The organism is Bradyrhizobium sp. CCH5-F6, from assembly GCF_001556045.1.
GTDB lineage: Bacteria > Pseudomonadota > Alphaproteobacteria > Rhizobiales > Xanthobacteraceae > Bradyrhizobium.
Genome location: NZ_LSIC01000028.1, coordinates 1 through 54,522, shown reverse-complemented (window position 1 = coordinate 54,522; position 54,522 = coordinate 1). Strand labels below are relative to the sequence as shown.

The following is a 54,522-nucleotide window of genomic DNA, read 5'->3' as shown; positions in this document are numbered from 1 at the left end:
GCCCTCACCTCCCCCGCCGCGCCCGGCCGCGCCGTCCCACGGCGCCACCCGGTTCTCGTCCGTGTTCGGGACAAGGAGACGTTGACATGACCCGGCATCGCGGACGCGGCATGGCGTCGATCAACTATCCCATCGGCATGAATCTCGGCGGCGATCCGAGCCAGGCGCTGGTTCACTCCAACCCCAGCGGCAAGTTCACGGTGGCGCTGTCATCGATCGATCTCGGCCAGGGCATGAAATCGGTGACGCGGCAGATCTGCGCCGAGACGCTCGGCGTGCCCGTCGAGGACGTCTATGTCGACACGGCGGATTCCGACACCGGCCCGCATTGCATGGGCTCGTTCGCCTCGCGCGGCACACACCGCGTCGGCAACGCGGTGATGGCCGCTGCCCGCGAGGCGCGCGGCGTGATGATGGAGGCCGCGGCCGAGGAGCTGGAAGTCAACGCCGCCGATCTCGAAACCGACGGGCGCGGCAACATTCACGTCAAGGGCGCGCCGCATCGCTCGATCTCGACCAAGGACGTCGCGATCGCCGCACAGTTCAAGCAGGGCAAGACCATCTCCGGCCGCGGCATCTTCCTGGTCCCGCTCTCCAACGTCGATCCGGAAACCGGCGAGATGTCGCCGGCAACCTGTTATGCGCATGCCTGCCTCGTCGCCGAGGTCGAGGTGGATGACGAAACCGGCGAGGTCGCGATGGTGCGGATGGACTCCGCCTATGAGCTCGGCCGCGCGCTCAACCCGCGGCTCGTCGAGCAGCAGCTCGTCGGCGGCGCCTGGATGGGTGTCAGTCACGCGCTCTACGAAACCCCGGAACCGTATTACCCGGACCCGGCTCACGGCCCCCGCGACTTCGTCGAATATCTCATGCCCGGCCCGGGTGACATCTGCCCGCACGACATCGCGGTTCTGGAACGCCCTGCTCCCGACGGGCCGTTCGGGGCCAAGGGGCCCGGCGAGATGTGCGCCAACCCGGTTCTGCCGGCCGTTGCGAATGCGATCTTCAATGCGGTCGGCGTGCGCATCGACGATCTGCCGATCACACCCGAGAAGGTGCTGCGCGCGATCAAGGCGCAAGGCGGCGCACGGCCGCAGGCGCGGCGCTAGAGGATCGGCCGTGGCGGTTCGCAGCAACATCGTCGGTATCGACAGCCCGGAGGCGCTGGAGAAGGCGCTGCGCGCGGCCTATTACCTCGCCGACGAAGGACTCGCGACCGCGGCCTATCTCGGCCTTGCCCTCGGCAAGCCGCTGCTGCTAGAAGGCGCGCCCGGTGTCGGCAAGACAGAGGCCGCCAAGGCGATCGCCGCCGTGCTCGGCCGCCGCCTCATCCGCCTGCAATGCTACGAGGGCATCGACGCCTCTGCGGCGCTCTACGAGTGGAACTACCCGCGCCAGATGCTCGCCATCCGCCAGGCCGGCGACGAGAGCATCGACATCTATGGCGAGGCATTCCTGATCGAACGGCCGATGCTGGCGGTGCTACGCGCGCCCGATTCCACCGTGCTCCTGATCGACGAAATCGACCGCGCGGACCAGGAGTTCGAAGCCTTCCTGCTCGAATTCCTGTCCGATTTCCAGATCTCCATTCCCGAGCGCGGCACGGTGCGCGCCGCCGAACGGCCCGTGGTGGTGTTGACATCGAACCGGACGCGTGACCTGCACGAAGCCTTGCGCCGCCGCTGCGTCTATCACTGGATCGACTATCCGACCGCGGAGCGCGAGGCACGGATCATCATGATGCGTGCTTCCAGCGTTGCGGAGGCCACGGCCCGCGCAGTCGTCGCAGCCGTCGAGAAATTGCGACGTGAGCCGTTGAGCAAGGCGCCCGGCATCGCCGAGGCCGTCGACTGGGCCGAGGCCGCGACGCTGCTGCACAAGGGCGGCGCCCGCTGGCCGGATGCATTCAAGCGCTCCATCGGCGTTGCGCTGAAGGACGAGGAGGACCTGCATTTCATCTCACCGCGGCTCGACGCCATGCTCGCGGAGGCGACGGCATGAACGTCGAGCAACAGCTTCCGCGCGCCGCCCGCGTGTTCGTCGCCTTCGTCGCGCTTTTGCGCACGAACGGCTTTGCCGTCGCGCCGGAACAGACCACGGCGTTCCTCGCCGCGATCGAGCTGCTTGGCCCTCGCAGTCTCGACGATATTCGTCAGGCGGCCCTGGCGATGCTCGCCCCGCCGCCGGATCGGCGCACGACGTTCGACCGATTGTTCGATCTTCATTTCCGCGGCAGCGAGGCGATCGCGCACGGCGACGAAGGTGAGGACGACGAGACCGTCCGTCTCCAGGAAGAAGGCCGCGGCGACGACGAGCCGCTGTCCTCCGACGAGGCCAGCGAGTCGGGCCTCACCGCGACGCGAACCGAGGCCCTGGTCGAACGCCGGTTTGCAGTCGCCTCCGCAAGCGACGTACTGCGCCGGCTGGGGCGTGAGGCGTCAAGACGCCTGCCGAAACGGCGCGGCCACCGCCGCATGCGGGCGCGCCGAGGCCCCTTCGCGGATCTGCGCCGCACCTTACGCGACAGCATCCGCAGCGATGGCGAGATTCTACGGCTCGGTCACCTGAAGCGGCGGCAGCGGCCACGCAAGATATTGCTGTTGATCGACGTGTCCGGCTCGATGAAGACCCGGACCGAGGAAAACATGAAGCTCGCGCATGCGCTGGTGCAGGCCGCGCCCAATGTCGAGGCTTTCACCTTCGGCACGCGGCTGACCCGCGTCACCCGGCCGCTGCGGCTTAAGCGTCGCGAGCAGGCGTTGAACGCGGCAGCACATCTGGTCAGCGACTGGGACGGCGGCACCCGCATCGGCGATGCGCTGCAGGCTTTCCTCGCCGTACCGCGCTTCGGCGGCTACGCGCGCGGTGCCGCCGTGATCATCGTCTCCGACGGGCTCGAACGCGGCGAACCCGACGCACTCCGCGACGCCGTCGCAAAATTGTCGCGGCGGGCCTGGCGGGTGAGCTGGTTGACGCCGCTGGCCACAAGCCCGGCCTTCCGCCCGCAGACGGAAGCCCTGATTGCCATCGAACGTTTCGTCGATGACCTCGTGGATGGCGGCTCGAGCGCGTCGATCGTCGCGCATATTCTGGCATTGGGACGAAGGAGAGCGGCGTGAGCGAAATCGTCGATGGCCATCATCACATCTGGCGGCAGGCCGACCTGCCCTGGCTGACCGGCCCGATGCAGCCGCGCATCTTCGGCCCTTACGAACCGATCCGGCGCGACTATTCGATCCAGGAATATCTCGACGACCTCAAGGGCAGCGGCGTCACCCGCTCCGTGTACGTCCAGACCAACTGGGCCAATGACCGTTTCGAGGACGAGGCCGCCTGGGTGCAGCAGACTGCGGACGAGCACGGCTGGCCGCACGCCATCGTCGCCTACGCCAACTTCGCCGTGGACGATGTGCGCCAGCAGCTCGACCGCCTCACACGCTATCCGCTCGTGCGCGGCGTGCGCATGCAGCTGCACTGGCACGAGAACCCGCTGTACCGCTTTGCGGCCCGTCCCGATCTCTGCGCCGATCCCGTCATTCGCCGCAACGTCGCGCGTCTCGCCGATTACGGCTGGAGCTTCGATCTGCAGGTGTTCACGCCACAGATGCCGGAGGCCGCGGAGCTGGCCGACGCCTGTCCCAAGGTGACCTTCATCCTCCAGCATGCCGGCATGCTGGAGGACCTCTCACCGTCTGGCCGCGGCGCCTGGCGCGCCGGCATGGCCCGGCTTGCGGCCTGTCCGAACGTGGTCTCGAAGCTCTCAGGTCTCGGCACCTTCATCCATCGCAACGATCCCGCGCACATCGCCGCCGTGCTCGCCGACACCGTTGCGATCTTCGGCGCCGAGCGCTGCCTGTTCGGCTCCAACTTCCCGATCGAGAAGCTTTGGACCAGCTATCGCGAGCTGGTCGACGCGTTTCGCGCGGCCGCCGCGCCGCTCAGTGCCGCGCAACAGGAGGCGATCTTCAGTGCCACCGCGGCGCGCGTTTATCGGCTGTGACAGACAAGAAACAGGACAGGGAGGGCAACGAATGGCGCTGGAGATCAAGATCCTGGACTACGGCGATATCGAGCTGGAATCGAGTTTCCTGGTGCTCGGACGCGACTGCGGTCGCACCCGCCGAGTCCTCACCCTCGGTTTCCTGATCCTCGGCGGCCCCTATCCAGTCGTGGTCGACACTGGCTACCGCTCCAACCAGATCATGGAAACGCTCGGCATGCGGGGGCTGCAGTACCATGAGAACATGATCGAGAACCAGCTGGCGCGCCATGGCGTGCGCATGGGCGACGTCCGCTTCGTCTGCCACACCCATCTGCACATCGACCACGCCGGCAAGGACGATCTGTTCCCGATGAACACGACCGTCGTGCTCAATCGCAAGGAGCTCGAGTATTCAGTCTCCGGCCTCATGCACCCGCAATATCCGGCGCCCGACATCAAGCACCTGATCGACCGCCTGCACACCAAGAGCGCGTTGCGCTTCCTCGACCTCGAGATCACCGGTCCGATCGAGCTGATGCCCGGCGTCTATTGCGACGCCGCCAACGCTCACACCGAAGGCTCGATGAACATCATCGTCCACACCGCCGACGGCATCGCCACCATCTGCGGCGACGTGATCTACGATTTCAACGACCAGATCGTCACCCCTTTCCACGAAATCCACGACTGGGAGCCGCGCACCACGGGCAATCACGGCACCAGCAAGCGCGCGGAGAAGGCAGCCATCAAGAAGCTGCTCAGCAATTCGCGCTACCTGCTCCCCGTCCACGACCGGCCCGCCAAGATCGAGGGCGGCCATGTCGTGGGGCGGCTGCATGACCAGGTCCCCGGACCGATCGTGCAGTCCCTGCCCGCGCGCAACTGGTTTCCGGCCTGAGGTAAACTGAGGTTCTGCCGATGACGCACGTGACCTTGCGCTCCGAATTCGAGACTTTGATCGATCCTTACGCGCCCGTCGCGCAAGTCGGTACCGGCTTCGACTTCACGGAAGGGCCGATCTGGCATCCGGTCGATCACTATCTCCTGTTCTCGGACATGCCGGGCGACGTGCGTCGGCGCTGGGATGCGCGTCGCGGAATCGTCGAGGTCAAGCGTCCCTCGAACAAGTGCAACGGCATGACCTATGATGCCGAGCTCAATCTGATCGTCTGCGAGCACGCGACGTCGTCGCTGGTCCGCGAACGCCCGGACGGACGACGCGAGGTTTTGGCCTCGCACTTCCAGGGCCAGGAGCTCAACAGCCCGAACGACGTCTGCGTCCATTCGTCCGGCGCGATCTATTTCTCCGACCCCTGGTATGGCCGGATGCCCGTCTATGGCGTCGAGCGGCCGCGCCAGCTCGGCTTCCAGGGCGTCTATCGCCTCGTGCCCGGGGGCGAGCCGAAGCTCGTGGTCGAGCGAAGCCTGTTCGATCAGCCCAACGGACTGTGTTTCTCGCCGGACGAGAAGCTGCTGTATGTCAATGACACCGTGCAAGCCCTGATCCGCGTATTCGACGTCGACAGCGACGGTTCGCTGTCGAATGCGCGAGTGTTTGCGAGTGGCATCAAGTCCGAGCTCGAACCCGGTCTGCCCGATGGTATGAAGTGCGACCAGCACGGCAACGTCTGGGTCACAGCGCCTGGCGGGGTCTGGGCCTATTCGCCGCGCGGCGACCTGCTCGGCAAGGTCCGCCTGCCCGAGCTCGTCGCCAACCTCGCTTGGGGCGGTCCGGACTTCCGCACGCTTTATTTGACCTCCACTCATTCGGTGTACGCGATCCCGACCAAGGTCGGCCCGCGGCATGAGCCCTATATGAGCGGCCGGCGCAGCGGCGGCGGCCCGACTCCGAGCTCCTCACCGGCGACCCCCATTCTCGCGGAGGGCGAGATGCGGCTCGATCCGCAGCGTTGCGCGATGATCATCCAGGACCTCCAGAACGATGTCATCATGGACGGCGGCGCGTTCGCCGAGTCAGGCGCGCCGGGTCATGCAAAGCAACAGCATGTCGTGGAGAATGTGCGCCGCTTGGCTGAGGCAGCACGCGCCCGCGGCGTCGCCATCATCCATGTCTGGTTCGTGGTCGAGCCAGGCGCACCCGGCGTCACGCTGAATGCGCCGTTGTTCGAGGGATTGGTCGACAGCAAGGCGATGGTTCGCGGAAGCTGGGGCGCGGCGCCGGTATCCGGGCTCGAGCCGCGTCCAGGCGATTTCGTCGTCGAGAAGATGCGCATGAGTGCCTGGGAAGGCACGCGGCTGGAGACGATCCTGAAAGCGACGGGTCGCGACATGATCATCAACACGGGTGCCTGGACCAACATGTCGGTCGAGCACACCGCGCGGACCGGCGCCGACAAGGGTTATTTCATGATCGTGCCCGAGGATTGCTGCTCGACCATGAATGCGGACTGGCACAATGCCTCGATCAACTTTGCCATGCAGAACGTCGCGGTCGTGACCAGGGCCGACACCGTCATCAGAGCGCTGGGATGAACTGTGGCGAAGCTCCTGCATCTGTCCTGCTCGCCTCGCGCCGAGTCCGAATCGAATGCCGGCGCGCGCGTCTTTATCGACGGATTCCGCCAGGCTCGGCCGGATTGGGACGTCGACGTCGTGGACATCTGGCGCGAGCGCATGCCGGAATTCACAGGCCCCATCGTCGAGGCCAAATATGCACGCATGAAGGCTCAGGCTTTCAACGACATCCAACGCGACAGCTTTGCCGAGGCCGAGCGAATGGCGCTGCGCTTTTCGCTCGCCGATCGAGTCCTGATCTCGACCCCGATGTGGAACTTCAGTATTCCATACAAGCTCAAGCAATGGTTCGACATCATCGTGCAGCCGGGGCTCACCTTTCGGTTCGATCCATCACAGGGCTATCTCCCGCTGCTGGAGGATCGGCCGACACTGGTGATCCTCGCCAGCGGCAGCGATTTTGCCACCGGAATGAACCGCGGTCGCACCGACATGGCAACGCCTTACCTACGGGAAATCCTGCGTTTCATCGGAGTCACCAATGTCCGCTTCGTGCTGATCGGTCCAACCACCGGACCGCAACAGCCGATCGATGCTGCCCGTGAAAGGGCCCATCAACGCCTCGCTGCCATGGCCGCGACTTTCTAGAGGCCCGCTTTGGCCGCGCATCGAGCTGGATCAGATCAGGCTCGACTTGCCCCGGCTCAGCACATTGCCTGCCCCCTTGGCGCCGACGATCCGACCCTGGTTATAGACCACTTGGCCGCGGGCGATGGTCGTCACCGGCCATCCCGTGACCTCGAAGCCTTCCCATGGCGTGTAGTCTGACCCGTGATGCAGATCGGCCTGCCGGATGGGCTTCTTCAATTTGGGATCCCAAAGAACGATGTCGGCATCAAAGCCGACGCCGATCGAGCCCTTGCGCGGATAGAGACCATAGATCCGCGCGTGGTTGGTCGCGGTCAGCTCGACGAACTTTTGCAGGGTGATGCGTCCCTTCGAGACGCCTTCGGAGAACAGGATCGGGAGCCGCGTCTCGACGCCGGGGATGCCATTCGGCACCCAGCGGAACGAGGTTCGGGAATTCGGCGTCAGCTTGCCCTTCGGATCGTCGTAGCGGAACGGGCAATGATCGGACGAGAAGGTCTGGAACACGCCTGATGTGATGCCCTCCCAGATCGCCTGCTGGCTCTCGACATCGCGCGGCGGCGGCGAGCAGACATATTTCGCGCCTGATATGTCCATGTTCAGGCCCTTCATGTCGTCGGCCGTCAGCGTGATGTATTGCGGGCAGGTCTCGGCATGCACAGGCAAGCCGCGCTGCTGGGCCCAGCGCACCTGCTCCATCGCCTCGCGTCCGGAGACGTGCACGATCATGATGGGAACGCCGATCACCTCGGCATGGCTGATGGCTCGGTGCGTCGCCTCGCGCTCCACGGCCTGGGGCCGCGAGGTGCCGTGATAATAGGGCGCGATATGGCCTTCACGTTCGAGCTTGCTGGTAAGGAAGCGGATGGCATCGTAGCCCTCACAATGGACCATCACCAGCGCCTCCTCACGGCGCGCAACGTCGAAGACCTCGAGCAGCTGCTTGTCGCTGAGCACGAGGTCGTCATAGGTCATGAACACCTTGAAGGAGGTGTAGCCGTCCTTGACGAGAGCCGGCAGCTCCTGTCCGAGCACGACCGCCGTCGGATCGGAAATGATGAGATGGAACGCCGTGTCGATGTAGCATTCGCCCTCGGCAAGCTTGCGGTAGTTCTCGACGCAGGTGCGCAGGGAGGTGCCCTTCTCCTGAAGCGCGAAGGGCAGCACCATGGTGTTGCCGCCGGCAGCAGCCGCGCGCGTCGCCGAGGCGAAGTCGTCGGCCATCACCACGTCGGGGCCCGAGGGCTGCGAGATGTGAACGTGGCTGTCGATCCCGCCCGGCAGCGCGAGCAATCCCGTCGCATCGATCTCGCGTGCCGCGCCCTCGATGCTGTCAGCAATGCTGACGATACGGCCGTCGCGGATGCCGATATCGGCGCGAAACTCGTCGCTGGCCGTCACGATGGTGCCGCCGCGAATGGCGAGATCGAGCTGCGTCACTGAGGCCTCCGTCACTTGATGGCTGGCATTGTCTGGAAGATCCGCCCCCATTGCGCAAGGGTCCTGATGTCGCCGCCGGCGAGCCCGAGGGACCGCCAAAGCGTCACCGCGACCGAGTCGAGCACGGCGATGTCCAGCTCCTGCTCCAGCGCGGCCGTCAGCGCCGCGCCGTCGAGGTTGGTGCAGAGGATGACGATGGCCTCGGCACCCTCCGCCGCCACGGCCCGGATCATCTCGGCGATCGTCGCAGGTGCGACCTCGCCAAAGGAAAAATTGTCGCGCAGCCCGAGATGCCGCTCGGCATGCGGCGCGACTCCCTCCCCGGCCCAGACGTCCGCGATGCGCCGTTGAACGTCGTCCGTATAGGGCGAGACCAGTCCGACGCGTTGGGCGCCGATCGCACGGGCGGCATCGATGCAAGCCAGCGTCGACGTCGTCGCCGGCGCGCCTGTGCGCGCCGTGATCGCCTCACAAAGGCTTCGGTCGCGGCCGATGCCCAGCCAGCTCGCCGAGGTGCCGTTCCAGGCGATCGAGTCGACCTTGGCGTCGGCCAGCAGATCCGCTGCGGGCAGCATTGCCGAGGCATCGAACTGACTCAACGCAGCCGCGTCGAGTGCAATCTCCGTAACGCGGAAGCGCGAGAAATGCGCCGTGACGCCGGGAGCGTCGGCCAGCATGGCGCTGGTGACGGGCTCGAGCACCGAATTGGAGGACGGCGTGATCATGCCGAGACGCTTGCGCATGCCGAGACCTTACGACGCCTGCGCAAGGCGCGTCGACTCCTCGCGGATCAGGGACAAGATGTGGCGCTTTGCGTCGTTGAACTCGGGGCTGGTGATATCGCGCGGGCGCGGCAGGTCGAAATTGACGGCCTCCCGGATCCGGCCCGGCCGCCTGGTCATCACCACGATCTTGTTACCGAGCACCAGCGCCTCGTCGACACTGTGGGTGACGAACACGATGGTGCAGCGGCGCTTCTGCCAGATCGCGACCAGCTCCTCCTGCATTTCGAGCTTGGTCTGGGCGTCCAGCGCCGCGAACGGCTCGTCCATCAGGATGACGCTCGGGTTCATCAACAGTGCGCGGGCGATGCCGACGCGCTGATTCATGCCGCCCGACATTTCGGAGGGATGATGATGCTCGAAGCCGCGCAAGCCGACGAGGTCGATGAACTCCATGGCGCGGTGGTGCCGCTCGGCCTTGGCGACGCCCTTGAGCTTGAGATGGAAGGCAATGTTGTCGATCGCCGTCAGCCACGGCATCAGCGTCGGCTGCTGGAACACCACGCCACGGTCAGAACCGGGCCGCTCCACCTGCTTGCCGTCAACTAGCGTACGCCCGGACGTCGCCTGCTCGAAGCCGGCGATGATGTTGAGGAGGGTCGACTTGCCGCAGCCCGACGGGCCGAGCAGGCAGACGAAATCATTGGCCTCGATGTCCAGATTGATGTTGTCCAGCGTCAGCAGGTCGCGGCCGCGCCGCTTGTCGGAGAACACCTTGACGATGTTGCGAAGCTCGATTGCCGCCATCAGCCCGCCCTGCCCTGCACGGTGGTTGTCTGCTGCCAGCGCAGCGTGCGCGCCATGATCGCCTTGAGGCCGAGGTCGGAGAGATAGCCGAGCAGCCCGATCGATATCATCGCAGCTAACACGATGTCGTAACGCAGGAAGTAATAGGAATCCCAGAGCGCATAGCCGAGGCCGCTCTTCACCGCGACCATCTCGGCCGTGACCGTCAGCATCCAGGCCGAGCCGACCGCGATGCGCAGGCCTGCGAAGATCGAGGGCAACGCCGCCGGCAGCACGATGTCGGTCAGCATCTGCCGTCCGTTCGCGCCCATCATCGCGCCTGCCCGCACGAGATTGTGGTCCACGGTCTTGACGCCATGAATGCTGTTCATGAGCACCGGAAAGAATGCGCCGAGGAAGACCAGGAAGATCGCCGGCTTGTCGGCGATCCCAAACCAGATGATCGCGAGCGGAATCCAGGACACGGGCGGGATCGGACGCAACATCTGCAGCGTCGGCTCCAGCGTCTTCTCGAACAGCCGGGACCAGCCGATCGCGACCCCGGCAAGGATGCCGAGCAGGCTTGCCAATGCAAAGCCGCCAAAGACGCGGAGGGCGCTGGCGAGCGCATCACGCAACCAATGGCCAGAGTAGGTCTGCGTGGTCTCGTCGAAGCCGAACACCCAGTCGCCGAGCGCATGCAGCACCGCGCTCGGCGCTGGCAGCAGCGCGGGCGGCAGCATGCCGCTGCGCGCAAAGGCCTCCCAGCCCGCGATCAGCAGCGCAGGCACGACGAGGCGTTCGAGCCCGTGGAACGCCCGCGTCAGCCGAAACGCCGGCCTGGCGGGCGAGACATCAGTAACCGAGGTCATTCTTGGCCTTTCCCGTGGCCTTCTCCAGGAACGAATAGTCCATGTTCTTCTCCGCTTCCGCGGAGACGTCCTTGGAGATGTACTTGAGGTCGCGCATCATCGCCGCGATCGCCAGGGTCTGCGACCGATGGATCGCAGGATCGGGCGAAGCATTCTTGAGCGCCTCGGTCGCCACCGTCTTGTCGAGCCCGGTGAGCTTGTTGATGACCTCGATCCACGGTCCCTTGTCGGCGATCAGCTTGTTGTCGAGTTCGACCACGGCGGCGACGACGCCCTGTACGCCGGCGCGCTGGCTCGCGATCACGTCGGAACGGGTGACGATCAGGTTGGTCAGATTGCCTGCGGCCTGTTCATACGGCAGCACGAAGTGCTTGCCGGCACCGGCGAGCCGGATCTGCGAGGCGAACGGCTCGACCGAACAGATCATGTCGACCTCGCCGCGCTGGAGCGCCGCGAGATGGTCGGACGGATTGGGGATGTTGATGAACTGGATGTCCTTGTTGGGATCGACGCCCTGCTTGAGGAACGCGCCGCGCATATGGATGTCCTGCGCGTTGCCGCGGGAGGCCGCGACCTTCAGCGGCTGCCCGTCGCTTTTCGCCTTCGCAACGGTCGCCTTGAACGCGGCCCAGTCCTCAGGCGGCAAGTTCAGCTTCGCGGAGGACAGACATTCCGAGCCACCGTTGATCTGGCCCGATACGGCGACGACGTCAAAACCTTTGTCCAGCGCGGTGATGTAGTGGAGGTAGGTGACCTGCGCGACGTCGATACTCTTCGAGATCAGCGCGGTGAGCACGTCGTTGCCCGAGTTGAAGCCGGTGGCCTCGACCTCGACGCCCTTCGCCATGCCCGGGATTAGCGACATCGGCAGGCAGTGTGCGCATTTGGCGTAGCCGAGCTTGATCTTCGCGGTCTGCGCGGAGGCGATCCCGCTTCCGCCAAGCACCGCCGCCATCATCACGAGGCCCAGTCGCAAACCCGTCCGCATCGCTTACTCCGTTTCGAAGGCGCGGGATCCCGCGCGTCGGCAGCAATCATCCGCCGCTCTTCGCCGCAGCGCAATCCGGTTTTTGCATGCTGCATACAATTTGCGCTGTATGCCATTGTTTTCAGCGAGATAGGTCGATATTTTGGGCAGCAATAGCAGCCGGGAAGCGGCTAGGATGAGCGGAAGCAGTGAGGCACGCGTGCAGCAGAAATCGGATGCGCCGAAGGGACGAAAGTCGCCCAAACTCAAGCGGATGGGCCTGCATGAACGCGCCGCCGCGCGGATGCGGACGATGATCATTCGCGGCGAGCTGCCGCCGGGCTCACAGACCCAGGAGACCCGGCTGTCGAAGGAGCTCGGCGTGTCGCGCACCCCCTTGCGCGAGGCCATGAAGGTGCTGGCAGCCGAAGGATTGATCGAGCTTCGCCCCAACCGCAGCCCGCGCATCGCCGACATCGCGGTCGACGGCATCTCGGAATTGTTCGAGGCCCTCGCCGGCATCGAGCGGCTTGCCGCCGAGCTCGCCGCGGAGCGTGCCACCGAGCGCGATCTGGCGCGCCTGCGCACGCTTCAGACCCGGATGGAAGGTCATCACCGCACCGGCAAGCTCGACGATTACTTCGCCATCAACGGCGAGATCCACAACACCATCGTCCGCATGGCCCGCAATACGCCGCTGCGCGAGGCGCACGAGACGTTGATATCCCGCGCCGAGCGCGCGCGTTTTCTCGCGCTCGGCGCCGATCGCCGCTGGAGCAATTCGGTCGACGAGCACGCCGATATCCTGGCCGCCCTCGAAGCGCGCGACGGCGAAGCAGCCGGCCGCCTGCTCGGCGCGCATGTCGCACGCACCGGCACGGCGCTGCTCGAAGTCCTCGCCGCCTCTCAGGCCAAGCGGACAGCGGCATAAACATGAAGCTCCTGCTGCTCAACCCGAATACCAGCAAAGAAGTCACGCACCTGATGATGGGTGTCGGGCAGCGCGCGGCTTCCCCCGGGACGGAGCTGATCCCCTGCACCGCGACCCGCGGCGTGCCCTATATCGCGACGCGCACCGAGGCGCAGATCGGCGGGGCCATTGCGCTGGAGATGCTCGCCGAGCAGCACACGGCGGTCGACGCCGCGATCATCGCCGCCTTCGGCGATCCCGGGCTGTTCGCCGCGCGCGAGACCTTCGACATTCCCGTGGTCGGCATGGCGGAAGCGGCGATGCTGACGGCCTGCATGGCCGGTCGCCGCTTTGCCATCGTCACCTTCGCCCAGGCGCTCGGGCCCTGGTACGAGGAGTGCGTTCGCGCCCATGGATTGTGGGAGCGTTGCGCCGGCATCCGCATGCTCGATACGCCGTTTCAGGCGATCTCCGAGGTCGGCACCGAGAAGGAGGACGTGCTGGTCGAGCTCGCCCAGCGCGCCATCGCCGAGGACGAGGCTGATGTGCTGATCTTTGCCGGGGCGCCGCTCTCCGGCCTCGCCGAGCGCGTCGCGGACCGGATCCCCGTTCCCGTAGTCGATCAGGTCGTCGCGTCGGTGAAGCAAGCCGAAGCGCTCCATGCACTGCGGTTGCGCAAGGCAAGGGCGGGCACGTTCCGGCGGCCCGCCGCCAAGCCGACCACGGGTCTTGCCGATGCGCTCGCTGCCCGGCTCGAGCATCGCGACAGCTGATCAGAAAGGCGGCCGCCGATGCGAAAAACCCAATTCGTTCTCGAGTACACGGCCGAAGGCAAACAACCGGGATTCGCCTCCGGGCGCCGCGATGACCTGAATGCCGAAGGGCAATTCGTTCGGTTCTCGTCGTACCGGCACGGTCAGGACGGGAAAGCCGACCAGCGACACGATGAAGGTGACCGCGAGATAGTCGATCGGTGTCTCCAGGGCGACCCCGTCGATTGCGGTGACATCGCTGATCTCGTTCGGCCAGGGAAACACCGACGCCGCAGGCACGACCAGGAAATCGGCGCGGGTGAAAAGCTCACGAAAGCTGCGGTAGATGACGGTGCGACGCCGTTCGGCGTTCAGGTAGCCCTCCGCGGACAGATTCGCGCCGGCCTCGATATTCCAGATCACCGTCGGAGTGAGCTCCGCGCGCCGGGCCCTCAGCAACTCGCCATAACTGTTGGCGATATGCGCAGCTCGCAGCGTGCGGAATGTTTCGATCGCGCCGCTACAATCGGGCGAGGACCGCACGATTTCGGCAACGCGGGCCAGCGCCTCGCACGCTGTGCTGAAACGCACGCGAACGTCGCGTGCGACCGGTGCAACACCGAAGTCGGGTGTGACGGCGATCCGGGGACGTCCCGCGATCGACCGGTCGTCGCTGCCGAGGCCGATCGATACGGGATCACGCAAATCGCTTCCCTCGCACACCGACAGCGCAAGCGCGAGGTCATCGACACCGCGGGCCAGCAAACCGTGAGTGGCGAGCATGTCCCAGCCGAGTGGACGGCGCGGCGACGGAATGCGGCCGGGCGTCGGCCGGATCGATGCGACGTCGCAGAAGCTTGCGGGCGTGCGTACGGAGCCGCCGAAATCGGTGCCGTGCGCCAGCGGCACCATGCCGGCCGCGACCGCGACGGCGGAGCCGCCGGACGATCCGCCGGAGGTCAGCGCGGTATCGAAGGGATTGCGCGTCGGCCCGCGCAATCGGTTGCTGCAGACCGCCCCGAAGCCGAATTCCGGCGTGTTGGTCTTTCCCAGAATGATCGCGCCGGCGCGGCGCAGCCGCGTTACCACGAGATCGTCCTCGGCCGGAACGTGATCGCGAAACAGCACCGATCCATAAGTCGTCTTGAGCCCGCCGGTGTCGGTGAGGTCTTTGATCCCGATAGGCACGCCGTGCAGCGGACCGAGCGGCGCCGATGCCGCATCGCAAATCTGCGCGGCGCGGCGAGCACCGTCCGCATCGACCGTCACGAACGCCGCCAATTGACCCTCGAGACTCGCAATCCGCGCAAGATGCGCTTCAACCGCCTCACGCGAGGACAGCTCGCGCCTCGCAATCGCGCGCGCAAGCTCCTTGGCAGTGAGGTCGCAAACCGATCGATCCGATGTCATCGGGCCACCATGCCTGAGCGCGCGCCGAAAAGCGACAGGCGCGGGCACGAGACTTGCTTTCTCCTTTGGGGCAACGGGAGGCAACACCATGGCTGAAACGCAAGGCGGCCGATCGCTCGTCGTCGACGCGGTCACCCACCGGTATCCGAATGGCGCGCTTGCGGTCGAGAACATCAATCTCGACATCAAGGGCGGCGAGATCATCGCCCTGCTCGGCCCGTCCGGCTGCGGCAAGACGACCCTGCTGCGCATCATCGCCGGCTTCATCGCGCAGACGCAGGGACGCATCATCATCGGCGACGACATCGTCGATGCGCTGCCCCCGAACCGCCGCGCCGTCGGCATCGTGTTCCAGAACTACGCACTGTTTCCGCATCTTTCGATCAGCGAGAATGTCGCCTACGGCCTCGCGGCCCGCGGCATCGACAAGGGGACGCGCCAGCGCGAGGCGCAGCGCCTCCTGGAGCTGGTGCAGCTGCCGACCATGTCCGAGCGGCTGCCGCGGCAGCTCTCAGGCGGCCAGCAGCAGCGCGTGGCGCTGGCCCGCGCGCTCGCGATCAAGCCGTCGATCCTGCTGCTCGACGAGCCCTTCGCCGCGCTCGACAAGAATCTGCGGCTCGACATGCAGATCGAGATCAAACGGCTGCAGCGGGTCTCCGGCATCACCACGCTGATCGTGACCCACGATCAGGAAGAGGCGCTGTCGATGGCCGACCGCGTCGCCGTGCTGAGCCACGGCAAGCTCGAACAGTTCGGTACGCCGTCCGACGTCTACGACCGGCCGCAGACATTGTTCGTGAACACCTTTGTCGGCTCCACCAACCGCATGCCGGGAATCGTGGTGTCAGCGGACCGCACGGCGGCAAAGGTGCGCCTCGACGCCGGCGCAGAGATCATCGCAAGGCCGGCGGGCGGCACTCTCGCCGAGGGCGGCCGCGTCACGGTCTGCATCCGCCCCGAGCATCTGCAATTCGTCGGCGACGAGTCCGGCTTTGCCGGCGTGGTCGGCATGTCGCTGCCGCTCGGGGCCACCGTCGTGCACGAAGTCACAACTGCCGATGGCTCCGGCGTCAAGGTCTCGCAGGCGCGCATCGGCGAGACGCACGCGCTGGAGAGCGGCGCTGCGGTGCGTCTTGCGCCGCTCGCCCCGTCACTCGCCAACGCCTTTCCCGCAACGCTTTAGATCCAGTCCTTGTCCAGAGGGGAGTTCGACATGATCATGAACCGCAGAAGCCTGATGACCACGGCGCTCACACTCGGGGCCATGAAAACGTTTCCAGGCCTGAGCTTCGCCCAGGCCCGCCCGCTGGTCTTTGCGACCTTCACCGGAAGCTGGGAGGAAGCCCACAAGGCGGTGCTGGTTCCGGCCTTTCGCAAGGCGAACGCAGACGCTGCCATCGTGCTCGACCCGATGCTCTCGGTCGACCAGATCGCGAAGGTCAATGCCGCCAAGGCCAATCCGCCGATCGACGTCATGCTGCACGATCCCGGTCCGGCGCTTGTCGCCATCGGGCAGGATCTGGTCGAGCCCTATCCGGTCGAGAAGAGTGCCTACTACAAGGACCTGATCGCCGAGGCGCAGGAGCCGATGGGCCCTGCCCCGTTCTTCCAGGTCGTCGGGCTCACCTACAATCCGGAAGCCGTCAAGACGCCGCCGACGTCGTGGGCCGATCTCTGGAAGCCCGAGTTCAAGGGCCGCGTCGGCATCACCAACCTCAACTCGACGCTCGGCACCGGATGGCTGGTCGAGATCGCCAAGATGCGGGGCGGCTCGGAAGCCAATGTCGATCCAGGCTTCAAGGCGCTGGAGGAACTCAAGCCCAATCTCGCTGCAGTCGCCGCCAATCCCGGCGCGCTCGCGACCCTGTTCCAGCAGGGCCAGATCGACATCTCGCCCGGCAATTTCAATGCCATCCAGATCCTGAAGGCGCGCGGCGTCCCGGTCGAGTTCGTCGCACCGAAGGAAGGCGCCATCGCCTTCAAGACCACGATCCACATCGTCAAGAATTCGCCCAACCGCGAGCTTGCCTTCAAGCTGATCGAGGCGGCGTTGACGCCCGAGGTGCAGACCACGCTGATGAACCCGCCTTATCTGATCGTGCCAACCAGCTCCAAGGTGACGATGGGCGGCGAGATCGCGCGCGTTCTGGCCAAGGACACGGCGGAGCTGAAGAAGAAATTCGTGTTCCAGGACTGGAAGAAGATCAACGAGCAGCGCTCGGCCTGGATCGAGCGATTCAACCGCGAGATCAAGATCTAGAGCATGATGAGATTAGATTCGACTGCCGTAACGAGGGAGGTGTGCTCCCTCCCCCGCTTGCGGGGGAGGGCTGGGGAGAGGGTATCTCCGCAATCGAGAACCCCCAAGAGGAGAGAACCCTCACCCGGCGCGTTGCGCCGACCTCTCCCGCAAGCGGGAGAGGTGCACCGAGTCCGCGGCCGATTGATTCAACTTAAGACCATTTCATCCTAGAACATTCGAGGAATGGCGATGGGCACAGCACCGGCATCACGCGATGTGACATCCTACGGGATGGGATTGGCAGCGCCGCTGGCGCTGTTCTTCCTCCTCTTCTTCGTCGCGCCGCTGCTGCAATTGTTCTGGCTCTCGCTGCACAACGACACGGCCGCGCTCCATTGGGGGCTCGGCCAGTACCTGCACTTCCTCACCGATCCCTTCAGCCTGAGCGTGCTCGGCTCGACGCTGCTGCTGGGGGCCGAGGTGACGGCCGTGTGCCTCGTGCTCGGCTTTCCCATCGCCTGGCTCTATCAGCGGGTCGGACCAAAGCTCCAGACCATCATCATCCTGATCGTGCTGCTGCCGCTTTTGACCAGCGTGGTCGTCCGCACCTTCGCCTGGATCGTCATCCTGGGCCGGCAGGGCATCATCAACGCCACGCTGCAATCGCTCGGCGTCATCGATACTCCCCTTAAGCTGCTCTATACACAGTTCGGCGTTGTGATCGCGCTGGCGCAGGTGCAGATGCCGCTGATGACGCTGCCGCTGATCACCGCGCTCGGCCGCATCGACCCCAATCTCGACGATGCCTCCTGCTCGCTCGGCGCCGGAAGCTGGCGCACCTTCTTCCGCATCGTGCTGCCGCTGTCGCTGCCCGGCGTGATCGCCGGCTGCACGCTGACCTACGCCGCCGCGATCACCGCCTTCATCACCCAGTCGCTGGTCGGCGGCGGTCAGATGCTGTTCATGCCGATGTATCTCTATCAGCAGGCCTCCACGCTCCAGAACTGGCCGTTTGCGGCAGCGATCTCGATCATCTTCCTGCTCGCCGTGCTCGCGGTCGTCTCGGTCTTCAGCACGCTCGGCCGCCTCTCGCGCGGCTATGGAGGAGCGTGATGAGCGGCCGCAGGCGCACCCTGGAAGCCCTGAGCTTCGAGCTCGTCATGACCGTGATCGCGGTGATCGCGCTGATCATCATCATCGCGCCGTCGCTGGTCGTTCTGATCGTCTCCTTTACCAGCGGCTTCTCGCTGCGCTTCCCGCCTCCGGGTTATTCGCTGCGCTGGTACGCCGAATTGTGGAATGCATGGCAGCTGCATTTCGCGGCGAAGAACAGCCTGATCGTGGCGTTCTGGGCGACCGGCCTCTCCGTCGTGCTCGGCGTCGCGGCCGCGCTCGCGATCTCGCGGTCGCGGACGTTGTCCGCACGGCTGCTCGATTCCCTCTTCATGTCGCCGCTGGTCCTGCCGGCGCTCGCCTTCGGCCTTGCCGCCCTGATGCTGTTCTCGCTGGTCGGCCTGCCGGTGTCGCCGCTGACGCTGGTGATCGGACACACCGTGGTCTGCGTCCCCTATGTCGTGCGCAACACGGTCGCCGCCCTCGCCCAGCTCGAGCCGACCCTGCTCGAAAGCTCGGCTGTGCTGGGGGCAAGCCGTCTCTACACGTTCCGCCGCATCGTGCTGCCGCTGATCCGGCCCGGCATCATCGCGGGCGCCTTCATCGCCTTCATGTCGTCCTTCGACAACGTGCCGGTGTCGTTGTTCCTGCGCGATGCCGCGACCGACATGCTGCCGATCCGGATGTGGCAAGATCTCGAAGGCAAGCTCGACGTTACCATTGCGGCGCTGTCGGGCGTTCTGATCATCGCCACCGTCGCGCTGGTCGCGGTCATGGAGCGCGTCACCGGCCTGTCGCGGCGGCTGACGAACTGATCAGGCGCCTCGGAACAGCGAGTAGCCCCAGCGCGTGAATTTCAGCGGCAGGTGAAAATGCTCGTCAACGTTCTTGATGCGGAAGCGGAACGGCGTCACGGTCAGGAAGCCGCCGCTTTCGGAAAAGAACTCGCCGAGATGAAACAGCACCTCGTACTCGCCGGCCGTCACGCCTGCGCCTTGCGCGACGGGATGATCGAGCGCGCCGTTGGCACCGAGCCGCCCGTCGGCGATGCGCGAGGAATCCGGATCGATCCGCCATATCTCGACGCGCAGCCCCTGCGCCGGGCGGCCGCTCGCCACATCGACCGCGTGAATGGAAATGCCACCTGCCACGATGTTCCTCCCTTGAGCACGCGACCATGGTAGACGGAAACACGGTCGGTCGGCCAGCACCCGCATTGCTGCCGGCGCTTGGCGCGATGACCTCGCTGCAGGCTCTCGTTGCGCTGGCCTTGTTCGCGCCGGGCGTGGTCGCGCCCCGCGCTCATATCGAGGTCTGGCAGCTCTCGATGTTCTCCTGCGCGGTGTTCGCAGTCGGCATCCCCGCCTCGTTCTGGGGCGGCGGCTTCATCGCGCGGGTGGGCTCGCTGCGGATCGCGAGCCTCTGCGCGGCGGCCATCGTCGTCGGCATGGCACTGGCTTCGCTTGGATCAAGCGCCGCCCTGCTGGCCGCAGGCCTGTGCATCGGCCTTGCCATGGGGCCCGAGACGCCCGCGAGCGCGGCGCTGCTGGCGCGGCTCGTGACTGCCGAGCGGCGCGCCTTCGTGTTCTCGGTGCGCCAGACCGGCAACCAGATTGGCGCCGTCTGCGGCTCACTGGCCCTGCCCGCGATCGCCATCGCGTTCGGGCCGGCCTGGTGCTATGCGGTGGTTGGCCTCTGCGCGCTGCTCGCGATCGTTCTGTTTGAAGGCTTGCGGCCGGCCTACGCCGTCAAGCTCGTCCCGCCCCCGTCGCTCGATCTCCGCGCGCGGCTGGCGCTGATGACGGCGGACCGGCGCATCGCGATGCTGGCGCTGGCCTCGATGCCGTTCAGCGCGATGCAGGTGTCGCTCAACACGGTCTTCGTCACGCTCGGCACGCGTGAACTCGGCCTCAGCCATATCGAGGCCGGCATGGCGCTCGCCTGCGCGCAAGCCGGCGGCCTCGTCGGCCGGCTCGGCTGGGGATTTGTGGCGATGCGCCTCGATGCGTCGCGGATGGTGCTCATCGTCATCGGTATCGGCATGGCCTTTTGCGCCGCGCTGCTCGGCCTCGACGGCGGATCACTCAGTCGCAGCTGGCAGTTCGCGATTGCGACGCTGTTCGGCTTGACTGCCTCGGGCTGGAATGGGGTCTTCATCGCCGAGATCGCCCGCCTCGCCCCGCAGGACCGGATCGGTGAAACCACCGGCGCGGTGCTGACCGCGTCCTATGCCGGCCTGCTGGCGGCGCCGGCGCTCGTTTCAATCCTTGATGGTGTGGCCGGCCTCGGCGCGGCCTTCTTCGCCTTGGCGTGCCTCGCCCTGTGCGGCACGGTGGCCCTGTTCTGGGGAGGCCATGACAATGCCAACGCATAGTGCCCGCGAGATCGCGGCCGATGTCGCGGCCGGGCGGACGAGCGCCGTCGAAACCGCAAAGGCGGCGCTCTCGCGAATTGACGCCACCAGGGCGTTGAACGCGGTCGTCACGATCGATCCCGCACGCACGCTGGCCGACGCTGCGGCGGTGGATGATCGCCTGCGAGCCGGCGAAGCGATGCCGCTCGCCGGCGTCCCCGTTATCGTCAAGGACAACATCTGGGTCGGCGGCTGGCGCGTGACGCAGGGCTCGCGCCTGTTTCGCGATTTCGTCGCACCGCGCGATGCCATCGCGATCGAGCGCCTGCGCAAGGCCGGAGCGGTCGTGGTCGGCATCGGTGCAACATCCGAGTTCGCCTGCAAGGGCGTCACCACCTCGCCGCTGTATGGACCAACGCGGCATCCGCTCGATCCCAAGCTGACCCCAGGCGGATCGTCGGGGGGCCCGGCGGCGGCAGTTGCGGCCGGCCTCGTGCCGCTCGCGATCGGCACCGATGCAGGCGGCTCGAGCCGCAGGCCGCCGGCCCATGTCGGTGTCGCAGGCTTCAAGCCGTCCTATGGCGCGATTCCCTACGGGCCAGGTTTCGCCGAACCCTTCTTCGGCCTCTCCGTCATCGCACCGATCGCATCCGATGCGGCCGATGTCGCACTGGCGTTCGAAGCCATGGTCGGCGCCGATCCGCGCGATCCGGATTCTGCCGTGGTTGCACCGCAGGCCGAAGACATCGTCGGTCAGCGCATCGCGTTCTCGCCGCGCCTCGGTCTCGACGTCGCGATCGATGACGTCGTCGCGGACGGGCTCGCCTCCGCCGTCGATCGGCTTTCCAGGAAGGGCTTGCGCATCGCAAGACGCGACCCGGTCTGGCCTGCAGGCGCGACGGAAGACGCCATCATGCCGCTCCAGCATGCGGGGCTCGCTGCGCTCTATGGCGAAACCTTCCGCAAGGATCCGGCTGTCTTCGATCCCGATATCGCCAAGCAGATCGAACGAGGTCTCTCATGGTCGGGTGCGGACGTTGCCGGAGCGCTGCTCGCGAGCGCCGCGATCGCCAATGCCTTCGCAGCCTTCTTCACCGAATTTGACCTGCTGCTGACGCCCACCGTTCCATGCGTCGCCTGGCCGCTGACGCAACTCGGCCCGGACATGATCGGCGGAAAAGCCGTAAGTCCGCGCGCCCACGCGGCGTTCACGCCCTTCGTCAATCATGCCCGCCTGCCGGCGATTTCGATTCCGTGCGGGACCGATCGGTGCGGACTTCCATTCGGTCTTCAGATCATCGCTGCGCGCGGACAGGACCGCTCGCTGCTTGGCGCGGCGCAAGCGATCGAAGCCATCCTGCGAACCTGACGCCAACGGATGACGCCTCGGCGTCTCTCTGAAGGATTCTGGCGGCATCAAAAGTGCGAAAACAACCCCATGCACAGTAGAGATGTCGTTGTCTTCAAAGGAGAATTCTGAAGCCAAATCGACGCGCCGACCGCTTTGACTCGTCGGGCAAAACAGGGGCATGATGCCATCATCGCAGAGGCTGTCGCTTCCGAGCTCGGTTCGGATTTGCGTGCCGATCAGCCCTTTTGGCCAAGTCTCACGATGATGTCGCCGGGCACGAGTGCTTCGGCCTCACTTCCGCGCAATCGCCACAGGCTTTCGCCTTCCACCAGCGGCGGCATGGGTAATTCGTGATCGGCGAAGTTGGCGACGATTTGCAGGACCTCGCCCTGCTCCGTCCGCCAGCGCACGTCTACGCCGCCCATGCGGGGATCTGCGCCGATCAGGTCCCGCTGTGCCGAAACGAATCCCCGTTTGACCAGCGGCACGATCTTCTCACGCCGTATCGTCAGCAATTGGGTCGTCAGCGCTCGAAACCTCGCGCCGGCAGGCGACTGATCGATGCTCGTCCAATCCAGCTTGGAGGCCTGGAAGGTTCTCTCGTCGCAGGGGTCCGGGATCTCGGCACGCGTTTCGGGCGTCGCGAAAGCCTTGAAGTGGGAGAACTCCTTGCGGCGGCCTTCCCGCGTCAGTTCGGCAGCTTCACCCGTCCAGTCCGCGAAGAACAGGAATGGCGTTTCGGCTGCGGTTTCCTCACCCATGAACAGCATCGGAATGTGCGGGCTCAGCAGAACCAGCGCCATGGCCTGCTCCAGCTTCTCCGGTCTGACCAACCTGGAAAGCCGCTCCCCGAAGGCGCGGTTGCCGATCTGATCGTGGTTCTGGGCGAAGAAGATGGTCGCTTCGGGCGGCAGATGAGCACTCGGCTCGCCGCGGGGCACCTGGTGCAGAGGAAAGTTTTCTCCCTGGTAGGCAAAGCCCTCGGTCAGGGATCGCGCGAGATGTTCGAGCGGCCTGTCTGCGAAGGCGCGGTAATATCCCTCGTCTTCGCCCGTGAGCAGGACGTGGAGCGCATTGTGGAAATCGTCGCCCCACTGCGCGTCGTAGTGCCTCGCCCGTCCGTTCGAGCGCTCGAGCAGGTGCGCCTGATTGGCCTCGTTCTCCAGCATCAGATGCACGTGCCGGCCTGCAAGCTGACTGCGCAGGGTCTCGGCGAGCTCGATCAGGAAATGACGCTCGGAATCGTCCTTCAGCGCATGGACCGCATCGAAGCGCAGTCCATCGAAACCATAGTCGCGCAGCCACATCAGGGCGTTGTCGACCAGAAACTCGCGCACGAACGAACCGTCCTGTCCTTCGAGGTTGACGGCCGGACCCCAGCCGGTGGCGTGGCGCGCGGTGAAGAAATTTTCCGCATAGGAATGCAGATAGTTCAGCTGCGGTCCGAAATGGTTATAGACGACGTCCAGGTAAACCATGATGTCGAGGGCATGCGCGGCCCGCAGCAGCCGCTTGAGATCTTCCGGCCGGCCATAACGGGCATTCGGCGCGTTCAGCAACACGCCGTCATAGCCCCAATTGTGCCGGCCAGGGACGTCATTGAGCGGCATCAGCTCGATCGCGCTGATGCCGAGATCGCGAAGATAAGGCAGCTTCTCCTCGACGCCGGCATAGGTGCCCGCTTCGCTGAACGTACCGACATGCAGCTCGTAGATTACGGCTTCCGCCCAGGGACGGCCCGGATAGATAAGGGAATCCCGCAGCGCGGCCGTATCGATCACCTCGCTCGGCGCGCCGACGTCGTCGGGCTGGAAGAACGAGGCTGGATCGGGAACGACGAGGTCCTCGTTGATCCTGAACTGATATCGCGTGCCGACATGCGCGGTTGGGCTGAGCAGCTGATACCAGCCGTCGTCATCGCGCGGCATCTTGCGGGGCGGCTGGCCGATTTCGAGCAGCTCGACCGATCGGGCCGTGGGTGCCCACAAGTTGAACGAGACACCATGATCGACGATTTGAGAACCATGGCGCCGGGTCTGCTCGGCCATTCCCAATCTGTGCGTCAAACCCATCCCCTTTCGCCCCATGCCTCACGCCCTGGCATGCTTCAAGATCGTTGCACGCGTCGGGACGACAAAGCGGAGCTGCGTGCGTTCGTTCCTCCACGGCGCCGGCGCCGGGCAGTTGCAGCTTGTTGGGAACAGAATCAGCGGCGCGACGGTTACCGTGCCAGACAGGAGCTGTCGCCATGCGCCCCGCGAAGCCGCAACCGATCCGCAATAAACTCGATCTGACCGACCGCGCCCAAGTGCGCCTGGTCAAAAAGCGCCTCGGACTATCCGACGCTGAACTGACCAGCATCGTCGGTCGGATTGGCAACTCGATTTCGGCCATCAGCAAGGAGGCGGCCCTGAAAAGAGCAGCCGCACCGGCCAAGCCGGCCGATTTGCCGCCCGCCGCTGCGATCACGTCGGCAGTCGCCGGCGAGCAGCCGGCACTTGGGGTGACCGCGATCGCGCCGACGTCCTGATGGCCTTTCTTGGTGGAAAAGATGGACCAACCCGTACATTCAGACGATGCCCTGACGCAGGCGGCATCGAGCCTGCGACGAACCCGGGTCACCGAGGGCAGGCCGTTTCCGCTCGGCGCCACCTGGGATGGGCTGGGGGTCAACTTCGCGCTGTTTTCGGCCCATGCCACCAAGGTTGAGCTGTGCCTGTTCGATGATACCGGCGAAACCGAGCTTGAGCGCATCGAGCTTCCCGAATACACCGACGAAGTCTGGCACGGCTATCTGCGGTCCGCCCGCCCCGGCACCGTCTACGGCTACCGCGTCCATGGCCCTTATGAACCCGACGCCGGCCACCGCTTCAATCCCAACAAGCTCGTGCTCGATCCCTACGCCAGGCAGCTGGTCGGCCAGCTTCGCTGGGGACCGGAGCTGTTCGGCTACCAGCTCGACCATGCCGACAAGGATCTCTCCTACGACGAACGCGACAGCGCTCCGTTGATGCAGAAATGCCGGGTCATCGATCCCGCCTTCACCTGGGGCGCATCGCGCAAGCCGGAAGTGCCTTGGGAGCGGACGATCGTCTACGAGATGCACGTCAAGGGGTACACCCAGCTGCATCCGCTGGTGCCGGAAGCCGACCGCGGCACGTTCTCGGGCCTGGCGCATTCGGACGTCCCGGCCTATCTGCGATCGCTCGGCATCACCAGCGCCGAGCTGCTACCGATCCATGCCTTCGTCGACGACAGCTACCTGGTCGAGAAAGGCCTGCGCAATTACTGGGGTTACAATTCCATCGCCTTCTTCGCGCCGGACCCACGCTACCTCAAGGCGCCCTCCGCGAACGAATTCAAGGCCATGGTCAACCAGTTTCACGCCCACGGCATCGAGATCATTCTCGACGTCGTGTACAATCACACCGCGGAAGGCAATGAGCTCGGCCCGACCCTGTCGTTCAAAGGTATCGACAACGCCAGCTATTACCGCCTGCTGCCGGACAAGAAGCGCTACTACATCAACGATACGGGGACCGGAAACACCGTCAATCTGTCGCATCAGCGCGTGCTTCAGCTGGTCGCCGATTCCCTGCGCTACTGGGCGACGGAGATGCGTGTCGACGGTTTCCGTTTCGATCTTGCCACCATCCTCGCGCGAGAACCCTATGGCTTCGACGAAGGCGGAGGCTTCCTCGACGCGTGTCGCCAGGACCCGGTGCTCTCCAGCGTCAAGCTGATCGCCGAGCCCTGGGACATCGGGCCCGGTGGCTACCAGGTCGGTCAGTTTCCGCCCGGTTGGGCCGAGTGGAACGACAAGTTCAGGGACACCGTACGCGCGTTCTGGAAAGGCGATCCCGGCACGCTGGCCGACTTTGCCAAGCGCATTTCCGGCTCAGGCGATCTCTTCAACAAGCGCGGACGCCGGCCGTGGGCCAGCGTCAACTTCGTCACGGCCCATGACGGCTTCAATCTGAACGATCTCGTCTCGTACAACGAAAAGCACAACGAGGCGAACGGCGAGGACAATCGCGACGGTCACAGCAACAACCATTCCTGGAACTGTGGTGCCGAAGGGCCCACCGACGACCCGGAGATCACCGCGCTGCGCGAACGCCAGAAGCGGAATCTGCTGGCGACGATGCTGCTCTCCCACGGCACGCCGATGCTGCTCGCCGGAGACGAGTTCGGGCACACACAGAACGGCAACAACAACGCCTACGCCCAAGACAACGAAACCACCTGGCTCGACTGGATGGGCATCACCGCGAACGGCCGCAGCCTTCGCGAATTCGCCCGCAAGCTGATTGCCACCCGCAAGGCATTTCCCATCCTCTACCGCAGCCGCTTCCTGGTCGGTTCGCACAACGAGGATCTCGGCGTCAAAGACGTGACCTGGCTGTCGCCGTCCGGCGAGGAGATGACGACCGAGCAATGGCATGACGGCAATGCCAAATGCTTCGGAATGCTGCTGGACGGACGCGCGCAGGAGACCGGGATCAGGCGCCGGGGCTCGGACGCGACCATGCTGCTGGTCTACAACGCGCATCATGACGTCGTGAACTTTACCCTGCCGGAGGTCGCCGACGGCCGCAGCTGGCTGGGCCTGATCGACACCAACCGGCCTGACGCACCGATGGCCGAGTTCGAGTTCGGGCACGCTTACGCGGTGACCGGGCGATCCCTGCTGGTGTTTGGGCTTGCCAACGATAACATCGCGACGCGCCGCCTGCGGCAAGGTCTTGGTGCGCTGTTGGACATCGCCGACACACCTCTGCCGGGCTGAAGCGCGCTGCGATGAGAATGAATCGTCATCGCGCCTTAGGTTAAGGCCGACACTGCCGTCAGCGCACCGCGACGACGACCGGGCTCAGGCCGCCTCGGTCGCATCGGCGCATTCCAGAGCGTCCGTCCCCGCACGGCGGCGGCCATCCGCAAGCATGCGGCGATACAGCACGACCGAGACGAGCCACGCGATCGCGAACAGCGCGATCACGGCGAAGCCGACATTGGCAAGCGACTCGTTGAGACCCTCGATCAGCGTCCACATGCCGCCGGAGAGACCGAGCCGATCGCCGATCAGGCCAAGCGCCTCGATGCCGCCGATGAAGAGCGCGACCGCGACGGACGCCCCCGTGATCGTGAGGTTGTACCAGAGCTTTCGCAAGGGATCGACGTAGGCCCAGCGATAGGCACTCACCATCAGCGCGGAATCGGCGGTGTCGACCAGCGCCATGCCCGATGCGAACAGCGCCGGGAAGACCAGGATGGCGGCGAGCGAGGTGCCGCGCGCGGCTTCGCTGGCGGAGATGCTGAGCAGACCGATCTCGGTCGCGGTGTCGAAGCCGAGGCCGAACAGGAAGCCGAGCGGATACATGTGCCACGGCTTCGTCACCATGCGGAACATCGGGCCGAGCAGCCGCGCCAGGACGCCGCGATTGCCGAGAAGCGCCTCGAGCTGCGCAGCATCGTGCACCCCCTGCTCCCGCGCCGCGCGAAACGTCCGCCACAGGCCGGCGAAGATGACGAGATTGATGGCAGCGACCGCGAGCAGGAACAGCGCCGATACCGAGGTGCCGACGAAGCCGCCGATCTCCTCGAGCAGGCTGTCGCCGCCGAGGCTCACCACCCCGAGCGCGAGCAGAATGGTCGCGACCACGACCACGGTGGAATGGCCGAGCGCGAAATAGAGGCCGACGCTCCGCGGCGCTCCGCCCGCCTGCATGAGCTTGCGCACGACGTTGTCGATGGCCGCGATGTGATCGGCATCGACGGCGTGGCGCAGGCCGAACACCCAGGCCAGCAGCGCTGTCGCCATCACCGTCGGCCGGTCGCCGAACAGCGCGAAGGCGAAGACCCACGCGGCGACGTTGGCGGCGATGAGCCCGCCGAACAGCAACGCCACACCGGGCTCGACCGCCCGCAAACTCCGCCTCACCGCTCGTTCCATCCACCTGATCCCAGTATGACGTTTATCAAAACATCTCATACTGGCAAGAGCAAGAGCTGGACCACTTTCGACGGGGGCGGCCGAAAGCCGACGAGAACCCAAGCCAAACGGCTGATCTCATGGGAGAATTTCATACCCAGCCTGCCGCGGTGCTGGCGCGGGATGCGGTGCGTCTATTGGCGGGCCGACAGTCAGATCGGCGACCAAAGTTGGTGGTCGGCAGGAGTGCACGGACTTGCTCGCCGCCTGCCGTCATCCAATCTGAAGATGATGGCATGTGATGCCGGAAATTCTGGCGGCTTCCAGAGCAGGCTTCGTCCCAACGGATTGAGACCGATCGCTGTGAAGTGGCTCACATCCCGCAGGACAAACTGGGTGTATTCGTCGTCCCGGGTGGAGATGGCAGACGGAGATACGCATGAAACGCGTCATGCTCTCGCTCATTGCCGCCCTGCTTCTCGCCAGCGCGGCCAACAACATGCTCAGATCGCATGCAGTGTTCAATCTTGGTCAGCACGGCATGGCTTCCATTCAAGACATGCAGGCGGGCCAGGGGAACAAGCTTCCCGATCAGGAGCTTCAGGATCGCTCCGTCCTGTTTGTGAAAGAGCCGGCTCGGTAGGTTGGAGTGCCGCGCTGGTGCCCGCTCATTCGGCCGCGGCAGTTGCCGGTTGCGGTCGTCCGTCGTTCGGACCCGTTCGCCCCATCTGCTCGTCGAGCCAGAGGCTGTGGTGCTCGCGAGCCCAGTTCACGTCGACTTCTCCGGTGCCCATGGCCTCGAACGCACCTTCCATCCCGATGGTGCCGATATAGATGTGCGCGATCATCGCGGCGACAAACAGGACCGCCACGATCGAGTGAACGATCTGGGCCATTTGCATGCCCTCGATGCCGGTGCCGTAGAACGGGAACATCAGCGCATAGCCGGATGCTGAGACGAGTCCGCCGCCGACCACGACGATCCAGTAGATCATCTTCTGGCCGCCATTGAATCGGTACGCCGGCGGATGGTCATGTCCGATCAAACCGCCGCCGCGCTTCGCCCATTCGATATCCACCTTGCTCGGGATGTTGCCCCCGATCCACATCAGGAAGATCACGACCACGCCGATGGTGAACGGGAAGCTCAGATAGTTGTGAGCGAACTTCGCCCATTGCGACCATTCCGAGAAGGCCTCGAAGCCGATCAGCGGCAACAGCAGCGGCCGACCGAACGTGATGTTCAGCCCGGAAATGGCGAGGACGATGAAGCAGGTTGCTGTCAGCCAGTGCACGAACCGCTCAAACGCGTTGAAGCGCACGATGGCGCGGCCCGACCGTCCGGCTTCGAGACGCACCATCCCGACGGTAAGATAGAAGATCACGATGCCCACGATCATGCCGAGGATCGCAATCCCGCCGATCCAAGGCAGCGTCACATTGCGGAATTCCCGCCATTCCCTTCCCTGCGGCTGCTCGAGAACGCCGGAGCGCTGATCGGGAATGCTGACGCGGCCCTGAATCCGGTGGAGCTCCTGCAAAAGTTGCTGCTCCTTGACCGAGCTCGCGGTCGGGTTGACCTGTTGAGAACTCGCGGGCGCCACCGTCACACAAATAAGCAGCGCCCAGGCGCCCAACGCCAGGCGAATGAACCTTCCAAACGACGTCATCACGTCCTCCCCGGTCTTGCGCGCCCCTTCGGCTGCCCGCGTCAGGACTCGATTGCCTCGCGATAGGCGGTCTTCCAGCCCCACGCACCCGAGCCATAGCCGCGCTTCATGACGCGCTCCTTGTAGATCTGTGCGATGATCTCGCCGTCGCCCGCAAGCAACGACTTGGTGGAGCACATTTCGGCACACAACGGCAGCTTGCCTTCCGCCAGCCGGTTGGCGCCGTATTTCTCGTATTCCTCCTTGCTGCCGTCGGCCTCGGGGCCGCCGGCGCAATAGGTGCATTTGTCCATCTTGCCGCGCGAGCCGAAGTTCCCGACCTTCGGATATTGCGGAGCGCCGAACGGGCAGGCGTAGAAGCAATAGCCGCAACCGATGCAGAGGTCCTTGGAGTGCAGCACCACGGCATCCGCGGTGGTGTAGAAGCAGTTCACCGGACACACCGCCGCGCAAGGCGCGTCGGTGCAATGCATGCAGGCCATCGAGATCGAGCGCTCGCCCGGCTTGCCGTCGCTGATGGTGACGACGCGGCGCCGGTTGATGCCCCAGGGGACCTCATGCTCGTTCTTGCAAGCGGTGACGCAGGCGTTGCACTCGATGCAGCGATCGGCGTCGCAGAGAAACTTCATCCGAGCCATGTGCGTGCTCCTCTCAGGCTGCGACGATCTGACAAAGCGTGACCTTCGGTTCCTGCATGCCCGTTGCAGGATCGTAGCCATAGCTCGTGATCGTGTTGGCGCTCTCGCCCAGCACGATCGGATCGGTGCCGGCGGGGTAGTTCTTGCGCAGGTCGTTGCCGCCGAGCCAGCCGCCGAAATGGAACGGCATCCAGGCGACGCCCTTGCCGACGCGCTCGGTCACCAGCGCCTTCATCCTGGCGCGGGAATTGTTCTCGGCACCGCTGACCCAGACCCAGCCACCGTCCTTGATGCCGCGATCGGCGGCATCGGCCGGGCTGATCTCGATGAACATGTCCTGCTGCAATTCAGCGAGCCACGGATTGGTGCGGGTTTCCTCGCCGCCGCCTTCGTATTCGACCAGACGTCCCGAGGAGAGGATCAGCGGAAACTGCTTCGCGATCCCCTTCTCCACCGCCGCCTTCTGCACGGAGAAGCCGATATTGGGCAGGCGGAACTGCTTGGCATCGGGCAAGGTCGGATATTTCTCGACGAGGTCGACGCGCGGCGTGTAGATCGGCTCGCGGTGCACCGGGATCGGATCCGGCAGACCGAACGCATTCATGCGCGCCTTGCCGTTGCCGAACGGCACGCAGCCGTGCTTCAGCGCGACGCGCTGGATGCCGCCCGAGAGGTCTGTCGCCCAGGACACCGCATCCGGATTGGCCGGGTTGACCCGCTGGATGGTTGCCAGTTCGACCTCGGTGAGATCCTGGTCCCAGCCCAGCTTCTTCAGACTTGCCAGCGTGAACTCGGGATAGCCGTCCTCGATCTCCGAGCCTTTGGAGAAGGACTTGTCCGCGAGCAGGCTCACTTTCCGCGTCGTGCCGTCCGCCAGCTTTTCCTCGCGTTCGATGCCGAAGCGCGGGCGGAACGCGCCGCCGCCGTCCATGACGTGCAAATCGTTGTTGTAGAGAAGCGGCGAGCCGGGATGCTTCACCTCGGGCGAGCCCCAGCACGGCCACGGCAGGCCGTAATAATCGCCGCCGACCTCCGGATCGTCCTTGGGCGCGCGCATCGTCACCAGGTCGAACTTGTGCTGGTTCTTCATATGCGCCTTGATGCGCTCCGGCGACTGCCCGCAGTAGCCGGTCGACCAGCTCCCGCGGTTGATCTCGCGCAGCACGTCCTCGGCGACTGGAAGATTGTTCTCGACCTTGATGTTCTTGAACATTTTGTCGGCGAAGCCGAACTTCCTGGCCATCAGATAGATGATCTCAAGGTCGTCCTTGGACTCGAAGATCGGCTTGACGATCTGCTCGCCCCATTGCATCGAGCGATTGGAAGCGACGCGCGATCCCGTGCATTCAAACTGCGTGGCCACCGGCAGGATATAGACGCCGTCCTTGCGTCCCGCCTCAACTGCCAGAGACGCCCAGGTGGTCGGGTGCGGATCCGCGATCACCAGCAGCTCCAGCGCCTTCAGGCCCTTCATCGATTCAGGAATGCGCGTGATGCTGTTGCTGGCGTGGCCTTGCACGAATACGGCCTTGACGTTGTCTTTCTGTGCGACATCGGCCTTCGGCAGCAGCGCGGCATCGAACCACCGTGTCAGCGGGATGCCCGGCGTCTCCATCTGCTTCTTCTCGTCGAAGCGGGAGACGAGATAATCGTAGTCGACCTCCCAGACCCGGGACCAGTGCTTCCAGGCGCCTTCCGCAAGGCCGTAGTAGAACGGCAACGTCACGATATCGAGGCCGACATCGGTCGCGCCCTGCACGTTGTCGTGGCCGCGCAGGATGTTGGCGCCGGCGCCTGCCTTGCCGATGTTGCCGGTCATCAGCAGCGCGATGCAGCTCGCCCGCACGTTGGCCGTGCCGACCGTGTGCTGGGTCTGGCCCATGCACCAGATGATGGTCGCGGGCTTGACCGTCGCGAACATCTTGGCGACGCGCTCGAGCTGCTCGGCAGGCACACCAGTGACGCGCTCGACCTCCTGCGGGTTCCACTTTTCGACCTCTTTCCGCAGGTCGTCGAAACCGTAGACGCGCTGGGCGATGAATTCCTTGTCTTCCCAACCGTTCTTCAGGATGTGCCACATCATGCCGTAGAGCACGGGAATGTCGGTGCCGGGACGGATCCGGACATATTCGGTGGCGTGCGCCGCGGTGCGGGTCAGGCGCGGATCGAAAACGATGAAGTTCCCCTTGTTGAGCTCCTTTGATTCCAGCAGGTGCTGCATGCTGACGGGATGCGCCTCCGCCGCGTTGCTGCCGATGAACAGCATCGTCTTGGAGTTGCGCATGTCGTTGATGCTGTTCGTCATCGCGCCATAGCCCCAGGTATTGGCGACGCCGGTGACGGTGGTGGAGTGGCAGATTCGCGCCTGATGATCGGTGTTGTTGGTGCCCCAGAACGCGCCGAGCTTGCGGAACAGGTAAGCGCCCTCGTTGGTCATCTTGGCCGAGCCGAGCCAATAAACGGAATCGCTGCCCGACTTCTCGCGAATCTGGAGCAGCTTGTCGCCGATCTCGTTCACCGCGGTGTCCCACGACACGCGCGTCCATTGCCCGTTCACCAGCTTCATCGGATAGCGCAGTCGGCGATCGCTGTGCACAAGCTCGCGCACCGAGGCGCCCTTTGCGCAATGCGAGCCGCGGTTGATCGGCGAGTCCCAGCTGGGCTCCTGCCCGATCCAGACTCCGTTGAGCACTTCCGCCGTCACCGTGCAGCCGACTGCACAATGTGTGCAGATACTCTTCCTGACGACGGCGCCGGCCGCGAGCGGGCCGGCAGCGGCCGCTTCCGCCTTGCGCACGTTGCCGACCGGCATGGCGCCAAGGGCGGCGAGAGCGCCGCCGGCCAGTCCCGACTTGCGCAGGAAGGTGCGGCGATCCAGTCCCCCGCCCTGGCCGGCAAGGGATTCGGCGACGGAACCGCGGCGATCGGGACGCTGGTGTGTTCGCTTGATAAGCACGGGCAGCCTCCCTCTCAGGCCGGATAACGATTGACGCGGTAGAATGTCTTCACGTGATCGGATTCCTTGTAGCGCGCCTTTCGCTTCTCATCGTTGTTTTCGCTGTCCGCCTGCGCGGACCCAACCAGCGGTGTCGCAAGCGTCGCGCCGACACCGGCCGTGCCCAAGCCGACCGTGCGAAGGAAATCGCGGCGTCCGACCTTTGCTTTCGTTTCGTCACTCATCGCATCTCTCCCGGACCAAGGCGCCTTGGTCAGTTGGCGAATGTGAATGCTTCCGTCTCGATTTCGACGAAGATGCGGCCGAGCGCGCCGACAGATCGATAGAAGCGGGCACCCTCGGCGCTCTCGATGTCGGCAAACAACCGCCCCATCCAGGGCGAGACATGCTTTTCGAAGAAGGCGCGCTGCGCCTCGGGCGAGACATCGAAGCGGCCCTCGGCGAGGCCCGACATGATCTCACACAGGATGGCGGCGTGATCCTCGGGCTCGGAATTGTTTCCAACCCGCTCGATTCCGAGCGTCGTCAGGTCGCCGCGCAGGCGCGACAAAGGTCGCTCGTTGAGAAAGCCGGTGAGATAGTAGGAGGCATAGGGCAGCAACTCGCCGCGGCCGAGGCCGACGAACAGCTCGAAATATTCCCGCTCGACCTGCACTGCGACGGCAGTTGTTGCGGCGTCGGCCAGCGCCGCGTGCGCGTGCCCGAGAGGCGTCGCGTCACCGGTCAACGCAGCGAGCTGATCGAGCAGGCGTTTCGACGGAGGCGCAGACAGCAGCGCCGCCAGCAGCGCGTATTCCCGCGCGCGCGCCGCATCGATGGGATCGATGAGCTCGGCGGAGCCGACTTGTTCGTCGTAAAGGTCGGGCCGCAGATCGGTTCTGGGCACTCCGGTGGCAGTTTCGACTGCAATCACCCGTTGTGCTGGCACGCGGGTCCAATTCGAAACGGAGGGCTGGCTGATGCCGATTTTGCGCGCAAGCTGAGCGATACCGCCCGCGGCATCGATCGCGCGATCAAGCCCGTCATCCCGCACGTGGACCTCCCATCCAAGTCCCGTCTGCTGATTATCGCTTTTGTTACAAAGCAGTACGCAGCGTAGTCCGGGCCCTGTAAACCGTCAACGCTTGCCATAGCCTGAGCCTATAGCCTTTGGTCGTGTTGCTCAGCGCGGCAATGCACCGCCGTGCGTCCGCGGCCTGATGGGCTCGGCAGAATCGGCAGACCCGTCAGCCGTATTCGGTTGCACCGCAACAGGGGCAGCCAGGTGCTCCGTCTCGTCCGGCGACTCGACGACGTTGGACGCCTCCGGCACATCGGCCTCATGCAGTTCCAACGCAGAAGCCTCCGTTTCGGTCGGCGTCTCGGGGAGAGACCGGGCCGCCTCGCGCACTCCGCCAATGATGCGGTCGACGAGTGCGGCCAGCTCTTCCGACGAACAATCCAGCGGTCCAAAGCCAGGCATCGCAGTCGGGTCGTTGAAGTCCCATGCATTCTCCGCAAGCCCGACGAAGTCGCGAATGGTGGGATCTGTCGTCCAGGCGCGCCGAAGCGCCGCGCGGCTCAGCTCCCGAGGAACACCCTTGCTGAGGAAGGCCGTGATGTCGGTTGCGGCATTGATCTCGTCGATCGAGGGCAGGCACGAGAGATCGAACTCACCCTCCTCATCCTTGGCAGCAACCGGCGGCGTGGACTGCGGCGGCGTTGACTGCGCAGGAGCAGGCTCCGCCGGCACCGCTTGCGATTCGCGCTTGCGGCGGGACCAGCGTGCCAGGAATTCTTCCTCGCTCATTCCTGTCCGCCTTCATGTTCGCGGCGGGCCAGCGCCTCCGGGTCGGCGCGGCGCCGCTTGCGCTTGACAAATTCTCGCTCGACATGGTGCTCCGCCACGAAACTTTCAATCGCTTCGCGCAGCACCTCCGGCATCGGCACGGCCTCGACGAGGTTGTCGGCGGCTTCGGTAAAGCCTTCGCCCTCGGCGGGGTCGGCCGTCACCGCGGTGACGGCATAGGGCCAAGCGCCGTCCGAGGGCGACAGCACAGTCCAGATGCTCGGACTGCCGGAGGCGAGATTGTCGCGATAGCGCGCCGTCTCGGACGGGTAGAGATCGACGGTCGCGCTTCCGGCATAGAACAGGGTCGTGCCGTCCTGCTCGCGAAGCACGGTCCACGGCTGTGTCACCGGCGCGTCTGGCAGGACGGCAATTCCGCGCCAGATGAAATCGACCCAGGGCGAGTCGGCCTTGCGCCGCTCGACCACGACGCCGACGGTAATCGACAGGGAGGGCAACGCCGCAGGGCTCATGTCGCCATCTCCAGGTGCTTCACCGGCAGCCCGGTCAGCAGATTTTGTGGCTTCATCCTCAGCTTCTGATCCGCCGTCATCGAGAGGATCAGGTACACCGGTTCACCCCCAACATCGTCAAGCGCGCAGCTTGAATCAGCAAACGTCAGGCGGAACAGCGCGAGCACACGGCCCGCCTCGCGTTCGCCGAGTTCCTCGCCGTGCCAAAGACGGTCGCCGAGCCTCGTGGCATCGGCATCGAGCCCGACATACCAGGTGAGCCGTTCCTCGTGCAGTGCGCGCAGCGGCTCGATCATGACGTCGATGCCGAGCAGATGGGAGACCCAGCGCGTCATCGCCTGCGCCAGCGCAACCGGCCCCCGGCCGCCGGCGGTGAGATCGAGCGCCATGTCGAACTGGTCGCTGCGCTGCCAATAGGTACCGGCATTCTCCTCGCCCAGCGCCTCGACCACCGCATCCGTGGTGGCGCCCAGCATCGACATCAGGGACAGCACCGGGGTCGGGCTCCGGCCGCCGACGACCTCCTCATCGCCGAGCAACAGGGCCTGCTCATGCGGCAGGACGCGCTGGGGCCGGAAGAACAATTCGGCCGCCCGCAGCACGAACGGGTCGTCGCAGCCATCGAGCGCGTTCCGCAGGATGACGTGCACGAGCTGGTTGACGAAGATCGGCGGCAGATCTTTCACGCCTGATCTCACCAATGCAAGATAAGCGGCTTCGAGCGTCGGATGCCGCAACAGGAGGTCGCGAAACGCCAGCACGAATTGCCAATTCTCCCGGGCATCTGCATCGACTATCCCCGCGATCTCGCCGGCGCCGACCGCCTGGCGCGGGTCGGCGAGCAATTCGCGGTGCAGCCGGCGTTCGACCGGGCACGCATCGTCCGGCGGCATGAGCTCGGGACGGGCAAAATAGGCCTTGAGGAACTCGTCCGTGACGCGGAGTCCACCACCCTCGTCGCGATCCAGCAGATGGTGACCACAGGCGATCCAGAAATCGTTCATCGGACGGTCGGCTCCCGTCCCAGATCCGCAAGCCTGAGATCGCCGTCAGGCTGGACGTCGTCCTCGATTTCCATGAACGAGAACGCCTTGCTGTGCCCCTGCCCTTGTCCTTGCCCTTGCCGGAGTTGCAGCCGGCGGAACGACTCGCGGACTTCGCCGTCGCTCGAGGTGCGGTGCACTGCAATGAGAGAGCTGATCGGGTGGCTGCAGAGCGACTGCGCGAAAGCGACCTCCTCTTCCGCGGCCGTCTTCGCCGCCGTCATGTCCGGCGCACCGAAGCGATCGACGAGTTGCCTGGCAAGGAGATCGACTAGATTGCGATAATCGTCTTCGCTTGCCGGAACGATCTGCGCCAGCGTCGACCAGCCCCAGGACTGCACCCCGAGGAAACCGCCGCGAAACGCCGCCCGTGCCTTGCCCTCGAGCCTGGCAGCGTCGTGATCCCAGAAGCGGAAAGCACCGGAGACGGCCCATTCGCCGGGCTCTGCTGCCACATCGAAGACGAATGTGTCGGAGGGGTCGAGGGCGATGGTACGCAGCAGCTTCACAGGCGCGGCCCTCCGAGCGCCGGGTCGAGCCAGGACGGCGTCGCAAGCGCCTGCACGAGGTCGCTTCGCTCGATCGTATCCGTCCCGATGCGGCGCGTCAGGACATCGCCGCAATCATCGATGCGCTGAACCGTCCGTCTTTCACGCGGCATCCGAGTAAGATAGTTGCGCGCAACGCTGTCAAAGCCGTCAACCCGCCAGCCGTCCAGCGCCAGCATCAGGTGCCGGGCAAAGCTTTCCGTGATCTGCGCCGCGCCAGCCTCGCCAAAACCCTCCTGGTCGAGTGCCGAGGCCAGCGGGTGGATGCCTGGATCGTCATCGTTCATGGCAACCGTCCGGATCATGGCCCCGAAAACCAGCCAGGGCGGCGGCGCATCCTCGCCAGCGGCCAAAGGCCACCCCATCCGCCCGCCGCCGACCAGCCCTCCGTCGATCCTGACCGCATCCGGCCAGTCGATGGTGATGGGCTTGCTCGGCGGCGCGTAGGCGCGAAGCGCATCCGTGAGCGCGACCATACCCGCGTAGAAGACGCGCCGCGCGCTGCGTAACGGCTCGGCCGGCTCGAACACCACGGCGAACTCTGCGAGGTCAAAGCGGCCGACATATACGAGCGTTCCCGCGCCGCTCTCCGGTGCAATGCGGCATGCATGGGCAAAAGCATCGCCACTCTCGCGCAATCGCACCAATGTGAACGGCGGCGGCAGTTGGATCGGTTCATGACTGATGAGGGTCGACGGCAGGCGGTCCTCCGCTTTCCTTTTCTTCCCGCCGGATAATGTCTATACGAGGCGAAGGGCCGGCGCGAGTCCGTCGTCGGCGCCCGAATGGCGGAGGCGTTAACTGGAGCGGCCAGCGAAGACCATCCTGATCTGCTCGTGCGAAGACACGATGCATCTCGACTTGGCTACGATCCGGCGCGGATGCCCGAACAGCGAGGTCAGGAACTTTCGCCACCTGTGCGGTGCGGAGCTCGATCATTTCCGAAAGTTCGCCGCGGCAGATGGCGTGTTGACGGTCGCCTGCACGCAGCAGTCAGCGCAGTTTTCGGACGAGGCCGGCGAACGGCCTGATGCGATCAGCTTCGTCAACATCCGTGAAACGGCCGGCTGGTCCCGCGACGGTGCGCGCGCCGGTGCGAAAATGGCGGCCCTGCTCGCATCCGCCTCCGTCCCGGCTCCCGACTATCCGCTCGTCACCCTGTCGAGTGAGGGCGTGATCCTGATCTACGGCCGCGACGAGGCGGCGATAGAGGCCGGTCGCCTGCTTGCCGATCACCTCGACGTCACGGTGATGCTGAAGCAGATCGATGACACGGTGTTGCCAGCTGCGCCGGTTTTCCCGATCGTGCAGGGCACGATCCGATCCGCAAAGGGACATTTCGGCGCGTTTGAGCTTGCAATCGACGGCTATGCGCGTCCCCGGCCCTCCTCGCGCGATCGTTTCGTGCTGGACGCACCGCGAAGCGGCGTCACCTCGCGCTGCGACATCGTGCTGGATCTTTCCGGCGACATGCCGCTGTTTCCCGCCCATGATCTGCGCGACGGGTACCTTCGCGTCGACGGGAAAGATCCCGCTGCGGTGCTGCGCGCCGTCCTGACCGCGCGCGATCTCGTCGGCAGTTTCGACAAGCCGAAATATGTCGACGTCGCGCCCGCTCTTTGCGCCCATTCACGCTCGAAGCGCACAGGCTGCCATCGCTGTCTCGATCTCTGCCCGACCGGGGCGATCACGCCGGTCGGCGATCATGTCGCGATTGATCCGAACATCTGCGCGGGCTGCGGCCAATGCGCAGCTGCCTGCCCAACCAGTGCGGTATCCTACACGCTGCCTCCGCCCGATACGCAGCTCCAGAGAATTCGCGCCATGCTGCTCGCCTACCGCGAGGCCGGTGGCTCGAATGCGGTGCTACTTTTCCATGACAGCCCGCACGGCACGCCTCTGATCGACGCCCTCGCGCGGCATGGCGACGGCCTGCCGGCGAACGTGCTTCCCTTTGCCGTCAACGAACTCACGCAGGTGGGGCTCGAAGCGATCGTCGGCGCCTTCGCCTATGGCGCATCGGCCGTGCGGTTCCTGCTCCGAGCCAAGCCGCGCCACGATCTGGCCGGCCTGTCGCAGACGATCGCGATGGCCGAAGCCATCCTCGGCGGTCTTGGGTTTTCGGACTGTCGTCTCGCCACGATCGACACGGATGATCCCGATGCGCTCGGCCAACATATGACGGCGATCGGCACGCTTGCCGCGGTCGCGACGCCCGCGACCTTCAAGACCGTCGGCAAGCGGCGTGACCTCCTGCGGTTTGCCCTGAGCGAGTTGCATCGGCTGGCGCCGCAGCCGGTCGATGTGATCGCCCTGCCACCGGGTGCGCCGATCGGCGCAATCACCGTCGACACCGATGGCTGCACGCTGTGCCTCTCCTGTGTCTCGGCTTGTCCGACCGGCGCGCTGCGCGACGATCCCGAGCGGCCCGTGCTGAAATTCATCGAGGATGCCTGCGTGCAATGCGGCCTGTGCCAGAGCACCTGTCCGGAAAAGGTCATCAGCCTCAAGCCGCAGATCGATTTCCGCGCGGCCCGAGCACCCGCGGCGATCATCAAGGAAGAGGAGCCCGCGCTCTGCGTCCGCTGCGGCACGGCCTTCGGAGTCAAGAGCACGATCGACCGCATCGCAGCCAAGCTCGAGGGCCGACACTGGATGTATCCGGCCGGCGACCGGCGGATCGAGGCCATCAGGATGTGCGCGGACTGTCGCGTCGTCGTCATGAGCGAGCAGCAATTCGATCCGTTCAAAGGCGTTCCGGAACGAACGCCGCCGCGGACGACGGACGACTATCTGCGCCAGCGCGAGGGCAAGGATTAGACGACACCGGCAGACATCTCACAGGGGTCGGAAACAGGGAAGCATCACCATGTCTCGTTTGATCACAGCTCTGTCGATGTGCATGATCTCCATCGCTCTCGCCGGCGGCGCGGCCGAAGCTGCCGCCCCTCCACTGACCAAGGCGCAGAAAGTGGCCGTGAAGCAGGCGGTCATCGCTTGCAAAGCCGAGGCGAAGGGCAAGAAGATCGCGTGGCTGTCGCGCCGGAAATACGTCAACCACTGCGTAGCGGAATCGCTCAAGGAGCACCCCAGCATCGACGTCATTCATATCCTCAAGCAGCATCCGGAGATGAGGGATTTCCCGATGGACAATTGGGACTCGATCTGAGGGGCCGCTATCGCGTCGCGCGGCCCAGAAACTCGGTGAGCGCGCGCCGGTCCTCGGCCGAGCTGATGCGCTGCTCCGGCATCTTGGTGCCGGGCGTATAGGCATTCGGTCCAACCTCGAACAGTTTCGCAACCGTCTCCGGCGTCCAGACGATGTCCATCGTCTTCAACGCATCGGAAAAGCGGTATCCCGGCAACGAGGCTATCTTGCGGCCGTATAGTCCCGCAAGTGTCGGACCTGCACGCTGCACCTCCTTATCCGAGAGCGTGTGACAGGCAATGCACGCGCGAAACACCTCTGCACCGTGGTCGCCGGCATAGGCCGCCAGCGGATCGGCCGATCTGCCGGACAGGATAGAGCTGACCGGCTCGCCCGTGCGTACATTCCAGCGCCGGATCTTGCCGTCCGCGCCACCAGTGATCAGCGTCTCGCGGTCTGGAAGGAACGCGACCGACCACACCGGCAGCCCGGGCCCGATCAACGTACGCAGCAGGCTGCGCGACTTGCGGTCGATGATCGCCACCGTGCCGCCGATGCCGGCCGCGGCAATCAGCGTGCCGTCCGCCGAGAGCGTCAAGGCCACCACCGGTGTAGGGCCGGCCGCAACTTCGCCGCGGACCTTGCCTTCCGGGGTCAGCATGCGCAGGGTGCCGTCGACTGCGCCTGTGACGATTTCACCATCCGGCGCCACGGCCACGACGTTCAGCGGTGCCGGCAAGGTCACGATTTCGGGCTGACCGTCCGGCAAACGCCAGATGCGCAACGTCAAATCGTAGCCGACGCTGACAAGCGACTTGCCGTCCAGCGTGAAGGCGACGCCGTTGACGTTCTGCGAATGCCCTTCGAGCACGCGTGAGGCGCTGCCCGAGAGCGACCACAGCCGCACCGTCCGGTCCCATGAAGCCGATGCGAGAAGCGACCCATCGGGCGACACAGCAAGCGCCACGATCGGAGCGACATGTCCCTCCAGCACTTGGTCCGGCTGCGGCCGGCCCGCCGTCCATACCGCAATTCGTGCATCAGCGCCGGCCGTAATCGTGCGCCCGTCCTTCAGAAAGGCGACGGCATTGACGCCATCCGCATGATACCGAAGCACTTGCTCTGCGGTTTCCGTCTTGAGCGACCAGCGAATGACCGCCGTATCGAAGCTGCCGGAGAGAAGGTTGTCCCCATCGGGCGAAACGGCAAGCGACCGGATCGGGCCGCCGTGCCCCACCATGTCGGCGTGCACGGACGATGCGGCAAAGATCGCCCACAGCGCCGCGGCCACCTTCGTGCACAAAGGTGATCTGTTCATTCCATGCCGGCCCTGCTGACGTTCACGGTCTCGAGATTGCCAGAACAGGCGACCGAAATGAACATCCGCACTGCCTACTTGGCCGGTGCCGTCGTGGTCTTGGACGATCCCTCGGGAGCGGCCTGCATTCCAGGTGGACTCTGGCCTTGGGGACTTTCGGCCGGCGCACCACCTGAACCCGTATTGATCGGCCCCGTCCAGCCTTGCGGCTGTGCCTGGCCCTTCTCTTCGGGAGGGGTTTGGGTCGGCGATGAGTTGGTTTGCGCGGGCTGCGCCAAGGCGCTCTCAACAAGGCAAAGTGCTGCGAAGCACAAAATCGCTCTCGATAATCTCACGCGGGTTCCTCCGATGCGCTCACTAAACTTGCAAGACCTCCTTCCGTTCCGAATCGTGCAGCGCAACAGGCCAGCTTGGCATCCTTGAAGACCGACAGATCCGCAGGCTCGGGCTGCTCACGTCGAGGAAGACGGCATGCAGGGCGGACGGGGCCAATCGTGCGGATGATTGCGCGGCTGCGCATTCTCCGCGCGGGGGGTATCCTGCAGGCCATCAAGGCACCGAGAAGCCGCCCCTCCTCTCACCATGGCGCTCGCGTTTCTGCTCGCAATCTGCAGATCGATTTGACCGGCGGCGAGCTTCAGCTTCTTGGCCTGTTGGGCAAGACGTTCTCCGCCGATCCGATGTTCAAAAGCCCATAGGACCGGGCATGCATTGAAGCGATCAACGAGCTTGCTCGCGATAAGCCGTGTCGTATAGATGGCTTGCCATTCCAATCGAAGGAGGCTGGGGATGAAGGCTTTTGTGCTTGGCTGCGTCGCGGCCCTGGTGATCGCGATTGCAGGGATGATGGTCCTGGATCGCCTTCAGGAGCCCGTCGCGCAAGCTTTCGCTACGACCGGAGTGCGTCTCTGAGAGCCGGTGGGTCGGGCTATCCTGCACAATGAGGGGTCCCGAAAATCCACATAGGGAGAGCGTTGCCCTGCACAATACGGGCGGCAATGGCTACGCTGTCCCTGCGCGATCACGCGGTCAATGATGACGCGGGTGACTCAGTGTTCACGCCTCAGAATTGCACCCCCCGCGTCAGGGCACCGTCGACGACGAGGTTCGTTCCCGTGATGAAACTGGCGGCGCCACTTGCGAGAAATACGACGGCGTTCGCCATCTCCTGCGGCGTGCCCATCCGGCCCGTGGGATTGAGCGCAAGCGCCGTCTTGTAGAGCTCGGGATTGCTGTCCTTGATGGTGTTCCAGACACCGCCTTCGAAATAGGTGTTGCCCGGCGAGACCGTGTTGGCGCGGATACCCTTGTGTGCGAGCTGATTGGCGAGACCCTGCGTGTAGTGGATGATGGCAGCTTTGAAGGTGCCGTAGGGGCCGGCCGCAAAATCGACCTCACGCCCGGAGACGCTCGATATCGTGACGATCGCGCCGGCTGTGCTCTTCTCCAGATAAGGCATGGCTGCGTTTACCAGCCGGACTGTGCCCATCATGTCGGTGGAGAACTCCTTCTCCCAGCTTTCGTCATCCTGGCCGATCGCGAGCGCGCTGACATTGGCGACGACGACGTCAATTCCATCCAGCTTGGTCGCCATGTCGGCCACCCAGGCCTTGAGCGCCGCACCATCGGACACGTCGACCGCGGCGCCGAAGGCCGCGACGCCTTTGCTCTTGAGCGCTGCAACGGTGCTGTCGACGTCCGCCTGGCTGCGCGCGCAGATGCCGAGATTTGCGCCCTCGGCGGCAAAGGTCTCCGCAATCGCACGGCCTATCCCCTTGGTGCTGCCGGTGACGAGAACCTTGGCGCCCGCAAGTCCTAGATCCATGATCGGCTCCTTCTTCCCAGTAGATTCACACGTTCAGTGGTTATTTGCCGTCGCTCTCACCAACCCTCGATAGCTGTGCGGCATCCGCATCGAAACGAGATCCTTTCGTCGCACGACGTTGGTCGGATACACGCTGTCGAGATTGGTGGTGTCGACGAGAGCAGTAGCAAGGTTCGTGCCGTCCGCTGCAATCGCTTCGCGGCGCGGGAATTCGAACGTATCGGGGCCGAACACGCCGCTCAAGCCGGGATAGCCGTGTTCGGGATCGAATACATTGGCAAATGCCAGGAACACGTTGTTCTCGCCAGCGCGGACCCGGAAGTGATGCCAATGATGCGGATCGGCGCCGGTCGGGATCGGTGCTGGCTGCACAACGGAAGTCCCCGGATGTGGCGACCCGAAGGGTCCCTTGACCGCCGCGCAGCATGCGATGATGTCGCAGCCGCGAAGTGCGAGCACCCTCCCCGCTTCCGGAAACGCCGCATCGTGGCCGATCAAGAGGCCTATTCGCCCGATCGGCGTGTCGACCACGGCCCAATCATCGCCCGCTGTGGCCCAGCCCCGCTCCTCTTCCATCAGATGCGTCTTCCGATAGAGTGTGATTTCTCCATCCGGCGTGATCAGGCAGGCGCTGTTGTAGACGGCATCGCCCGCGCGCTCGGCCATCCCAAAGACGATGTAGATCTGAAGCTGCGCGGCGACCGCGCGCAGGCTCTCCGTGGCGGGGCCCGGTATCGGCTGCGCCGATCTCGCTGGATCTGCCAGGCCGCTGACCGCGAGTTCCGGGAAGACGACGAGTTCTGCACCGTCGGCCTTGGCCTGTCGCGCGAGACTCGCGATCGCCTCGAGATTTCGCGCAACATCGGCACCGGGTGCGAATTGGGCCGCGGCAATACGCGACCGCACGCCTTCAGGCCAGGGCTCGTGGCCGTAGAGGCCGAAAAAGTCGTGCGGATTCCAGCTGAAGGTGTCGGTGAGCAACTCAGGATAGAGCTCGGGCCGACGCTGACGGAAGACGGGCTCGCCCATCACGTGGCGCGCGCGCGCAATATCGAGATCGATGTCGGCCAGCGCGAACCCGTCGCCCTTGTCGAGGACCGCGATCACCTGGCCATCCGGCGCGATCACGCAGCTCCCGCCGCTGAACTGGACTGTGCGCTCGAGACCCCAACGGTTGCTCTCGATCACGTAACAGCCGTTCTCGAAGGCGCGGCTGATCCAGTAAGGCGCCGGCGTTCGCTCCGCGAGCCAGTTGGAGATATGACAGATGACGTCCGCGCCGCCGAGCGCCATCAGTCGCGCAGTCTCCACAAAATGGATGTCCATGCATATGAGGAGCGCGATCCGTCCGATCGGTGTGTCGAACACCTGGTTGTGCAGGTCGCCCGCCGCCGCCCATTTCGGTTCGGAGATATAGGGATGCGTCTTACGATGGCGACCGACGATGCCATCGGGCCCGACGAGCACGGCCGAGTTGAAATAGATGCCGTCCTCGTCGACCTCAGGCATGCCGACCACGATGTAGCAATCATGCTTGCGTGCCAGCGCCGCAAACCGGTCGGTGGTCGGCCCCGGAATCCGCTCGACATAGGGCCGAACCTCGGCACGGTCGAACCAGCAATAACCCGTGGTTCCCATTTCCGGCGTGACGATGAGCTTCGCCCCGGCCGCCGCCGCCTGCTCGCAGAGTTCGAGCAGGCGCGCGATATTGCGCTCCTTCTCGAACATGACCGGCTCGAACTGGACGGTGGCGACCTTGTGTACGGTGGACATGAGCTGGCTGGCCTCAACCGAGATAGGACTTCTTGATGGAGGCGCCGAGCGTGTACTTCGGATCGACCATGTTGCCGAGACGCACCCGGCCGGCCTGGGTCAGCAGCATGTAGGCATCGATCTCGTCGAAACCGTAGTCCGCCGCCATCCAGCGGCAGAGTTCGCGATAGGCGATGCGGGCTGCATCCTCCATCGGACGCGCCGAGCCGATCGTCATGATGAAGTCCTGGGTCTCGAGCCGCGGCCAGGCGATGGTCCAGCCCTTGATCAGGTCGACCTGCACCGTGGTCACGGTCGGATGCTCGATGGCGACGCCGCAGAGCTCGCCGTCGCCCTGCGCCGCATGGCAGTCGCCGAGATAGAGCAGCGCGCCCTTGGTATTGACGGGCAGATAGATGATGGCGCCGACGCCCACGTCGGGCAAATCCATGTTGCCGCCATAGTAATCCGGGACCAGCGACGAGATCGCCTCGATCTCCGGCGAGGTGCCGATGGTGCCGATGAAGGGCTCATAGGGCAACGTGATCTTGTCGTTCCATTTGGTGCCGGTCTTGGCGTCGATCTCCAGCTTCTTGACTCGCTCGGGCAGCGACGGATTGAGCAGCGCCGTGTTGCCCGTGCTGACCAGACCACCGAACTCCGGCATGATCACCGTGGTGCCACGCGGCTGCGGCCCACGCGGCACGATGCTCTCGATATAGACCGCGAGCGTATCGCCCTTCTCGGCGCCGTTGACGTGGATCGGCCCGTTCTGCGGATTGAGGAACGGGAAGTTGAGGATCTTCGACGGGCTGTCGGTCTCGTTCTTGATGGCGCCCTCGAACGCGTCATGGGTCTCCGCGGAGACGACGGCACCCGGGTCGACCGTCAGCACCGGCTCCACATAGGGGCCATAGACATAGTGGTACTTGCCCTGCTCGCTTTCCGTGATCGTGTAGCTGGTGCCGCGCTCGCCCTTGGCGATGCCCTTGCGGGCCATGATGGAGTCTTTCTGCCAGGACATTTGCTTTTCTCCTTCTGTCGTTGGCGTAGGTCTTCAAACCGCGAGATGACGGCGCATCTCGGCCGCGTCGTCGAGCGCCGCGCGATCGAGGTTTGCGACGATGCGTCCCTTGTCCATGACGTAGCAGCGCTGCGCCATGGCGCGGATCATGTCGAGATTCTGCTCGACCAGGATGATCGTCACCCCGGTCCTGTGGTTGAGCTCGACCATGTTGCGCGCGATGTCCTGGACGATGTTGGGCTGGATGCCCTCCGAGGGCTCGTCGAGCAGGATGAGGTTGGGATCGGCGATCAGGACCCGTCCGATCGCGAGTTGTTGCTGTTGCCCCCCGGACATGGTACCGGCGCGTTGATGCCAACGCTCTTCGAGGATCGGAAACGCTTCGACGATCTTGCGCCGGCCCGCCTCGGGAATGCCGCCGCCCTTGATCGCTGCGCCGACCGCGACGTTCTCGCCGACGGTCAGCCGCGGAAACACGTCGCGCCCCTGTGGCACATAGCCCATGCCGAGGCGCGCTCGCTTGTGCGCGGGCAGAGACTCCACCGCCTCGCCGCGAAAGACGATCGAGCCGCTCATCGCCGGCACCAGCCCGATCAGGCTCTTCATCAGCGTTGACTTGCCGACGCCGTTGCGACCGATGACGGCCACGATCTCCCCTTCCCGCACCTCGATCTCGAGGCCCTGGAGCACCGGCTTGCCGCCATAGCCGGCCCGCAAGGCGAGGGTCGACAGGATCACTTCCTTGCGCGGCTGATCAAGCATGGGCCTGCCCCAGATAGATCGCCGCCACGCGTTCGTCGGCCACGATCTCGTCGATCGAGCCTTGCGCGAAAACCTGCCCGAGATGCAGCACCGTGACGCGGTGCGCGACCTGCCGGACGAAGGCCATGTCGTGCTCGATGGCCAGCACCGTCATGCCGTCGGCATTGAGCCGCTGCACCATTTCGCCGGTCATGTGGGTTTCCTCGGGCGACATGCCGGCGGTGGGCTCGTCCAGCAGAAGAAGGCGCGGCTTCAGGCTGACCGCCATGCCGATCTCGAGCCATTGCTTCTGGCCATGGCTGAGATTGCCGGCGATCTGCGCCTGCTCCGATTCCAGCCCGAGGAAGGCCAGCAGCCGGCCGATCTCCGATTCCAGCTCCGCCCCGCGATGCCGGCTCTGCAGGGCGATCTCGAGGTTCTGGCGGACCGACAGGCCCTTGAAGACGCCGGGCACCTGGAACTTGACCGAAAGGCCGCGGTGAATCCGCGCAAAGGATTTCAGCGCAGTTATGTTCTCTCCGGCGAAGAGAATGTCGCCGCTGCCGGGATGATGCTCGCCGAGGATCAGGCGGAACAGCGTGCTCTTGCCGGCGCCGTTCGGGCCGATCAGGCAATGGATCTCGCCGGGTTGCAGCGTGAGATCCACGGAATTGGTGACGTGCAGACCGCCGAAGTGCTTGTTCAGCTTGCGCAGTTCGAGCAGCGACATCAGCCGGCCCTCTGCGTGAAGCGGGCGGCGATGCGGCCGAGCCAGTTCATCGCTCCGAGCACGAGACCGTTCGGGGCAATCAGCACCGTGAGCACCAGCAGCACGCCCATGAAGACCAGCGCGTACTGGCTGCCATAGATGGTGAGCGCCTGGAACGCGGCGAGGACCACCAGCGTGCCGATCACGGTCGACGTCAGGTCGCTGCGGCCGCCGACCGCGACCCAGATCAGCGGCAGCGACGCGGCCGTCATCCCCATGCTCGACGGCGTGATGTACTGCCCCCACACCGTGTAGAGCACGCCTGACAGACCCGCGAGCGCAGCGCCGATGACGAAGGTGATGAGCTGGTATTTGCGGACGTCGTAACCCAGCATCTCCGCCCTTTCAGGGTTCTCACGGATCGCGACGATGACATTGCCGAAAGACGAGTTCATCAGGATACGCAAGGCCAGATAGACGAAGACGAGAAGCCCGAGCACGAGGTAGTAGAGCCCGACATCGGCGAACAGCACGATCGGCTCGCCCGGCCAGGGGATGGTCAGCGGCGGCATCGCACTCATGCCGTTGAAGCCGTTGAGCCGCGCACTGCCGATGTGCCATTCCGGCCCCGCGGTCTGTGCCATGAAGCGTTCCAGCATCAGGGTCACCGCGAGGGTGACGATGCCGAGGAACACCCCGGCGATGCGTCCGAAGAACATGAAGTAGCCGAGCAGGACCGCGAACAGCGCGGCGATCGCTACCGCGATCACCAGCGCCAGCAGCGTGAAGCCGTAGGCGGAGCCGAAATTGATGGTGAGGATGCCGTAGCCATAGCCTGCGATCCCGAAGAAGGCGGTCTGGCCGAAGGAGAGCGAGCCGCCATAGCCCCAGATCAGGCACAAGCTGAGTGCGATGAACACCCAGACGAAGAAGTAGACGGTGTTGCCGACCGTGTAGCCGTCGCTGAACTGCGGATACGCGAGTGCGGCAGCAAGCACCAGCGCGAACAGGCTCCAGAAGGCCGGACCGCGACCGACGGTCTGCGGGCCTTCGAGGCGGCGAAACATTGCGAGGAGACCGGTCACGACGCGATCACTCCGTCAGGTGCGTTCGCGCAGCACGAAGCCGGAAATGCCTTTCGGCAACACCCGGACGACGATGATGACGGCGACCAGCAGACCGATCTGGCCGAACAGCTGTCCCTGCCAGGACGTCATCACCGACTTCACCACCGCAAGCACGCCGCCGGCCGGTGCCGTGCCGAGGAAGACGTCGGCGCCGCCGATTACCACGGTGACGAAGGCTTCCATGATGAAGGTTGCGCCCATGGTCGGCACCAGCGTCATGGTCGGCGCATAGAGACCACCGGCAAGACCGGCGAGCCCCGCCCCGCAGGCGAAGGTGAGGCTGTAGATCAGGCGGGTGTCGACGCCGAGCGCAGCCGCCATATGCGGCACCTGGATGGTGGCGCGCGCCAGCACGCCGAACCGCGTCCAGTTGAACAGTGCATAGAGCGCGGCGAGCACGCCGAATGCGGCAAAGAACAGCACGATGCGATAAATCGAATAGGAGTAGTCGCCGACCTGGAAACTGCCGAACGGCGTGCCGACGCCTGCCATGGTCGAGCCGACCATGATCAGCGTGCCCTGCGTGGCGATCAGGCTCAGTCCCCAGGTCGCGACGATGGTGTCGAGCGGCCGGTTGAACTCGCCATGGGCAAGATTGATCACGCCCATCATGCCGAAGATCACCGCGAGCCCGCAGGCCGAGAGCACCAGGAATGCGAAGGCGTCGCCGAATTGATAGAGCGCCGAGAATACGTGGGTCGCGATGTCCATGAATCAACCAGGATGTGGGAGGATGCGGCGCCGCCGCAGATGTCCGTGACCGCCCCGGCGCGCCGCAAGCGCCGGGGCGATCAGCCGCCGGTCAGGGTTTCGGCGGCGGATTCGACGGCGTGTACTGGGCCATCGGATCCTTCTTGGTGAGATCGCAGCCGGCCTCACCCAGCCAGTACGGCTTGATGTCTTCCCAGACCTTCGGGAAGGAGATCGAGTGATCGGCGCCGACCTTGGCGAGATAGATCGTGTGCGACATGTGCTGGCTCTTCGGGTCGATGCAGACCTTGCCCTCCGGCGCGTCCATGCAGACGTCGCCCAGCGCGATCACCTTGCGGATCTCCTCGCGCTTGGTCGACTTCGCGCGCTCCACCATCTGCTTGTAGAGATAGACGGCGAGATAGGAGTTCTCCGCCTCCTGGTTCACATAGGGCTCGCTCGGGAACTTGGCCTTGAACTTGGCGTAGAACTCCTTGCTCTTGGGCGAGTCGATCTCCTCGATGTAGTTGGTGGTGACGTACATGTCCTTCAGGCTCGGCGGCTTGAAGCGCTTGTGCTCGTAGCCCTGGCCGACATTGACCGAGGAGGCCATCGGCAGGTTGACGTTGGCGGAGGCCGCCTGCTCGTAGTAGGAGGCCTGAGCGGTGCCGACCAGCAAGGTGACCACGAAGTCCGGCTTGGCCTTCTGGATGTTCTGGACGCTCTGCGAGAATTGCGACACGCCGAGCGGGATGAACTCCTCGCCGGCCATCTTGCCGCCGTTCTCCTTGACGATCTTGCGGACCCACTCCGCCGAGATCTGGCCGAAATTGTAGTCGGCTGCGAGCGTGTAGACGTTCTTGCCGTACTTCTCCATCATGTAGGGAATGAGCGTCGAGAACTGCTGCTCGGGCACGGCGCCCGTCACGATCATGTGGCCGTCGCAGACGCCGCCTTCATACTGGTTGTTGTAGAAGGCAAAGCCGTTGAACTGGTCGACGATCGGGCGATACGCCTCGCGCGAGGCCGACGAGAATCCAGCGAACACGACATCGACCTTGTCGCGCTGGAGCACACGCCGCATGAACTCCTGGTAGCGGGTGTTGTCGGACTGCGTGTCGTAAGTGACGAGCTCCAGCGGCCTGCCCATGATGCCGCCGGCCTTGTTGATCTCCTCGGCGGCGAGCTGGATGGCGTGAACCTTGCCGATCGTAGCCGCCGCGAAGTCGCCGGACTGGTCCTCCAGCACGCCGAGCTTGATCGGGTTTTCCGCCGCGAGCGCCAGATGTGATCCAACGGGTGATCCGAGGACAAGCGTCCCCGAGAGGGCTGCGGCGCGCAGCCCCCGCAATACAGACTTGTTCATTTTGCTTCTCCTAGATGGCCTGCTTGTTGCCGCCTTGCAGCGTGATGCCGGTCGTGCGGCCGGACGTGTCGGGCGGCTTCGCCCGCTTGCTCAGAAACTCTTCGCAATAGAGTTCCATGTTCTGCCGCGCGCGCATGCTCTCGCGGCGGAGCTGGGAATAAGCACCTTCCTCGTCGAGGCCATCCTGCCGCATCAGCAGGATGACGGCCCGGATCACCGCGCGGCGGCCGCGGCGGCGCTCCTCGAGACCCTGCAGGCGCTCATACATCTCGGCGCGCAGCAGGAACTGGTTGATGCCCATGAACAAAGACGTGTAGACCGCGCCGCCATGCACCGGCTTGCGCAGGAATGAGGTCGCGCCCAGATTGACCAGCGCCTTGAGCCGGCTCGGGGCTTCGACGCCGACGAGGCCGATCACCGGCGCCGGCGGCAATCGCGAGGCGGGATTGACCTCGATGGCGACGGCGCCTTCGAGATCGCCGTCGATGAACAGGATGTCACGGTCGGCCTGCAGACTCGCGACATCGATCTGAGCACGACCGTCGACGATTTCCGGGTACTCGGTGGAAACGCCGAGCTTGGCCAGCGTCGTTTCGAGCGCGCTCTCCCACCCTCCTCGCCTGGTCACGACGATGGCACGGCCGCCCTTGAAATTCTGCAGCAGTCGGGAGCTCATGATTGCACCACCTTCAAATGTGGAGAGCGCATTGCGCTGGCAAAGCGCGGCGACGACTGAACGAGATAGGGATCCGGCGCGATCGGCTCGCGGGATTCCAGCAGCACTTCGAACTGCCCGCTGGCGGTCGATCGGCCGATCCGAGGGGTGAGCCAGGCGTGGAAGGTCTGGCGATCGATGCGAACCTCGCCTTGCGGCGCGTGCAGCCGCTGGTCTGCCACGGCGGCGCGGACCGTCCGGGCGTCGTCGGTACCCGCCTGCGACAAGGCCGCTCCGAGCAGCTTGACGGCGATGTAGGACGCTTCGGCGTCCGCCGACGAGGCCGGCCCATCCGGAAAGGACGTGGTGTAGGCGCGAATGAAGGCGCCGTTCTCCGCCGAGTTCAGCGAAGAAAAATAGACACTCGAGGACAGGTGTCCGTCGATCGCATCCGGACCGATTTCCGGCAATTCTGGCTCCGAGAGCGTGCAGCTCGCGATCGGGATCTCCGCGGCCTGATCGATGCCGCGCGCGCGGCAGGCGGCCCGGAACGCCCGGAAGAACGCGTAGGCGCTGGTACCGATCAGATTGTTGAAGACGAAGTCGGGCCGTTGGTCGATGATTGCCGCGATCACCTGGTCGACCTCGGTATCGCCGACCGAGAGATAACGTTCGGCGAGCACGGTGCCACCGCGCGCAATCAATGCCTCTCGGAAGATGCGGTTGTTTTCCCAGGCCCAGATGTAGTTGGAGCCGACGCAGAAGGCACGCGAACCGAGGCGGGATGCCAGGTAGTCGACGAGCGGCAGCACGTGCTGGTTCGGCGCCGCGCCGGTGTAGATGACGTTATCGGAACTCTCGAATCCCTCGTAGTGAGAGGGGTACCACAGCAGTCCGTCGAGCTTCTCGAAGCACGGGATCACTTCCTTGCGGCTCGACGAGGTGTAGCAGCCGACCACATGCCGAACGCCGGAACCGAGAAGCTCGAGGCTGAGCGAGCGATAGCTCGCGAGGTCGCCGGACGGATTCACGACGACCGGCTCGAGCGCAATATCGCCGCCGCTCGCGTTTATCTCGCGAAAGGCGAGCAGCGCACCGTTCAGCATCGACCTCGCGACGACGCTATAGGACCCCATCGTCGAGAGCATTACGCCGATGCGATATGTCGTCCGCGCCATCACTCGTCCCAAAATGAAAAAGGCGCCCATCGGCCGTTAAGCCGAGGGCGCCCTCGCCGCCAACCGAGCACGCGAAACCCGCGCGATGTTGGAAATGGTTGAAACTCGCTGCGTTCACGGGCCGAACTGCCCAACGCTTGCGTAGCACGGTCGTTGAGATCAGCTGCGAAGTCAAGCGCGTTATTGCAGCGAAAGCTGCCACGATTCGTATCGTACTGCAGCAAAACTGTGCAGCCGATCCGAGGCACCGCGTCGATGCTCCGGAGACACGACTGCACACCTGAAATCGTGCTTTTCACGCCTGACGCGCGCTATCGAAGCTTGCTCCGTCAAACCCTGCCGATGGGCCTATGCCAATCCAGGTCGTCGGCACTTCCCACGACGAGCGGCAGAATCTCTTCCAGCCTTCGCATGCGCCGAGTTGTGAATTCCAGCTGGCTGAGCGAATCTGGCATCGAGCCGGCCGCACACGATCTCGTCGTCGGCCCGAGTCGCACGCCCCGGGCATCTTAAGAATTCGGTAACGATACGAACGTCGTTGAACGCATTCATGCAAATCGCGCGCTGCCGGTGTCTGCCCCTGGTAACGACCTTGGTATAAGCCAAGCCAAGCGCGATCGACGCTCGCGAATGATCTGGTTTAGCTGATTGCTCATGAACAAGCTTGGCAACGCGTTCGACATCGTCGTCGAGCAGTCGTTCGACTTTCTGTCCCCGGAATACGCAGAGCTGTTTGATCGATCCGCCGCCACTGCGTTCCAGCATCCGATCTGGCTGCATAGCCTCTACACCAGGCTCGCGCCGGAGGCGGGTGCAACACCTCTGGTCGTCGTGGTCCGTTACCGAGCGACGGACGCCCTTGCAATGGTGCTGCCCCTGCTCCGGATCAGGCGCGGTCCGCTACGAACCGTCGAGTTCGCCGACCTCCGCGTTTCCGACTATCTGGCGCCGGTTTGTAGCCCGGACGTGTTCTCCCAACTGCTCGACGACGCGGCTGCATGTGCGCAGATCCGGCGCCTTGTCCGTCCTTTCGATCTGCTCCGAATGGTCAAGCTGCCCGACGGGCGGCTTGCGATCGAAAACCTCCTGGGTGCATCCGGCCGCGTATCGATGGACACCAATGCCTATGCGACGGTTCTCGTTGCGCCATTCGAGCAATGGCGGGCCAGCGCGATCGACCGCTCCTATCAGAAGGAGCTCGCAAAGAAATATCGTCGGCTCCAGAAGAAGGGCGCGCTGAGCTTCTCATGCTGTGGCGACGTCGCCTGCGTGCTCGAGGCGTTGGACGTGATGAGGAAGTTTCGTGGTCCGCGCTTTCACGCGCAGGGCGACGGAGACCTACTTCAGCGCCCAAAATACTACGGCTTCTATTCCGACGTTGCCCTTCGCGGCCTGGGCTCCTTCGTCCGCCTCTATGCCATGGAGATGGACGGCGAAGTCATTGCCGCCGTGCTCGGACTGTGCCACCGCGGCACCTTTCTCATCATCATGAGCGCCTTCGACATCGCCGGCTACAGGAGCCAGTCCCTGGGCGCGCTGATGTTCGAACAAGTGGCGCGGGATTGCATCGAGCGCGGAGATCAAATGCTCGATTTCACCATTGGCGACGAGCCATACAAGAAATTGTTCGGCGCGCAGCCATCGCCGATGTGGGCGATCACGCAGGCTGGCAGCACCGCAGGCGCCATCGCGCTCTTCGCGCTCAAGCAGGCGCCCTGGCTCAAGCTGGCGGGCAAGCGGCTATCGGATTTGAGGCTGCAGCCCGCCCGCACCGAAACTCCCACGCACTGACCGACGCCGGCGAAGGCAGGGCCATCGCATCTGGCTCGTTGCGGCGGCCTGCGCGCACGCCTCGTCCTTCGAGACGGCGCTCACGCG

53 protein-coding genes are annotated in these 54,522 nt (G+C 64.8%); 23 read left to right on the top strand and 30 right to left on the bottom strand.

The genetic code is table 11. The features are described 5' to 3' along the window. Positions 1-86: 86 nt before the first annotated feature. Genes AX729_RS05615 through AX729_RS05585 form a run of 7 tightly spaced genes read left to right on the top strand, consistent with a single transcriptional unit; the run spans position 87 to position 7,105 of the window. Positions 87-1,109: a xanthine dehydrogenase family protein molybdopterin-binding subunit gene (locus AX729_RS05615; RefSeq protein ID WP_061020915.1), complete on the top strand. Its 1,023-nt coding sequence runs from the start codon at positions 87-89 to the stop codon at positions 1,107-1,109. Positions 1,110-1,119: 10 nt separating this feature from the next. Beyond that, positions 1,120-2,001 (top strand): AAA family ATPase, encoded by an 882-nt coding sequence (locus AX729_RS05610; RefSeq protein WP_061020914.1) that lies wholly within the window; start codon positions 1,120-1,122, stop codon positions 1,999-2,001. After that, entirely contained in the window at positions 1,998-3,119 is a 1,122-nt protein-coding gene (locus AX729_RS05605; protein WP_061020913.1) for a vWA domain-containing protein, read from the top strand. The genes AX729_RS05610 and AX729_RS05605 overlap by 4 nt, the downstream gene beginning before the upstream one ends. Next, positions 3,116-4,000: an amidohydrolase family protein gene (locus tag AX729_RS05600; protein WP_061020912.1), complete on the top strand. Its 885-nt coding sequence runs from the start codon at positions 3,116-3,118 to the stop codon at positions 3,998-4,000. Before AX729_RS05605 ends, AX729_RS05600 begins: the two co-directional genes overlap by 4 nt. Before the next feature lie 31 nt (positions 4,001-4,031). Next, positions 4,032-4,880 (top strand): MBL fold metallo-hydrolase, encoded by an 849-nt coding sequence (locus AX729_RS05595; protein WP_061020911.1) that lies wholly within the window; start codon positions 4,032-4,034, stop codon positions 4,878-4,880. Between the two features lie 20 nt (positions 4,881-4,900). Continuing rightward, entirely contained in the window at positions 4,901-6,475 is a 1,575-nt protein-coding gene (locus AX729_RS05590; protein WP_061020910.1) for an isochorismatase family protein, read from the top strand. Between the two features lie 3 nt (positions 6,476-6,478). Further along, positions 6,479-7,105, top strand: a complete 627-nt coding sequence (locus tag AX729_RS05585; protein ID WP_061020909.1) for an FMN-dependent NADH-azoreductase — start codon at positions 6,479-6,481, stop codon at positions 7,103-7,105. A gap of 30 nt (positions 7,106-7,135) precedes the next feature. Here the strand turns inward: AX729_RS05585 and hydA are convergent, their stop codons facing one another. From hydA to AX729_RS05560, 5 genes are read right to left on the bottom strand one after another with little or no spacing between them, the layout of a single operon-like run. Further along, positions 7,136-8,596 (bottom strand): dihydropyrimidinase, encoded by a 1,461-nt coding sequence (gene hydA / locus AX729_RS05580; protein WP_156456745.1) that lies wholly within the window; start codon positions 8,594-8,596, stop codon positions 7,136-7,138. Further along, positions 8,557-9,288 (bottom strand): maleate cis-trans isomerase family protein, encoded by a 732-nt coding sequence (locus tag AX729_RS05575; protein WP_061020908.1) that lies wholly within the window; start codon positions 9,286-9,288, stop codon positions 8,557-8,559. The genes hydA and AX729_RS05575 overlap by 40 nt, the downstream gene beginning before the upstream one ends. Positions 9,289-9,297: 9 nt before the next feature. Continuing rightward, positions 9,298-10,074, bottom strand: a complete 777-nt coding sequence (locus tag AX729_RS05570) for an ABC transporter ATP-binding protein (RefSeq protein ID WP_061020907.1) — start codon at positions 10,072-10,074, stop codon at positions 9,298-9,300. Further along, positions 10,074-10,925, bottom strand: coding sequence for an ABC transporter permease (locus tag AX729_RS05565; RefSeq protein ID WP_061020906.1), 852 nt, complete (start codon positions 10,923-10,925; stop codon positions 10,074-10,076). The genes AX729_RS05570 and AX729_RS05565 overlap by 1 nt, the downstream gene beginning before the upstream one ends. Then, positions 10,909-11,913 carry an ABC transporter substrate-binding protein gene (locus tag AX729_RS05560; RefSeq protein WP_061020905.1) on the bottom strand — a complete coding sequence of 335 codons (1,005 nt, stop codon included), beginning with the start codon at positions 11,911-11,913 and terminating at the stop codon, positions 10,909-10,911. The genes AX729_RS05565 and AX729_RS05560 overlap by 17 nt, the downstream gene beginning before the upstream one ends. A 199-nt stretch (positions 11,914-12,112) precedes the next feature. Between AX729_RS05560 and AX729_RS05555 the strand changes: the two genes are divergently transcribed. Both AX729_RS05555 and AX729_RS05550 read left to right on the top strand, forming a co-directional pair. Next, positions 12,113-12,823 (top strand): GntR family transcriptional regulator, encoded by a 711-nt coding sequence (locus tag AX729_RS05555; RefSeq protein WP_061020922.1) that lies wholly within the window; start codon positions 12,113-12,115, stop codon positions 12,821-12,823. 2 nt (positions 12,824-12,825) lie between these two features. After that, positions 12,826-13,575 carry an aspartate/glutamate racemase family protein gene (locus AX729_RS05550; protein ID WP_061020904.1) on the top strand — a complete coding sequence of 250 codons (750 nt, stop codon included), beginning with the start codon at positions 12,826-12,828 and terminating at the stop codon, positions 13,573-13,575. Here the strand turns inward: AX729_RS05550 and AX729_RS05545 are convergent, their stop codons facing one another. Continuing rightward, on the bottom strand, positions 13,576-14,964 hold the full coding sequence (locus AX729_RS05545) for an amidase (RefSeq protein WP_061020903.1): 1,389 nt from the start codon (positions 14,962-14,964) through the stop codon (positions 13,576-13,578). An 88-nt stretch (positions 14,965-15,052) separates the two neighbouring features. On the opposite strand from AX729_RS05545, the gene AX729_RS05540 reads away from it, so the two are divergent. The 4 genes from AX729_RS05540 (at position 15,053) to AX729_RS05525 (ending at position 19,134) form a co-directional block, all read left to right on the top strand. Further along, complete coding sequence (locus tag AX729_RS05540) at positions 15,053-16,147, top strand: ABC transporter ATP-binding protein (RefSeq protein WP_061020902.1); 1,095 nt, start codon at positions 15,053-15,055, stop codon at positions 16,145-16,147. A 30-nt stretch (positions 16,148-16,177) separates the two neighbouring features. Beyond that, on the top strand, positions 16,178-17,224 hold the full coding sequence (locus AX729_RS05535; RefSeq protein WP_061020901.1) for an ABC transporter substrate-binding protein: 1,047 nt from the start codon (positions 16,178-16,180) through the stop codon (positions 17,222-17,224). 231 nt (positions 17,225-17,455) lie between these two features. Continuing rightward, a complete protein-coding gene (locus AX729_RS05530) occupies positions 17,456-18,319 on the top strand; it encodes an ABC transporter permease (RefSeq protein WP_061020920.1) in 864 nt (287 codons plus the stop codon). Beyond that, positions 18,319-19,134 carry an ABC transporter permease gene (locus tag AX729_RS05525; protein WP_061020900.1) on the top strand — a complete coding sequence of 272 codons (816 nt, stop codon included), beginning with the start codon at positions 18,319-18,321 and terminating at the stop codon, positions 19,132-19,134. The genes AX729_RS05530 and AX729_RS05525 overlap by 1 nt, the downstream gene beginning before the upstream one ends. Here AX729_RS05525 and AX729_RS05520 read toward each other — a convergent pair whose 3' ends face one another. Then, positions 19,135-19,470: a hydroxyisourate hydrolase gene (locus tag AX729_RS05520; RefSeq protein ID WP_061020899.1), complete on the bottom strand. Its 336-nt coding sequence runs from the start codon at positions 19,468-19,470 to the stop codon at positions 19,135-19,137. Positions 19,471-19,496: 26 nt separating this feature from the next. Between AX729_RS05520 and AX729_RS05515 the strand changes: the two genes are divergently transcribed. Together AX729_RS05515 and AX729_RS05510 are read left to right on the top strand one after the other, a co-directional pair. Continuing rightward, the gene (locus AX729_RS05515) at positions 19,497-20,693 is read left to right on the top strand and encodes an MFS transporter (RefSeq protein ID WP_061020898.1); all 1,197 of its coding nucleotides are present in this window, start codon (positions 19,497-19,499) and stop codon (positions 20,691-20,693) included. Beyond that, positions 20,674-22,041 (top strand): amidase, encoded by a 1,368-nt coding sequence (locus AX729_RS05510; RefSeq protein ID WP_061020897.1) that lies wholly within the window; start codon positions 20,674-20,676, stop codon positions 22,039-22,041. Before AX729_RS05515 ends, AX729_RS05510 begins: the two co-directional genes overlap by 20 nt. Before the next feature lie 218 nt (positions 22,042-22,259). On the opposite strand, the gene treZ is transcribed toward AX729_RS05510, so the two are convergent. Then, positions 22,260-24,071, bottom strand: a complete 1,812-nt coding sequence (treZ, locus tag AX729_RS05505; protein ID WP_061020896.1) for a malto-oligosyltrehalose trehalohydrolase — start codon at positions 24,069-24,071, stop codon at positions 22,260-22,262. Positions 24,072-24,271: 200 nt separating this feature from the next. On the opposite strand from treZ, the gene AX729_RS05500 reads away from it, so the two are divergent. Both AX729_RS05500 and glgX read left to right on the top strand, forming a co-directional pair. Continuing rightward, the gene (locus AX729_RS05500; protein WP_061020895.1) at positions 24,272-24,553 is read left to right on the top strand and encodes a DUF3606 domain-containing protein; all 282 of its coding nucleotides are present in this window, start codon (positions 24,272-24,274) and stop codon (positions 24,551-24,553) included. Between the two features lie 21 nt (positions 24,554-24,574). Further along, the gene (gene glgX / locus AX729_RS05495; RefSeq protein WP_061020919.1) at positions 24,575-26,812 is read left to right on the top strand and encodes a glycogen debranching protein GlgX; all 2,238 of its coding nucleotides are present in this window, start codon (positions 24,575-24,577) and stop codon (positions 26,810-26,812) included. Between the two features lie 84 nt (positions 26,813-26,896). Here the strand turns inward: glgX and AX729_RS05490 are convergent, their stop codons facing one another. Next, positions 26,897-27,976 carry a HoxN/HupN/NixA family nickel/cobalt transporter gene (locus tag AX729_RS05490; protein ID WP_061020894.1) on the bottom strand — a complete coding sequence of 360 codons (1,080 nt, stop codon included), beginning with the start codon at positions 27,974-27,976 and terminating at the stop codon, positions 26,897-26,899. A gap of 418 nt (positions 27,977-28,394) precedes the next feature. Here AX729_RS05490 and AX729_RS05485 point away from each other — a divergent pair, with 418 nt between their 5' ends. Continuing rightward, on the top strand, positions 28,395-28,598 hold the full coding sequence (locus AX729_RS05485; protein ID WP_061020893.1) for a hypothetical protein: 204 nt from the start codon (positions 28,395-28,397) through the stop codon (positions 28,596-28,598). 25 nt (positions 28,599-28,623) lie between these two features. Here the strand turns inward: AX729_RS05485 and AX729_RS05480 are convergent, their stop codons facing one another. From AX729_RS05480 to AX729_RS05435, 10 genes are all read right to left on the bottom strand, one after another. Then, on the bottom strand, positions 28,624-29,625 hold the full coding sequence (locus AX729_RS05480) for a formate dehydrogenase subunit gamma (protein WP_061020892.1): 1,002 nt from the start codon (positions 29,623-29,625) through the stop codon (positions 28,624-28,626). 41 nt (positions 29,626-29,666) lie between these two features. Then, positions 29,667-30,263 (bottom strand): formate dehydrogenase FDH3 subunit beta, encoded by a 597-nt coding sequence (gene fdh3B, locus AX729_RS05475; RefSeq protein WP_061020891.1) that lies wholly within the window; start codon positions 30,261-30,263, stop codon positions 29,667-29,669. A 13-nt stretch (positions 30,264-30,276) separates the two neighbouring features. Beyond that, a complete protein-coding gene (locus AX729_RS05470; RefSeq protein WP_061020890.1) occupies positions 30,277-33,219 on the bottom strand; it encodes a formate dehydrogenase subunit alpha in 2,943 nt (980 codons plus the stop codon). Positions 33,220-33,233: 14 nt separating this feature from the next. Then, entirely contained in the window at positions 33,234-33,443 is a 210-nt protein-coding gene (locus AX729_RS05465; protein ID WP_061020889.1) for a twin-arginine translocation signal domain-containing protein, read from the bottom strand. Between the two features lie 29 nt (positions 33,444-33,472). Further along, complete coding sequence (locus AX729_RS05460; protein WP_061020888.1) at positions 33,473-34,252, bottom strand: molecular chaperone TorD family protein; 780 nt, start codon at positions 34,250-34,252, stop codon at positions 33,473-33,475. Positions 34,253-34,381: 129 nt separating this feature from the next. Next, a complete protein-coding gene (locus AX729_RS05455) occupies positions 34,382-35,008 on the bottom strand; it encodes a DUF3306 domain-containing protein (RefSeq protein WP_061020887.1) in 627 nt (208 codons plus the stop codon). After that, the gene (locus AX729_RS05450; protein ID WP_061020886.1) at positions 35,005-35,520 is read right to left on the bottom strand and encodes a DUF3305 domain-containing protein; all 516 of its coding nucleotides are present in this window, start codon (positions 35,518-35,520) and stop codon (positions 35,005-35,007) included. The genes AX729_RS05455 and AX729_RS05450 overlap by 4 nt, the downstream gene beginning before the upstream one ends. Continuing rightward, positions 35,517-36,524 (bottom strand): DUF6352 family protein, encoded by a 1,008-nt coding sequence (locus AX729_RS05445; RefSeq protein ID WP_061020885.1) that lies wholly within the window; start codon positions 36,522-36,524, stop codon positions 35,517-35,519. The genes AX729_RS05450 and AX729_RS05445 overlap by 4 nt, the downstream gene beginning before the upstream one ends. Beyond that, complete coding sequence (locus tag AX729_RS05440) at positions 36,521-37,072, bottom strand: DUF6505 family protein (RefSeq protein ID WP_061020884.1); 552 nt, start codon at positions 37,070-37,072, stop codon at positions 36,521-36,523. Before AX729_RS05440 ends, AX729_RS05445 begins: the two co-directional genes overlap by 4 nt. Further along, on the bottom strand, positions 37,069-37,755 hold the full coding sequence (locus AX729_RS05435) for a biotin/lipoate--protein ligase family protein (RefSeq protein ID WP_349643751.1): 687 nt from the start codon (positions 37,753-37,755) through the stop codon (positions 37,069-37,071). The genes AX729_RS05440 and AX729_RS05435 overlap by 4 nt, the downstream gene beginning before the upstream one ends. Before the next feature lie 205 nt (positions 37,756-37,960). Between AX729_RS05435 and AX729_RS05430 the strand changes: the two genes are divergently transcribed. Together AX729_RS05430 and AX729_RS05425 are read left to right on the top strand one after the other, a co-directional pair. Further along, positions 37,961-39,931 (top strand): 4Fe-4S binding protein, encoded by a 1,971-nt coding sequence (locus AX729_RS05430; RefSeq protein WP_061020882.1) that lies wholly within the window; start codon positions 37,961-37,963, stop codon positions 39,929-39,931. 49 nt (positions 39,932-39,980) lie between these two features. After that, entirely contained in the window at positions 39,981-40,280 is a 300-nt protein-coding gene (locus AX729_RS05425; RefSeq protein ID WP_245325068.1) for a hypothetical protein, read from the top strand. 7 nt (positions 40,281-40,287) lie between these two features. Here AX729_RS05425 and AX729_RS05420 read toward each other — a convergent pair whose 3' ends face one another. Next, positions 40,288-41,577, bottom strand: coding sequence for a c-type cytochrome (locus AX729_RS05420; RefSeq protein ID WP_082770340.1), 1,290 nt, complete (start codon positions 41,575-41,577; stop codon positions 40,288-40,290). 494 nt (positions 41,578-42,071) lie between these two features. On the opposite strand from AX729_RS05420, the gene AX729_RS05415 reads away from it, so the two are divergent. Both AX729_RS05415 and AX729_RS41485 read left to right on the top strand, forming a co-directional pair. Continuing rightward, positions 42,072-42,275: a hypothetical protein gene (locus AX729_RS05415; RefSeq protein ID WP_156456739.1), complete on the top strand. Its 204-nt coding sequence runs from the start codon at positions 42,072-42,074 to the stop codon at positions 42,273-42,275. A 91-nt stretch (positions 42,276-42,366) separates the two neighbouring features. Then, positions 42,367-42,489, top strand: a complete 123-nt coding sequence (locus AX729_RS41485; RefSeq protein WP_283807783.1) for a hypothetical protein — start codon at positions 42,367-42,369, stop codon at positions 42,487-42,489. 151 nt (positions 42,490-42,640) lie between these two features. Here the strand turns inward: AX729_RS41485 and AX729_RS05410 are convergent, their stop codons facing one another. The 10 genes from AX729_RS05410 to AX729_RS05365 all read right to left on the bottom strand — a co-directional run bounded on the left by AX729_RS05410 (position 42,641) and on the right by AX729_RS05365 (position 52,644). Further along, the gene (locus AX729_RS05410) at positions 42,641-43,402 is read right to left on the bottom strand and encodes an SDR family NAD(P)-dependent oxidoreductase (protein WP_061020880.1); all 762 of its coding nucleotides are present in this window, start codon (positions 43,400-43,402) and stop codon (positions 42,641-42,643) included. Between the two features lie 33 nt (positions 43,403-43,435). Next, entirely contained in the window at positions 43,436-45,175 is a 1,740-nt protein-coding gene (locus AX729_RS05405) for a nitrilase-related carbon-nitrogen hydrolase (RefSeq protein ID WP_061020879.1), read from the bottom strand. 13 nt (positions 45,176-45,188) lie between these two features. Next, positions 45,189-46,178, bottom strand: coding sequence for an acetamidase/formamidase family protein (locus AX729_RS05400; RefSeq protein WP_061020878.1), 990 nt, complete (start codon positions 46,176-46,178; stop codon positions 45,189-45,191). A gap of 33 nt (positions 46,179-46,211) precedes the next feature. Next, the gene (locus AX729_RS05395; protein ID WP_061020877.1) at positions 46,212-46,940 is read right to left on the bottom strand and encodes an ABC transporter ATP-binding protein; all 729 of its coding nucleotides are present in this window, start codon (positions 46,938-46,940) and stop codon (positions 46,212-46,214) included. Next, positions 46,933-47,649 (bottom strand): ABC transporter ATP-binding protein, encoded by a 717-nt coding sequence (locus AX729_RS05390; protein WP_061020876.1) that lies wholly within the window; start codon positions 47,647-47,649, stop codon positions 46,933-46,935. The genes AX729_RS05395 and AX729_RS05390 overlap by 8 nt, the downstream gene beginning before the upstream one ends. Continuing rightward, a complete protein-coding gene (locus AX729_RS05385; protein ID WP_502686898.1) occupies positions 47,649-48,695 on the bottom strand; it encodes a branched-chain amino acid ABC transporter permease in 1,047 nt (348 codons plus the stop codon). The genes AX729_RS05390 and AX729_RS05385 overlap by 1 nt, the downstream gene beginning before the upstream one ends. A gap of 33 nt (positions 48,696-48,728) precedes the next feature. Further along, entirely contained in the window at positions 48,729-49,466 is a 738-nt protein-coding gene (locus AX729_RS05380) for an ABC transporter permease subunit (protein ID WP_061020874.1), read from the bottom strand. A 91-nt stretch (positions 49,467-49,557) separates the two neighbouring features. Further along, positions 49,558-50,811 carry an urea ABC transporter substrate-binding protein gene (locus AX729_RS05375; protein WP_061020873.1) on the bottom strand — a complete coding sequence of 418 codons (1,254 nt, stop codon included), beginning with the start codon at positions 50,809-50,811 and terminating at the stop codon, positions 49,558-49,560. A gap of 10 nt (positions 50,812-50,821) precedes the next feature. After that, on the bottom strand, positions 50,822-51,487 hold the full coding sequence (locus AX729_RS05370) for an ANTAR domain-containing response regulator (RefSeq protein WP_061020872.1): 666 nt from the start codon (positions 51,485-51,487) through the stop codon (positions 50,822-50,824). Continuing rightward, positions 51,484-52,644 (bottom strand): transporter substrate-binding domain-containing protein, encoded by a 1,161-nt coding sequence (locus AX729_RS05365; protein ID WP_061020871.1) that lies wholly within the window; start codon positions 52,642-52,644, stop codon positions 51,484-51,486. Before AX729_RS05365 ends, AX729_RS05370 begins: the two co-directional genes overlap by 4 nt. Before the next feature lie 654 nt (positions 52,645-53,298). Here AX729_RS05365 and AX729_RS05360 point away from each other — a divergent pair. Next, the gene (locus tag AX729_RS05360; protein WP_061020916.1) at positions 53,299-54,435 is read left to right on the top strand and encodes a GNAT family N-acetyltransferase; all 1,137 of its coding nucleotides are present in this window, start codon (positions 53,299-53,301) and stop codon (positions 54,433-54,435) included. Positions 54,436-54,522: the final 87 nt, after the last annotated feature.

What these genes read in the sequence shown, in the direction of transcription:
- AX729_RS05575 (WP_061020908.1), bottom strand. Translation starts at nt 9,288, where the DNA reads ATGCGCAAGCGTCTCGGCATGATCACGCCGTCCTCCAATTCGGTGCTC.
- AX729_RS05405 (WP_061020879.1), bottom strand. Translation starts at nt 45,175, where the DNA reads ATGTCCACCGTACACAAGGTCGCCACCGTCCAGTTCGAGCCGGTCATG.
- AX729_RS05535 (WP_061020901.1), top strand. Translation starts at nt 16,178, where the DNA reads ATGATCATGAACCGCAGAAGCCTGATGACCACGGCGCTCACACTCGGG.
- AX729_RS05370 (WP_061020872.1), bottom strand. Translation starts at nt 51,487, where the DNA reads ATGAGCTCCCGACTGCTGCAGAATTTCAAGGGCGGCCGTGCCATCGTC.
- AX729_RS05500 (WP_061020895.1), top strand. Translation starts at nt 24,272, where the DNA reads ATGCGCCCCGCGAAGCCGCAACCGATCCGCAATAAACTCGATCTGACC.
- AX729_RS05530 (WP_061020920.1), top strand. Translation starts at nt 17,456, where the DNA reads ATGGGCACAGCACCGGCATCACGCGATGTGACATCCTACGGGATGGGA.
- AX729_RS05410 (WP_061020880.1), bottom strand. Translation starts at nt 43,402, where the DNA reads ATGGATCTAGGACTTGCGGGCGCCAAGGTTCTCGTCACCGGCAGCACC.
- AX729_RS05510 (WP_061020897.1), top strand. Translation starts at nt 20,674, where the DNA reads ATGACAATGCCAACGCATAGTGCCCGCGAGATCGCGGCCGATGTCGCG.
- AX729_RS05485 (WP_061020893.1), top strand. Translation starts at nt 28,395, where the DNA reads ATGAAACGCGTCATGCTCTCGCTCATTGCCGCCCTGCTTCTCGCCAGC.
- AX729_RS41485 (WP_283807783.1), top strand. Translation starts at nt 42,367, where the DNA reads ATGAAGGCTTTTGTGCTTGGCTGCGTCGCGGCCCTGGTGATCGCGATT.
- AX729_RS05545 (WP_061020903.1), bottom strand. Translation starts at nt 14,964, where the DNA reads ATGACATCGGATCGATCGGTTTGCGACCTCACTGCCAAGGAGCTTGCG.
- AX729_RS05525 (WP_061020900.1), top strand. Translation starts at nt 18,319, where the DNA reads ATGAGCGGCCGCAGGCGCACCCTGGAAGCCCTGAGCTTCGAGCTCGTC.
- AX729_RS05365 (WP_061020871.1), bottom strand. Translation starts at nt 52,644, where the DNA reads ATGGCGCGGACGACATATCGCATCGGCGTAATGCTCTCGACGATGGGG.
- AX729_RS05430 (WP_061020882.1), top strand. Translation starts at nt 37,961, where the DNA reads ATGCATCTCGACTTGGCTACGATCCGGCGCGGATGCCCGAACAGCGAG.
- AX729_RS05455 (WP_061020887.1), bottom strand. Translation starts at nt 35,008, where the DNA reads ATGAGCGAGGAAGAATTCCTGGCACGCTGGTCCCGCCGCAAGCGCGAA.
- AX729_RS05420 (WP_082770340.1), bottom strand. Translation starts at nt 41,577, where the DNA reads ATGAACAGATCACCTTTGTGCACGAAGGTGGCCGCGGCGCTGTGGGCG.
- AX729_RS05570 (WP_061020907.1), bottom strand. Translation starts at nt 10,074, where the DNA reads ATGGCGGCAATCGAGCTTCGCAACATCGTCAAGGTGTTCTCCGACAAG.
- AX729_RS05515 (WP_061020898.1), top strand. Translation starts at nt 19,497, where the DNA reads ATGGTAGACGGAAACACGGTCGGTCGGCCAGCACCCGCATTGCTGCCG.
- AX729_RS05360 (WP_061020916.1), top strand. Translation starts at nt 53,299, where the DNA reads ATGAACAAGCTTGGCAACGCGTTCGACATCGTCGTCGAGCAGTCGTTC.
- AX729_RS05540 (WP_061020902.1), top strand. Translation starts at nt 15,053, where the DNA reads ATGGCTGAAACGCAAGGCGGCCGATCGCTCGTCGTCGACGCGGTCACC.
- AX729_RS05450 (WP_061020886.1), bottom strand. Translation starts at nt 35,520, where the DNA reads ATGAGCCCTGCGGCGTTGCCCTCCCTGTCGATTACCGTCGGCGTCGTG.
- fdh3B (WP_061020891.1), bottom strand. Translation starts at nt 30,263, where the DNA reads ATGGCTCGGATGAAGTTTCTCTGCGACGCCGATCGCTGCATCGAGTGC.
- AX729_RS05425 (WP_245325068.1), top strand. Translation starts at nt 39,981, where the DNA reads ATGTCTCGTTTGATCACAGCTCTGTCGATGTGCATGATCTCCATCGCT.
- AX729_RS05395 (WP_061020877.1), bottom strand. Translation starts at nt 46,940, where the DNA reads ATGCTTGATCAGCCGCGCAAGGAAGTGATCCTGTCGACCCTCGCCTTG.
- AX729_RS05390 (WP_061020876.1), bottom strand. Translation starts at nt 47,649, where the DNA reads ATGTCGCTGCTCGAACTGCGCAAGCTGAACAAGCACTTCGGCGGTCTG.
- AX729_RS05565 (WP_061020906.1), bottom strand. Translation starts at nt 10,925, where the DNA reads ATGACCTCGGTTACTGATGTCTCGCCCGCCAGGCCGGCGTTTCGGCTG.
- AX729_RS05385 (WP_502686898.1), bottom strand. Translation starts at nt 48,695, where the DNA reads ATGTTTCGCCGCCTCGAAGGCCCGCAGACCGTCGGTCGCGGTCCGGCC.
- hydA (WP_156456745.1), bottom strand. Translation starts at nt 8,596, where the DNA reads ATGGGGGCGGATCTTCCAGACAATGCCAGCCATCAAGTGACGGAGGCC.
- AX729_RS05490 (WP_061020894.1), bottom strand. Translation starts at nt 27,976, where the DNA reads ATGGAACGAGCGGTGAGGCGGAGTTTGCGGGCGGTCGAGCCCGGTGTG.
- glgX (WP_061020919.1), top strand. Translation starts at nt 24,575, where the DNA reads ATGGACCAACCCGTACATTCAGACGATGCCCTGACGCAGGCGGCATCG.
- AX729_RS05605 (WP_061020913.1), top strand. Translation starts at nt 1,998, where the DNA reads ATGAACGTCGAGCAACAGCTTCCGCGCGCCGCCCGCGTGTTCGTCGCC.
- AX729_RS05590 (WP_061020910.1), top strand. Translation starts at nt 4,901, where the DNA reads ATGACGCACGTGACCTTGCGCTCCGAATTCGAGACTTTGATCGATCCT.
- AX729_RS05595 (WP_061020911.1), top strand. Translation starts at nt 4,032, where the DNA reads ATGGCGCTGGAGATCAAGATCCTGGACTACGGCGATATCGAGCTGGAA.
- AX729_RS05550 (WP_061020904.1), top strand. Translation starts at nt 12,826, where the DNA reads ATGAAGCTCCTGCTGCTCAACCCGAATACCAGCAAAGAAGTCACGCAC.
- AX729_RS05465 (WP_061020889.1), bottom strand. Translation starts at nt 33,443, where the DNA reads ATGAGTGACGAAACGAAAGCAAAGGTCGGACGCCGCGATTTCCTTCGC.
- AX729_RS05560 (WP_061020905.1), bottom strand. Translation starts at nt 11,913, where the DNA reads ATGCGGACGGGTTTGCGACTGGGCCTCGTGATGATGGCGGCGGTGCTT.
- AX729_RS05615 (WP_061020915.1), top strand. Translation starts at nt 87, where the DNA reads ATGACCCGGCATCGCGGACGCGGCATGGCGTCGATCAACTATCCCATC.
- AX729_RS05480 (WP_061020892.1), bottom strand. Translation starts at nt 29,625, where the DNA reads ATGACGTCGTTTGGAAGGTTCATTCGCCTGGCGTTGGGCGCCTGGGCG.
- AX729_RS05380 (WP_061020874.1), bottom strand. Translation starts at nt 49,466, where the DNA reads ATGGACATCGCGACCCACGTATTCTCGGCGCTCTATCAATTCGGCGAC.
- treZ (WP_061020896.1), bottom strand. Translation starts at nt 24,071, where the DNA reads ATGGCCGAGCAGACCCGGCGCCATGGTTCTCAAATCGTCGATCATGGT.
- AX729_RS05375 (WP_061020873.1), bottom strand. Translation starts at nt 50,811, where the DNA reads ATGAACAAGTCTGTATTGCGGGGGCTGCGCGCCGCAGCCCTCTCGGGG.
- AX729_RS05400 (WP_061020878.1), bottom strand. Translation starts at nt 46,178, where the DNA reads ATGTCCTGGCAGAAAGACTCCATCATGGCCCGCAAGGGCATCGCCAAG.
- AX729_RS05445 (WP_061020885.1), bottom strand. Translation starts at nt 36,524, where the DNA reads ATGAACGATTTCTGGATCGCCTGTGGTCACCATCTGCTGGATCGCGAC.